Origin of the sequence: Agrobacterium vitis, assembly GCF_013426735.1 — a bacterium.
GTDB lineage: Bacteria > Pseudomonadota > Alphaproteobacteria > Rhizobiales > Rhizobiaceae > Allorhizobium > Allorhizobium vitis_D.
In genome coordinates, this window is record NZ_AP023272.1 from 3428172 (window position 1) to 3485842 (window position 57671).

50 protein-coding genes, 2 tRNA genes and 1 pseudogene (1 of these 53 only partly in view) are annotated in these 57671 nt (G+C 58.6%); 30 read left to right on the top strand and 23 right to left on the bottom strand.

Annotation, left to right across the window (positions count from 1 at the left end):
* Positions 1-426 precede the first annotated feature (426 nt).
* Complete coding sequence (locus tag H1Y61_RS16015; RefSeq protein ID WP_174110092.1) at positions 427-735, bottom strand: hypothetical protein; 309 nt, start codon at positions 733-735, stop codon at positions 427-429.
* 419 nt (positions 736-1154) lie between these two features.
* On the opposite strand from H1Y61_RS16015, the gene H1Y61_RS16020 reads away from it, so the two are divergent.
* Positions 1155-2051 (top strand): SMP-30/gluconolactonase/LRE family protein, encoded by an 897-nt coding sequence (locus tag H1Y61_RS16020; RefSeq protein WP_180573188.1) that lies wholly within the window; start codon positions 1155-1157, stop codon positions 2049-2051.
* 275 nt (positions 2052-2326) lie between these two features.
* Positions 2327-2860, top strand: coding sequence for a PRC-barrel domain-containing protein (locus H1Y61_RS16025; protein WP_174110090.1), 534 nt, complete (start codon positions 2327-2329; stop codon positions 2858-2860).
* 104 nt (positions 2861-2964) lie between these two features.
* Here H1Y61_RS16025 and H1Y61_RS16030 read toward each other — a convergent pair whose 3' ends face one another.
* Complete coding sequence (locus H1Y61_RS16030) at positions 2965-4386, bottom strand: MFS transporter (protein ID WP_174110089.1); 1422 nt, start codon at positions 4384-4386, stop codon at positions 2965-2967.
* A gap of 398 nt (positions 4387-4784) precedes the next feature.
* On the opposite strand from H1Y61_RS16030, the gene H1Y61_RS16035 reads away from it, so the two are divergent.
* Entirely contained in the window at positions 4785-5762 is a 978-nt protein-coding gene (locus H1Y61_RS16035) for an MBL fold metallo-hydrolase (protein ID WP_180573189.1), read from the top strand.
* A 43-nt stretch (positions 5763-5805) separates the two neighbouring features.
* Here the strand turns inward: H1Y61_RS16035 and H1Y61_RS16040 are convergent, their stop codons facing one another.
* Entirely contained in the window at positions 5806-6255 is a 450-nt protein-coding gene (locus H1Y61_RS16040; RefSeq protein WP_156554225.1) for a nucleoside deaminase, read from the bottom strand.
* Positions 6256-6327: 72 nt separating this feature from the next.
* Between H1Y61_RS16040 and H1Y61_RS16045 the strand changes: the two genes are divergently transcribed.
* The 4 genes from H1Y61_RS16045 (at position 6328) to H1Y61_RS16060 (ending at position 11045) form a co-directional block, all read left to right on the top strand.
* Positions 6328-8394: a pseudouridine synthase gene (locus H1Y61_RS16045; protein WP_180573190.1), complete on the top strand. Its 2067-nt coding sequence runs from the start codon at positions 6328-6330 to the stop codon at positions 8392-8394.
* Between the two features lie 6 nt (positions 8395-8400).
* Positions 8401-8961 carry a 16S rRNA (guanine(966)-N(2))-methyltransferase RsmD gene (gene rsmD / locus H1Y61_RS16050; RefSeq protein WP_156554227.1) on the top strand — a complete coding sequence of 187 codons (561 nt, stop codon included), beginning with the start codon at positions 8401-8403 and terminating at the stop codon, positions 8959-8961.
* A gap of 169 nt (positions 8962-9130) precedes the next feature.
* Positions 9131-10009 carry a patatin-like phospholipase family protein gene (locus tag H1Y61_RS16055; protein ID WP_180573191.1) on the top strand — a complete coding sequence of 293 codons (879 nt, stop codon included), beginning with the start codon at positions 9131-9133 and terminating at the stop codon, positions 10007-10009.
* Between the two features lie 90 nt (positions 10010-10099).
* A protein-coding gene (locus H1Y61_RS16060; RefSeq protein ID WP_180574534.1) for an IS630 family transposase occupies positions 10100-11045 on the top strand; the annotation gives its coding sequence in 2 pieces (ribosomal slippage) (positions 10100-10438 and positions 10440-11045; 945 coding nt in all).
* A gap of 64 nt (positions 11046-11109) precedes the next feature.
* Here the strand turns inward: H1Y61_RS16060 and H1Y61_RS16065 are convergent.
* Complete coding sequence (locus H1Y61_RS16065; RefSeq protein ID WP_180573192.1) at positions 11110-12930, bottom strand: monovalent cation:proton antiporter-2 (CPA2) family protein; 1821 nt, start codon at positions 12928-12930, stop codon at positions 11110-11112.
* A gap of 211 nt (positions 12931-13141) precedes the next feature.
* On the opposite strand from H1Y61_RS16065, the gene H1Y61_RS16070 reads away from it, so the two are divergent.
* From H1Y61_RS16070 to lpxK, 6 genes are all read left to right on the top strand, one after another.
* Positions 13142-14488, top strand: coding sequence for a TldD/PmbA family protein (locus H1Y61_RS16070; protein WP_180573193.1), 1347 nt, complete (start codon positions 13142-13144; stop codon positions 14486-14488).
* Positions 14489-14530: 42 nt separating this feature from the next.
* On the top strand, positions 14531-15343 hold the full coding sequence (locus tag H1Y61_RS16075; RefSeq protein WP_180573194.1) for a 3'(2'),5'-bisphosphate nucleotidase CysQ: 813 nt from the start codon (positions 14531-14533) through the stop codon (positions 15341-15343).
* A 114-nt stretch (positions 15344-15457) separates the two neighbouring features.
* Entirely contained in the window at positions 15458-15694 is a 237-nt protein-coding gene (locus H1Y61_RS16080) for a DUF4170 domain-containing protein (protein ID WP_070151784.1), read from the top strand.
* A gap of 166 nt (positions 15695-15860) precedes the next feature.
* Positions 15861-17180, top strand: coding sequence for a lipid IV(A) 3-deoxy-D-manno-octulosonic acid transferase (gene waaA, locus H1Y61_RS16085; protein ID WP_180573195.1), 1320 nt, complete (start codon positions 15861-15863; stop codon positions 17178-17180).
* Positions 17177-17917 (top strand): HAD family hydrolase, encoded by a 741-nt coding sequence (locus H1Y61_RS16090; protein WP_180573196.1) that lies wholly within the window; start codon positions 17177-17179, stop codon positions 17915-17917. Before waaA ends, H1Y61_RS16090 begins: the two co-directional genes overlap by 4 nt.
* A 10-nt stretch (positions 17918-17927) precedes the next feature.
* On the top strand, positions 17928-18950 hold the full coding sequence (gene lpxK, locus H1Y61_RS16095; RefSeq protein WP_180573197.1) for a tetraacyldisaccharide 4'-kinase: 1023 nt from the start codon (positions 17928-17930) through the stop codon (positions 18948-18950).
* A gap of 17 nt (positions 18951-18967) precedes the next feature.
* On the opposite strand, the gene H1Y61_RS16100 is transcribed toward lpxK, so the two are convergent.
* Together H1Y61_RS16100 and mutL are read right to left on the bottom strand one after the other, a co-directional pair.
* A complete protein-coding gene (locus H1Y61_RS16100) occupies positions 18968-19198 on the bottom strand; it encodes a DUF2093 domain-containing protein (RefSeq protein WP_015915055.1) in 231 nt (76 codons plus the stop codon).
* 116 nt (positions 19199-19314) lie between these two features.
* Positions 19315-21168 carry a DNA mismatch repair endonuclease MutL gene (mutL, locus tag H1Y61_RS16105; protein ID WP_180573198.1) on the bottom strand — a complete coding sequence of 618 codons (1854 nt, stop codon included), beginning with the start codon at positions 21166-21168 and terminating at the stop codon, positions 19315-19317.
* 363 nt (positions 21169-21531) lie between these two features.
* Between mutL and H1Y61_RS16110 the strand changes: the two genes are divergently transcribed.
* Positions 21532-23196, top strand: coding sequence for a response regulator (locus H1Y61_RS16110; protein ID WP_180573199.1), 1665 nt, complete (start codon positions 21532-21534; stop codon positions 23194-23196).
* Between the two features lie 261 nt (positions 23197-23457).
* On the top strand, positions 23458-24825 hold the full coding sequence (locus tag H1Y61_RS16115; RefSeq protein WP_041696256.1) for a putative bifunctional diguanylate cyclase/phosphodiesterase: 1368 nt from the start codon (positions 23458-23460) through the stop codon (positions 24823-24825).
* A gap of 27 nt (positions 24826-24852) precedes the next feature.
* Here H1Y61_RS16115 and H1Y61_RS16120 read toward each other — a convergent pair whose 3' ends face one another.
* The 3 genes from H1Y61_RS16120 to H1Y61_RS16130 all read right to left on the bottom strand — a co-directional run bounded on the left by H1Y61_RS16120 (position 24853) and on the right by H1Y61_RS16130 (position 27935).
* Positions 24853-25236 (bottom strand): VOC family protein, encoded by a 384-nt coding sequence (locus H1Y61_RS16120; RefSeq protein WP_180573200.1) that lies wholly within the window; start codon positions 25234-25236, stop codon positions 24853-24855.
* Positions 25237-25277: 41 nt separating this feature from the next.
* Positions 25278-26063 (bottom strand): RlmE family RNA methyltransferase, encoded by a 786-nt coding sequence (locus H1Y61_RS16125; protein ID WP_015915050.1) that lies wholly within the window; start codon positions 26061-26063, stop codon positions 25278-25280.
* Between the two features lie 84 nt (positions 26064-26147).
* Entirely contained in the window at positions 26148-27935 is a 1788-nt protein-coding gene (locus H1Y61_RS16130; RefSeq protein ID WP_180573201.1) for a Ppx/GppA phosphatase family protein, read from the bottom strand.
* 307 nt (positions 27936-28242) lie between these two features.
* On the opposite strand from H1Y61_RS16130, the gene H1Y61_RS16135 reads away from it, so the two are divergent.
* Positions 28243-28316, top strand: a tRNA-Gln gene (locus H1Y61_RS16135).
* A 158-nt stretch (positions 28317-28474) separates the two neighbouring features.
* Positions 28475-29242: a DUF6538 domain-containing protein gene (locus H1Y61_RS26710; RefSeq protein WP_235680772.1), complete on the top strand. Its 768-nt coding sequence runs from the start codon at positions 28475-28477 to the stop codon at positions 29240-29242.
* Here H1Y61_RS26710 and H1Y61_RS16145 read toward each other — a convergent pair.
* Positions 29206-30380 (bottom strand): IS3 family transposase gene (locus H1Y61_RS16145; protein WP_235680773.1). Its coding sequence is split into 2 segments (ribosomal slippage): positions 29206-30104 and positions 30104-30380, totalling 1176 coding nucleotides; the frame shifts between segments, so codons are not numbered across the junction. The two genes, H1Y61_RS26710 and H1Y61_RS16145, sit on opposite strands and share 37 nt — an antisense overlap.
* Positions 30381-30394: 14 nt before the next feature.
* Positions 30395-30565 carry a hypothetical protein gene (locus H1Y61_RS16150; RefSeq protein ID WP_180573202.1) on the bottom strand — a complete coding sequence of 57 codons (171 nt, stop codon included), beginning with the start codon at positions 30563-30565 and terminating at the stop codon, positions 30395-30397.
* A 178-nt stretch (positions 30566-30743) separates the two neighbouring features.
* On the opposite strand from H1Y61_RS16150, the gene H1Y61_RS16155 reads away from it, so the two are divergent.
* Both H1Y61_RS16155 and H1Y61_RS16160 read left to right on the top strand, forming a co-directional pair.
* Positions 30744-31689, top strand: a protein-coding gene (locus H1Y61_RS16155) for an IS630 family transposase (RefSeq protein ID WP_180574535.1) whose coding sequence is annotated in 2 segments (ribosomal slippage) — positions 30744-31082 and positions 31084-31689 — 945 coding nt in all. Because the reading frame shifts where the segments join, the coding sequence is not laid out codon by codon here.
* Positions 31690-31808: 119 nt separating this feature from the next.
* Positions 31809-32658 (top strand): annotated as a pseudogene (locus H1Y61_RS16160) (methyl-accepting chemotaxis protein); the annotation flags it as partial.
* A 234-nt stretch (positions 32659-32892) separates the two neighbouring features.
* On the opposite strand, the gene H1Y61_RS16165 reads toward H1Y61_RS16160, so the two are convergent.
* Complete coding sequence (locus tag H1Y61_RS16165) at positions 32893-34170, bottom strand: NAD(P)/FAD-dependent oxidoreductase (RefSeq protein ID WP_180573203.1); 1278 nt, start codon at positions 34168-34170, stop codon at positions 32893-32895.
* Between H1Y61_RS16165 and H1Y61_RS26970 the strand changes: the two genes are divergently transcribed.
* Complete coding sequence (locus tag H1Y61_RS26970) at positions 34169-34294, top strand: hypothetical protein (protein WP_267972635.1); 126 nt, start codon at positions 34169-34171, stop codon at positions 34292-34294. The genes H1Y61_RS16165 and H1Y61_RS26970 overlap by 2 nt on opposite strands.
* Before the next feature lie 118 nt (positions 34295-34412).
* Here the strand turns inward: H1Y61_RS26970 and mqo are convergent, their stop codons facing one another.
* On the bottom strand, positions 34413-36125 hold the full coding sequence (gene mqo / locus H1Y61_RS16170) for a malate dehydrogenase (quinone) (RefSeq protein ID WP_174110073.1): 1713 nt from the start codon (positions 36123-36125) through the stop codon (positions 34413-34415).
* A 440-nt stretch (positions 36126-36565) separates the two neighbouring features.
* Here mqo and H1Y61_RS16175 point away from each other — a divergent pair, with 440 nt between their 5' ends.
* Together H1Y61_RS16175 and H1Y61_RS16180 are read left to right on the top strand one after the other, a co-directional pair.
* Positions 36566-37243, top strand: a complete 678-nt coding sequence (locus H1Y61_RS16175; RefSeq protein WP_180573204.1) for a response regulator transcription factor — start codon at positions 36566-36568, stop codon at positions 37241-37243.
* Entirely contained in the window at positions 37221-38600 is a 1380-nt protein-coding gene (locus H1Y61_RS16180; RefSeq protein ID WP_235680774.1) for a sensor histidine kinase, read from the top strand. Before H1Y61_RS16175 ends, H1Y61_RS16180 begins: the two co-directional genes overlap by 23 nt.
* Before the next feature lie 97 nt (positions 38601-38697).
* Here H1Y61_RS16180 and H1Y61_RS16185 read toward each other — a convergent pair whose 3' ends face one another.
* Entirely contained in the window at positions 38698-39096 is a 399-nt protein-coding gene (locus tag H1Y61_RS16185) for a (R)-mandelonitrile lyase (RefSeq protein ID WP_174110072.1), read from the bottom strand.
* 231 nt (positions 39097-39327) lie between these two features.
* On the opposite strand from H1Y61_RS16185, the gene bglB reads away from it, so the two are divergent.
* From bglB to H1Y61_RS16200, 3 genes are all read left to right on the top strand, one after another.
* On the top strand, positions 39328-40452 hold the full coding sequence (gene bglB, locus H1Y61_RS16190) for a beta-galactosidase BglB (RefSeq protein WP_234903249.1): 1125 nt from the start codon (positions 39328-39330) through the stop codon (positions 40450-40452).
* Between the two features lie 134 nt (positions 40453-40586).
* Complete coding sequence (locus tag H1Y61_RS16195) at positions 40587-41834, top strand: NAD(P)/FAD-dependent oxidoreductase (protein WP_180573205.1); 1248 nt, start codon at positions 40587-40589, stop codon at positions 41832-41834.
* A 108-nt stretch (positions 41835-41942) separates the two neighbouring features.
* Complete coding sequence (locus H1Y61_RS16200; RefSeq protein ID WP_180573206.1) at positions 41943-42680, top strand: CDP-diacylglycerol diphosphatase; 738 nt, start codon at positions 41943-41945, stop codon at positions 42678-42680.
* 16 nt (positions 42681-42696) lie between these two features.
* On the opposite strand, the gene H1Y61_RS16205 is transcribed toward H1Y61_RS16200, so the two are convergent.
* The 3 genes from H1Y61_RS16205 to H1Y61_RS16215 form a co-directional block, all read right to left on the bottom strand.
* Positions 42697-43242, bottom strand: a complete 546-nt coding sequence (locus H1Y61_RS16205; protein WP_180573207.1) for a gluconokinase — start codon at positions 43240-43242, stop codon at positions 42697-42699.
* Between the two features lie 149 nt (positions 43243-43391).
* Positions 43392-43862: an iron-responsive transcriptional regulator RirA gene (gene rirA / locus H1Y61_RS16210; protein ID WP_015915017.1), complete on the bottom strand. Its 471-nt coding sequence runs from the start codon at positions 43860-43862 to the stop codon at positions 43392-43394.
* Positions 43863-44117: 255 nt separating this feature from the next.
* Positions 44118-45614: a CoA-acylating methylmalonate-semialdehyde dehydrogenase gene (locus H1Y61_RS16215; RefSeq protein WP_180573208.1), complete on the bottom strand. Its 1497-nt coding sequence runs from the start codon at positions 45612-45614 to the stop codon at positions 44118-44120.
* Between the two features lie 101 nt (positions 45615-45715).
* Between H1Y61_RS16215 and H1Y61_RS16220 the strand changes: the two genes are divergently transcribed.
* Both H1Y61_RS16220 and H1Y61_RS16225 read left to right on the top strand, forming a co-directional pair.
* A complete protein-coding gene (locus H1Y61_RS16220) occupies positions 45716-46597 on the top strand; it encodes a LysR family transcriptional regulator (RefSeq protein WP_180573209.1) in 882 nt (293 codons plus the stop codon).
* Between the two features lie 14 nt (positions 46598-46611).
* Positions 46612-47043: an OsmC family protein gene (locus H1Y61_RS16225; protein WP_180573210.1), complete on the top strand. Its 432-nt coding sequence runs from the start codon at positions 46612-46614 to the stop codon at positions 47041-47043.
* Here H1Y61_RS16225 and H1Y61_RS16230 read toward each other — a convergent pair.
* The 3 genes from H1Y61_RS16230 to H1Y61_RS16240 are packed head-to-tail and all read right to left on the bottom strand — an operon-like array spanning position 47038 to position 49054.
* Positions 47038-47658, bottom strand: coding sequence for a DUF1007 family protein (locus tag H1Y61_RS16230; RefSeq protein ID WP_180573211.1), 621 nt, complete (start codon positions 47656-47658; stop codon positions 47038-47040). The two genes, H1Y61_RS16225 and H1Y61_RS16230, sit on opposite strands and share 6 nt — an antisense overlap.
* Positions 47655-48446, bottom strand: a complete 792-nt coding sequence (locus tag H1Y61_RS16235; RefSeq protein WP_180573212.1) for a hypothetical protein — start codon at positions 48444-48446, stop codon at positions 47655-47657. The genes H1Y61_RS16230 and H1Y61_RS16235 overlap by 4 nt, the downstream gene beginning before the upstream one ends.
* Positions 48446-49054, bottom strand: a complete 609-nt coding sequence (locus H1Y61_RS16240; RefSeq protein WP_180573213.1) for a HupE/UreJ family protein — start codon at positions 49052-49054, stop codon at positions 48446-48448. Before H1Y61_RS16240 ends, H1Y61_RS16235 begins: the two co-directional genes overlap by 1 nt.
* A 359-nt stretch (positions 49055-49413) precedes the next feature.
* On the opposite strand from H1Y61_RS16240, the gene H1Y61_RS16245 reads away from it, so the two are divergent.
* Positions 49414-50016: a HupE/UreJ family protein gene (locus tag H1Y61_RS16245; protein WP_322790777.1), complete on the top strand. Its 603-nt coding sequence runs from the start codon at positions 49414-49416 to the stop codon at positions 50014-50016.
* Between the two features lie 63 nt (positions 50017-50079).
* On the opposite strand, the gene H1Y61_RS16250 is transcribed toward H1Y61_RS16245, so the two are convergent.
* Both H1Y61_RS16250 and H1Y61_RS16255 read right to left on the bottom strand, forming a co-directional pair.
* A tRNA-His gene (locus tag H1Y61_RS16250) sits at positions 50080-50156 on the bottom strand.
* A gap of 165 nt (positions 50157-50321) precedes the next feature.
* On the bottom strand, positions 50322-50771 hold the full coding sequence (locus H1Y61_RS16255) for a phasin (RefSeq protein ID WP_015915010.1): 450 nt from the start codon (positions 50769-50771) through the stop codon (positions 50322-50324).
* Positions 50772-51019: 248 nt separating this feature from the next.
* Here H1Y61_RS16255 and H1Y61_RS16260 point away from each other — a divergent pair, with 248 nt between their 5' ends.
* Positions 51020-55252, top strand: coding sequence for an ATP-binding protein (locus H1Y61_RS16260; protein ID WP_180573215.1), 4233 nt, complete (start codon positions 51020-51022; stop codon positions 55250-55252).
* 124 nt (positions 55253-55376) lie between these two features.
* Entirely contained in the window at positions 55377-57305 is a 1929-nt protein-coding gene (locus H1Y61_RS16265; RefSeq protein ID WP_174110060.1) for an AsmA family protein, read from the top strand.
* Between the two features lie 10 nt (positions 57306-57315).
* Here H1Y61_RS16265 and H1Y61_RS16270 read toward each other — a convergent pair whose 3' ends face one another.
* Positions 57316-57671, bottom strand: partial view of an ABC transporter permease gene (locus tag H1Y61_RS16270; protein WP_180573216.1) — the end only. Its footprint extends 460 nt past the window's final position; only the last 356 of its 816 coding nucleotides appear in the window; the start codon falls outside the window, past its right edge; the stop codon is at positions 57316-57318.

Below are 57671 nucleotides of genomic sequence, written 5' to 3' on the forward strand. Positions count from 1 at the left end.
CAGATCGTCACCCATCGATAAAAAGCCTTGTTCTCTTTACATATCGCGACCGCGTCGCAACCCGTTGCAGACCTGCTATAGCCGGACACTGCGAAAATTGAATGCCGACTGCATTCCGGCAGTTACAGCCAAAAACATTGATAACTAAAAAAGCCAGTCCTGAATAATTTAACGAAGCCCTCTATCCATTCACTTATCTTCCGGTCATTTATTTATTTTCCGGTCATTTATTTAAGTCCTGCCGCAACAGAAAAGGGCTCCCGGTCTTATCGTTCGGCGATAACGATACCCATCCGAACGCAATGCCCATCCTATAGATCGACCATCCTGCCAATACCAAGGGCTGAAACCAGGTTTTTAGAAAATTCTATCGTCTAATACGAAGAGTCGTTGAAAACGACACTTCGTATTCCTTTTTCGAACATCTCAAGCCCTTGATGCATTTGAGATATTCGAAATCTTTTCAAGGCGAGGATGCGTCAGCATCTTCGATGCCTTGATATAAGCCGCGAAATAGGCCAACGCCACAAAACAGGTTCGCACATCAAGTATTCCCTGTTTTGCTTGCGCGACGTTGACCAATACGACGGCCATGCCGGCCTGGATGTGAAACCGCCGCCATCGCAGGCAATTTATTTTGCCTGGCACTGCCATTCGTGCCAAATCGGCTATCGTGGAACCATCCGAGCGGCTCGAATCGCGTTCTCTGCGGTCGAGATGAAACGCGATTGGCAAAACCGGTTTCCACTTTCCCTGGAAGGCACTACAGCGCCGTGCGCCCTATATGGCGACCAGAGTACACGACGCAAACGCTTCCATTCGAGGTTACCCCCCCTCTGCCTTGCCAGGCATCTCCCCCTCAAGGAGGGAGATCGACTCGAAACGAGCGTGTCGCTTCACATTTACAGTTCAAAATGCCGGAAATCACGGGATATCCGATAAAATGGGCGGTAAAGTCTATCTGATCTCCCTCCTTGAGGGGGAGATGTCCGGCAGGACAGAGGGGGGTAAGCGGCACATAAATTCGTTTGCGTCGTGTACTCTATATGGCGACAAAGGTTCGCTGTAGTGCTTTATATCCGCTGCATAATTTCTCCTTAAATCGATACCGATTTCAGGAATTATGCAGTAGACAAGAGAGCCACAGCGATTGGATGAAGGAGACCATCTTGCAAACAGCGTATTCCGGCACCGTCCTGGTCGATACCCGCCTGCATCTGGGTGAAGGCCCGACCTATGACGTCGCGCGTGACACCGCCTGGTGGTTCGACATTCTCGGCAAGGGGCTTATCGAGCATCGGTTTGCCACGGGCGAGACGATCCGCCACGATCTGCCGATGATGGCCAGTGCGTTGGCAACAATCGATGCGGAGCGCCAGATGCTGGCGACAGAACAGGGTATTTTCATTCGCACCATTGCCAGCGGCGAACTGACCTTGCTGACCGCGCTGGAACCGGAACTGATCGGCAATCGCTCCAATGACGGGCGGGTCCATCCTTGCGGTGCGCTATGGATCGGCACGATGGGCAAGACGGCAGCCGATGGGGCTGGTGCGATCTATCATGTGGCGGGCGACAAGGTGACCCGTCTTTATGATAGTATCAGCATTCCCAACGCTATCTGTTTTTCGCCAGATGGAAGCCTCGGTTATTATGTTGACACGCGGGTCAATACATTGATGAAGGTCAGTCTCGATCCGGCAACCGGCCTTCCGACCGGGATGCCGACAGTCCATATCGACGGACGTGGCAAGGATGGTGGCATCGACGGTGCGGTCTGCGATGCCGAGGGCGGCTTGTGGAATGCCCGTTGGGGCGTCGGCGCCGTCGATCACTACGATAGAACAGGACAGCACCTGGCGCGCTACCGGCTTCCCGCTGCCCAAACCACCTGCCCGGCCTTTATCGGTGCCAAGGCCGACCGCCTGTTGGTCACCTCCGCCACCGAAGGGCTCGACGCCGATGGCCTGGCCGCCGATCCCCATGGTGGCAAGACCTTCGTGCTCGATATCACGGTCAAGGGCCGGCACGAGCCAAGCTTCCGCCTGTAAAGCCACGACAACCGATGCTCCTCAACCATCAGCGTACCCGGGTGTCCAGCCGGGGCTATGGAGAGCGAAGGGCCGCAAACTCATTTTTATGCCTAAAGTTCCGTCAATTTGCAGAAATAAAATGCATAAAATTATCGGAACTCCTGCCTCTTTCGGGCATTTCACTACCGAGCCGAGCAGAGAGCCAGTCACTCACGCTTATGAAAACACACTTTCATGAGCGACTTGCTCTCACTCAGTCCGACACGAAACAAAGACCGAAAGGCAGGTTTAAGATGAACAAGACCCTCAATATTGTAGCCGCAACCGTTCTCATGGGTTCTACTGTTGTCGCGCCAATGGCCTTTGCGCAGAGTGCAACGACACCAGCAACGCCCGGCACCACCACAACCGCTCCAAGCACCGGCACCGCCCCTGCAATGACCACGCCTGGCGCCTCCGCTGCCATGGATACTTATCTGACCCAGCAGGGTAGCGACCAGTTGGCCGCATCCAACTATGTCGGCCAGAACGTCTATGCTGGTGACAAGAGCATCGGTGAAATCAAGGATCTGATCATGCAGCAGAATGGCGGCCTTGTCGCAGCTGTGATCGGCGTTGGTGGCTTCCTGGGCATCGGCGAAAAGAATGTCGCCGTTCCCGTTAGCAAGATCACCGTGACCCGTGATGCGCAGAATGCTGACAAGCTGCGTCTGACAACGACGGAAACGGCTGAAACCTTGAAGGCTGCTCCGGAATTCAAGACGCTGGAAGAGCAAAAGGCTGATGCAGGCACCACTGCTTCGACGCCAGCCACAGTCACCAAGTAATAAAGTGATGGTTGGTCGCGCGTTATAACACCGACAGGCCAGCATCGGGAATTGACAAGGCGGGACCGCAAGGCCCCGCCTTTTTCATGGGATTTTCTCAGCTGTTATTTAGCAGGAACGTTTTCTGCCTCTACGGCACCAGCTGCCAAAGGCTGCCGATGGCCGGACACATCAGCACCGGCACTCTTATCCATAAAGATATAGGGAATGACGGCTGCCAGCGACAAAAAGGCCACGACGGCAAAGGCCACATGAAAATCGGCAAGATCCAGATGACCACCGGTTATCATTGTGCTGATCTCCAGAACGAAGGCCGCGCAGGCAACGCCGAGCGCCAGACTAATCTGTTGCAACACCGAGGCAATTGAGGTTGCCTGACTGGCCTCGTTATTGTCGATATTGGCATAGCCCAGCGCATTGGTGCCGGTGAAGAAAAACGAGCGGCAGAACCCGGCCAGCAGCAGGAAGAACATCAGCAGCGCATGCGGGGTCTGCGGCGTGAAAAACGCGTTGAGAAAGGTAGTCGCCGCACCACAGACGCCAGCCACGATCAACACACTGCGAAAACCGGCAGCGGCAAACACCCGGCGCGCCATGAATTTGGTGCTGATCGCCCCAATGGCGCCGACAAAGGTGGTCAGCCCGGATTCAAACGGTGTCATGCCGAAGCCGAGTTGCAGCATCAGCGGCATCAGAAAGGGAATGGCACCCGCCGAAATCCGAAACAGCGTCCCACCGATCTGGGCGGCGCGAAAGGCCGGTTTGCGAAACAGGGTGAGATCCAGAAGCGGTGCTGGATGGCGCCTGGCATGCCCTATATAAAGAACGCCGCACAACAGGCCGATAACAGTTGCGGCAATACCGACAATCGGCGGCAAGGCTGGCAGGCTCATGACCGACAGGCCGAAAACGACGCCCGCCGCCGACAGCGATGTCAGGGCAAATCCGGTCCAGTCGATCGGCGCAGTTTCGACCCGCTCGATTTCCGGCAGGAAAATTGTCGATAGGACAACGCCCAGCACGCTGATCGGCACATTGATCAGGAAAATCCAGTGCCAGGTGAAATAGGTGGTGATGAAGCCGCCAACCGGTGGTCCAGCCAGCGGACCGACAAGGGCAAAAATAGTCAGTAGCGCCATGGCGGACACCAGATCCTCGCGCTTGGTGGTGCGCAACAGAACCAGACGTCCGACCGGCGTCATCATCGCCCCGCCCATGCCCTGAAAAAACCTGGCAGCGACGAATTCCACCAGCGAACTGGACATGGCGCAGCAGACGGAGCCGACGATGAAAACCCCCATCGCCGCCCGGAAGATCTGCTTGGCCCCGAATTTATCCGCCATCCAGCCGCTGACCGGAATGAAAATGGCGAGCGCCACCATATAAGACGTCAGAGCCAGTTTCAGCGTGATCGGCCCGACGCCGAGATCGTTGGCAATGGCGGGCAGCGCGGTCGCAATCACCGTGGAGTCCATGTTTTCCATGAACAGGGCCACGGCCAGGATGAGCGGAACGATGCGATTCATGAAGAACACTCTTTAAAGATGGCAGCCATTGGAACTGAAGTTAATATCCCCTTGCGACATGATCGAAGATCAAATGTCACAAACAGACCACCAGGCGTACATATCAAGGCCCGACGAAAAGCCTCACCCGGCGCGTCCTTCTAGTCCCCTCATCCCATACCTGACAATCGTTATCGTCCCGATAAGCCCGCCGATCACGTACACGTTACGCATTTCCAATCATCGCTTACAAGCCGTCAACTTCGGAGCAATTCATTCTGTTTGCTGGATAATTTTTCCACGAAAATCTGGCGAGCCGGAGAAAACATCCCCCACGCCATTGAAACGGCCCAGACCCGCCGCTACCTGTTGGAGCTGTAAGCTCTGAAAATGGGGACGAGGAGGTTGTAATGGTTTCAATGAACAGGCGAACAATGATCGCAGGGGCTGCTTTGAGCGCCTTGTCGGCCCCGGCGCTGATAACGCGGGCAGCTTTCGCGCAAGCGGAGACATCGATGGATATCAATCATGCCATGCCCCCGGAGACCCACAGGTTCCAACTCGGCGGGTTTGAAGTCGTGGTCATCAAGGATGGCACACGGGTTTCCGACAAGCCGGGTGAGACCTTTGGCACCAATCAGAGCCCGGAAACGGTTTCGGCGCTGCTCGAAAAGAATTTCCTGCCGACTGATAAATTCGTCAACGGTTTTTCGCCGGTGCTGATCAATACCGGCTCTGATGTCATCCTGTTCGATACCGGCATGGGCGAACAGGGCCGTGCCAATGGCATGGGCAGGCTCAGTGAAGGCATGATGGCCGCAGGCTATTCGCCCGAAGATGTCACCATCGTCGTCCTCACCCATATGCATGGCGACCATATCGGCGGGCTGATGGAAAAGGGTAAACCGGCCTTTAGCAAGGCTCGCTATATCGCCGGGCAGCGCGAATATGATTTCTGGACCAACGCCGCCCGCGCAGGCACGCCAGCCGAAGGCGGACAGAAAGCAGTTCTGGCCAATGTGAAGCCGCTGGCTGAAAAAATCACCTTCCTCGGCGATCAAGGCGGCGATGTGGTCTCCGGCATTCGTGGCGAGGCGGCTTTCGGCCACTCTCCCGGCCATATGATTTTCCACGTCGAATCCAAGGGCAAGCGCCTGCTGCTGACCGCAGATACCGCCAACCATTTCGTGCTGTCGCTGCAACGTCCCGATTGGGAAGTGAAATTCGACATGGACAAGGCTCAGGCCGCCGCCACTCGCAAACGGGTGTTCGACATGGCAGCAACCGACAAGGTCGCCTTCCTGGGCTATCACATGCCCTTCCCCTCGGTCGGCTATGTCGAAACGCTCGATACCGGCTACCGATTCGTGCCGAAGAGCTACCAGTTCGATCTTTGATCGCTTGCGCCGCGCGCCCATTCGGGGCGCGGCGATATTTCCGTCACCGTTTGGCGGTGAAAAAATCCTTCAGGAGAGCGGCAGCCTCAGTCTCGCCGATCCCGGCATAGACATCCGGCGCATGATGGCAGGTGGGCTGGCTGTAAAAACGCGCACCATGGTCAACACCCCCGCCCTTTTCATCGGGCGCGCCGTAATAAAGACGGCGGATGCGGGCAAAGGATATCGCTGCCGCGCACATTGTACAGGGCTCCAGCGTCACATAGAGATCGGCGCCTGCTAGCCGCTCATCCTCCAGAATGGCGCAGGCACGGCGGATCGCCAGGATTTCCGCATGGGCCGTCACGTCCTGCAAGGCACGGGTTTCATTGCCAGCCCGGGCCAGAATGACGCCGTCCTTGACCAGCACAGCACCAATTGGCACCTCGCCGCGCGCGCCAGCCAGGCGGGCCTCTTCCAGGGCAACATCCATGAAACGGGTCGTCAGCGTCATGATGCATGAACTTTCCACTTAACCAAGCCTTCGCGAACTGATAGGACACAGCAAACGACAGGCAAGCAAAAAATGACCGATAAAGAAAAGTTCAAGCGGCCGGGCAGCAAGCCCGCTGGCCGCCCCTTCAAGACATCTGCCGACAAACCCGGCAAATCCGGCCCAAAAAGCTTTGGTGCCCAGAAAAAATTTGGCGAAAAGGCCGATGCGGCACCGCGCAAAAGCGCGACACCTGCTGCCAAGACAGGCAGCGAGGATACGCTGAAGCCGGAACGGATTTCCAAGCTGCTGGCGCGTGCCGGTATCGCTTCGCGCCGCGACGTGGAACGCATGATCATGGAAGGCCGCGTGGCCGTCAATGGCAAGGTGCTGGACAGCCCGGTGCTGAACGCCACGCTGGCCGACCGGATCGAAGTGGATGGCGAGCCCATTCGCGGCATCGAGCGCACACGGCTCTGGCTCTATCATAAGCCGTCCGGCCTGGTGACGACCAATTCCGACCCGGAAGGACGCCCGACCGTATTCGACAACCTGCCGGAGGAATTGCCGCGGGTGATGTCGATCGGACGGCTCGATATCAATACCGAAGGCCTGCTGTTGCTGACCAATGACGGCGGCTTGGCGCGGGTGCTGGAACTGCCAACCACCGGCTGGCTTCGCCGCTACCGCGTGCGCGCCTATGGCGAGATCGATCAGGCCAAGCTGGACACGCTGAAGGACGGCATCGCCGTTGACGGCGTGCTCTATGGTGCCATCGACGCGGTTCTGGACCGTGCCCAAGGCCACAACGTCTGGATCACCATGGGTCTGCGCGAAGGCAAGAACCGGGAAATCAAGAATGTGCTGGGCGCGCTTGGTCTTGAGGTCAACCGGCTGATTCGCATCTCCTACGGCCCGTTCCAGCTGGGCGACCTGCCAGAATCGCAAGTGCAGGAAGTGCGTGGCCGCATGTTGCGCGACCAGCTCGGTCCGCGCCTGATCGAGGAATCCAAGGCCAATTTCGACGCGCCGCTCTATTCCAACGCCCCCGCCGAGGAAGAGGATGCGCCTGCGCCGAAAGCCAAGGCGAAAGCCGAGGAAGGCAATTGGAAGAAGGACACACGGCCAGCCAAGCCGCGCGGCTTCGACAACCGGGAGGATGCTCGCGAAAAGGCACTCAGCCGGCTCGACACCCGCCGTGACGGTGCAAAGCCTGCCTTCGGCAGCAAACCCGGATTTGGCGGCAAGCCCGGCTTCAAGGGGAAACCTGCGGCTGGCCGTGACGGTGACGATGCAGCCCGCGATGGCAAGCCGAAGCGCATGCCACTTGGCCAGAGCCGCACCGCCAATGTCTGGATGGCACCTGGCGCTCGCCCGGTGTCTGAAAAGAAGGCCGCAACAGACGAAGCTCGCAAAAGCGGACCTCGCGCCCGCCCCGATGGCGCACCGCAGACCAAACGTTACGGCCGCACCAAGGACGGCGCACCAACCAAGAGCCTTTCGCGTCACGACCCGGATCGTGGACAGTATGCCGGCAGCGACGATAAAGATTTGCGCGTCAAGGTCAGCCGCGCCCGTGATGCCGAGGGCGAATGGATTCGCGCCGAAGGCCCCGACAGCAAACCAGCCGGACGTGGCGGACGCTCTGGCGAAGGCTTTGGCGGCAAGCGGGATGGCGCAGATCGTGGTGCCCGTCCCGCATATGGTGACAAACCTGCCTATGGTGATCGGCCAGCGCGTGGCGAGCGTGCAGCGCCCAGTGACCGTCCGTCGCGCGGCCAATGGCCCGCACGTGGGGATCGCCCGGACCGGGGCGAAAGACCTGCTCGCAGCGATGCTCCGGCCCGCAGTGATCGCCCCTATTCCGGTCGCCCCACCGGAGAAAGAGCCGAGCGGCCAACCGGCGACCGGCCTTATGACGGACGGCCAAAATCCCGGTCCGCTTCCGGCGACAAGCCGTCCTTTGGTGGGAAGCCATCCTTTGGCGGAAAACCGGCGGGCAAATCCTCGTTTGGTGGCAAACCGTCTTCCGGTGGAAAGCCTGGGTTTGGTGGCAAGCCGGGCGGGAAGCCCGGTTCTGCCAGACCCGGCTCTACCAGATCAGATGCAGGGCGTGGCCCATCGCGTGGCCCTTCCTCTGGCCCCAAAGGCAAGAGGTAAGCCGACATGCGGATCGTTGGTGGAGAATTTCGGGGGCGTAGCCTTGCCGCGCCCAAGACCGACGCCATCCGGCCGACCATCGACCGGACACGCGAAAGCCTGTTCAACATCCTGATGCATGCCCATCCCGAATGTCTTGATGGCACGCGGGTTCTCGACCTGTTTGCCGGAACCGGTGCCATCGGGCTGGAAGCCCTGTCGCGGGGTTGCCGTTCGGCGCTGTTTGTCGAAAACAGCGTCGAGGGCCGCGGCCTGCTGTGGGAAAATATCGACAATCTTGGCCTGCATGGCCGCGCCAAGATTTTGCGACGCGATGCCACCGACCTCGGTTCGGTCAGCACGATGGAGCCCTTCCATCTGCTGTTTGCCGACCCACCCTATGGCAAGGGCTTGGGCGAAAAGGCCTTTGCCGCTGCTGACAAGGGCGGCTGGCTGGTGCCTGGGGCTTTGGCGCTGCTGGAAGAGCGCGCCGATGTCCTGGTCCAGGCGCCCGAAGCCTTCGCTCTGCTGGAAGAGCGGATCTTCGGCGATACAAGAATTTCATTCTTTGCCTATAGACCGGGTTGAAACGGCAGCGCGATTTCTTAAATCCGCTGCGATATAGAGTTTGTCAGAGAAAAGCAGCCTCCGATTTCACAAGACGCTTCGGGCTGCTTTCTCGCATTTTTCTTGCATATCCGACAGAAAGCCAATCGATGCTTGTGTTGGACATGCTCCAAAAGGTCCGTTTGAAATCATGCCGCAGGATGTCCAATCCCAAAAATCCCTCGTTGAGGTAGGACCCAGCACGCCGACGGTTGCCGTGGCGCTGGGGGCTGGCGGCGCGCGGGGCCTTGCGCATATTCATGTGCTGGAAGCCCTTGAGGAAATGGGGATTGAGCCTGTGGCGATTGCCGGTTCCTCCATTGGCGCGATTATCGGGGCCGGCAAGGCCGCAGGCATGTCGGCAGCCGAAATGCGCGACCATGCGCTGGAAACCGTCGGCAAGCGCAATGAAGTGTTCAAGCGGATCTGGGGCCTGCGCCCGCCGACCATGCGCCATGCCATCGGCGGTTTCCGGTTGGGACAGTTCAACCTGGAGCGTATTCTGCGCGCCTTTTTGCCATCCCGGATTCCCGATGATTTTTCCGGCCTTGGCATTCCGCTGAAAGTGATTTCCACCGATTATTACGGCCATTGCGAACAGGTCAGCGAAGACGGCGATCTTTATCAGGCTCTGGCCGCCTCCGCCGCCATTCCCGCCCTGTTCATGCCTGTCATGCTGAACGGGCGGCTGATAATCGATGGCGGCATTTTCAATCCCGTGCCTTATGAACATCTGATGGGCCTTGCAGATATCGTCATCGGCATCGACATCGTCGGCGGCCCTGTCGGAGTGGACGATATCCCGAACCGCATCGACAGCCTGTTCGGCGCCTCGCAGCTGATGATGCAATCGCATCTGGCACTCAAACTCAAGCTTGGCCCACCGGCAATTTTCCTGCGCCCGCCAGTCAATGGGTTTGGCGTGATGGATTTCATGAAGGCCAAACAAATCTTCGAGGTATCAGCCCCGGTCAAAGACGAGGTCAAGCGGGCCTTGGAGGCGCAATTTGCGCTTCTCGCCCAGCGCTAGAGTCTGTCAGCGCTAATTTGAATCGTGCTCGGATTCCCTTTTGATTGAATTTATGATTCAAACTCATTTCTGGATTGGAGGCGAGCAATGATGGTGCATCCTCTTTCTCTTGATTTGCGCATGCGTATTGCAGCAGCTTTGAGTGACGGTATGACTGTTCGTGCTGCTGCGGTGCGATTTGGGGTGTCGGCGGCCACGGCAGTTCGGATAGGCCAGCGTGCCCGTTCGGGCAAAGGCTTGATGCCTGCGAAGATAGGCGGCTACGTCAAACCGATCCTGCGGGGCGAAACAGCAGATGCGGTGCGTCAACGGCTTGTGGCCAAATCGGACTGGACGGTGCGTGCGCTGTCTGCGGATTTGAAAGCTGCGGGGATCAATGTTTCTCACGACACGATTTGGCGCTTCCTGCGTAGCGAAGGCAAAACCTTCAAAAAAAACACTGGTGGCATGCGAACGGGACAGGCCGAAGGTTGTACGGTTCCGAGCACGCTGGAAGACACATCAGCACCGACTTGATCCCGATCGTCTTGTCTTCATTGATGAAACCTGGGTTAAGACCAATATGACGCGCACCTGCGGCTGGAGCCAACTCGGAGAGCCGCTCATCGCAAAGGTGCCGCATGGTCACTGGAAAACGCTGACTTTTCTGGCTGGCCTGCGCCGCGACAGCATCGTAGCACCGTGTGTTCTCGATGGTCCTATCAACAGCGTTGCCTTTACGGCATGGGTCCAGCAATCCCTCATTCCAACCCTCAAGCCTCGTGATGTCGTCATTCTCGACAATCTGGGAAGTCACAAAGGAAAGTCTGTGCGCGATGCCATCCGGGATGCCGGTGCCCACATCCTCTTCCTGCCGCCCTACAGTCCAGATCTCAATCCTATCGAAATGATGTTTGCAAAGTTAAAGGCACTTGTCAGAAAAGCCGAAGAACGAACCGTCGAACAAACATGGAGACGCATTGGACAGTTCCTCACGGCATTCTCACCGCAAGAGTGCGCAAACTATCTCAGGCATGCTGGTTATGGTTCAAACTAAACCTGACAGACTCTAGAGTTTGCCTTTTCGGGAAAACCGGGGTCCACGTTTCCGAAGGTAAACTCTAAGCAGCCGTATCCCGGTCTTGTTCCCTGTCTTTGTCCTGATCTTTCTCCGTCTCATGTCCCCGCTTGGGTTTGATCAGCGGTTCAGGCTGGACAGGCCTGTTATACAGCATATGGGCGCCGCCCTTGATGCCTTCAACCGCCTGAATGCGTAGGCGCTCGTCGTCGCGGCGGCGGATATCGGCCTCGATGGCCTCGGCCATGTCCTCATCCACACCCAGGGCCTCGATGGTCTTACGGCCGAATTTCAAGCCTGATTCCACGGTTTCGCGCAGTTCATATTCGACATTGCGCGCCCGCAGCCAGAGGCTGTGAACACGATCATAGGAGCGCACGAACAGCCGCGCCTGGGGAAATTCGGAGGCGACCAGCTCGACGATCCGGTCGGTAACCTCCCGCTTCTGGGTACAGACCGCGACCACCTTGGCCTTTTCGATGCCAGCGGCCCTCAACATGTCCAGCCGCGTGCCATCCCCGAAATAAATACGAAACCCGAAGGAGGCAGCCTGGCGAATACGGTCGGCGGAATCGTCGATGATCGTCACATCCCGGCCACTGGCCAGCAACACCTGGGCGGCAATCTGGCCAAAACGCGAAAAGCCAATCATCAACACATCCGAACCGGCGCCGTCGAAATCCTCGTCCAGCTCCTCATGTTGATCGCGTGACAGCAGCCGGGAGGAGAGCGCCGCGACCACCGGCGTCAGCGCCATGGTGAGCGTGACGATCGAAATCAGCAACGACGAGGTGGCGCTGGAAAACACCCCAGCCGAGACGGCGGTGGTAAACAGCACAAAACCGAATTCTCCGCCCTGCGGCAGAATGGCGGCAATGCGAATGGCATCGTCATGCCGCGATCCGGCCAGCCGGCAGAGAGCATAAATGCTGATCGCCTTGATCAGCATCACCACCGGCACCGCAACGGCCAGCAGCCAGAGATTGGCAAAAATCACGTTGAACTGGACGGACAGGCCCACCGCCATGAAAAACAGCGCCTGGAGAATGCCGCGAAACGGCTCGATATCGGCTTCCAATTCATGGCGATAGGAGGATTCGGCCAGCATAACGCCCGCCAGAAACGCTCCCATCGCCATGGACAGGCCGACTGCCTGCATCAGCATCGCCGATCCGAGCACGATGAACAGGGCTGCGGCAATCATCACCTCACGAGCGCCGGTGCGGGCCATCACCTGAAACAGCGGATTGAGCAAATAGCGTCCGGCCAGGATCATCGCAACGGTGGCAATGACGGCCACACCGATATCGATCCATAGTGAGCCGGGCGCAGGCGCCGCCTGGGCGCCGAGAATGGAAATCAGCGCCAGTAGCGGCACGATGGCAAGATCCTGGAACAGCAGGACAGAAAAGGTGCGCTGGCCATATTGGCTATTGAGGTCACTGCGATCATTGAGGATCTGCAAGGCAAACGCCGTGGAGGATAGCGACAGACCAAAACCGGCAATCACCGCGCCGCGCCAATCGAGCAGACCGAAGGCCAGCACCACGCCGGTCAGCAGTACTCCACCTACCATCACCTGGGCAGTCCCCAGGCCGAAAATATCGGCGCGCATTTTCCAAAGGGTCGAGGGTTTTAACTCCAGTCCGATGACGAACAGCAGGAAAACGATACCAAGCTCGGCAACTGAGAGAATTTCCTCCGCCCCGGTGATGACATGGGCGACAGGACCGATGACAGCACCTGCCGCCAGATAGCCGAGCACCGTGCCGAGGCCGAGCTTGCGGAAAATCGGTGCGGCGACCACGGCACCGCCCAAAAGTACGAGAGCCTCGGTAAACAACAGGGTGGGTGCGGTGCTCATCTTAGCCTTTCCGGTGCAAGCCTTCTATCGCAGGGTTCGACTGGTCTGCCCTTGATGCGGAAGGGAATGCAAACTATAGCGACGTCATCGCACCCTATCGAGTGCAATCAGGTCGCTATAGCACTTTATCCCTGCTGCATAATTTTCTCCTCAAACCGATTCCGGTTTACGGAATTATGCAGTAAAGGAAGGTGACGAGAAAGGCCAAGCCATGTCATCTGAAAATTCCCCCGAACATCTTTTGTCGCGCGCCCATCAACTGGTCGATCTGGCCCGCAAAGCCGGAGCAGAGCGGGCCGATGCCGTTGTGGTGCGCTCCCGCGCCCATTCGGTCAGCGTGCGGCTGGGCAAAGTCGAGCAGACAGAATCCTCGGAAAGCGATGATTTTTCGCTGCGGGTGTTTATCGGCAACCGCGTCGCCTCCGTCTCGGCCAATCCGGGCTTCGACCTGACGGCGCTGGCCGAACGCGCCGTTGCCATGGCGAGGGTTTCGCCGGAAGACCCCTATACCGGCCTTGCCGATGAAGAGGATCTGGCAAGGACCTATCCGGATCTGCAACTTTACGACCCAACCGAGGTGTCGAGCGATGCGCTGCGCGACGCAGCTCTTGCCATGGAAGAGGCGGCTCTTGCCGTCAATGGCGTCAGCAATTCGCTGGGGGCCAGCGCATCGGCAGGCATGGGCGGGCTGGTTCTCGTGACCTCGCACGGCTTTTCCGGCCACTACCAGGCCTCGCGGTTTTCCCGCTCGACCGGGGTGATCGCTGGCGAAGGCACGTCGATGGAACGCGACCACGATTACGACAGCCGCCTGTATTTCGCCGAGCTGGACAGCCCGGAAGAGATCGGCAGACGCGCAGGCGAGCGCACGGTGCGCCGGATCAACCCGCGCAAGGCCGACACTGCCAAAAACCTGACGGTTGTGCTCGATCCGCGCGTCGCACGCGGCTTTGTTGGCCATATCTCCGGTGCCATCAATGGCGCTGCCGTGGCCCGTAAAACCTCCTTCCTGCGCGACCGCATGGGCCAGCAGGTGCTGAAATCCGGTCTCAGCATCACCGACGATCCGACCCGGGTGCGTGGTTCGTCCTCGCGTCCTTTCGATGGCGAAGGGGTGATGGGCAAGCCGCTGACGATGATCGAGGATGGCGTTTTGCGCCATTGGTTCCTCTCCACATCGGCGGCGCGCGAACTGGGCTTGAAGACCAATGGGCGCGGCGCGCGCGGCGGCACGTCCGTCTCGCCCTCTTCCTCCAATCTGGCGCTGGAGCCGGGCGACATCACGCCGGAGGCGCTGATATCAGGCATTTCCAGTGGATTTTACATTACCGACATGATCGGCCATGGGGTTGACATGATCACCGGCGATTACAGCCGAGGGGCCTCCGGTTTCTGGATCGAGAATGGCGAACTGACCTATCCGGTTTCGGAAGTGACGATTGCGTCCAACCTGAAGCAGATGTTCATGGCGATGACGCCAGCCAATGACATCGACCGCAAATTCGGCGTCGCAGCTCCGACACTTGCCATCGAAGGCCTGACGATTGCCGGGAAATAACCATATCAACAAGGACCGTAAAGGGTGAGCAGCACAAGCCAAATGCCAGATCTTCAAGCCGATCTCGACCTCATTGCCGAGGCCGCACGACAGGCTGGCGAGGTGGCGCTGACCTATTTCGGGGCTGATCCGGATGTCTGGTGGAAAAACGAGGGCCAATCACCGGTCAGCGCCGCAGACTATGCCGCCAATAGCCTGCTGGAAAAGATCCTGCGCGGCGCACGTCCCTCCTATGGCTGGCTTTCGGAGGAAAATGACGACGATGAAAGCCGGCTGAGCCGCGACAGCGTCTTTGTGATTGATCCGATCGATGGCACCCGCGCCTTTCTGGCCAAGGAAAAAACCTGGTGCGTGTCCGTTGCGGTCGTACATCGTGGCCGTCCAGTGGCGGCTGTCCTGGTCGCGCCTGCCCTTGGCGAAACCTTTCTGGCAACCGCCGAGGGGCAAGCTACCTTGAACGGCGAAGTGATTACTGTCGCCGACCGCCTGCCTCATCAAAGCCTGCGGGTGGCGACACCTGCCGAATTGCTCAAGGCCTTTCGAGACGGCGTGCGCGAGCGGCTGGAACGGGTCGCTCATATTCCTTCGCTCGCCTATCGGCTGGCACTGGTGGCGGACGGGCGGATCGATGCGACGCTGGTGATGAAAAACTCCCATGACTGGGACCTGGCCGCAGCCGACCTTATTCTTGAACGGGCTGGCGGAGCGCTGACCGACATCCACGGCAAGCCGCTACTCTACAACCGGCCACAGGTGCGCCACGGCCATCTTCTGGCCGGATCAAACGCCGTCCTGCCGGAACTACTGACCGCCTTTTCGGCAGGACCGGAGACTGCATCCGACAAGGGCCGATAAGATGCAGGATGAACAACCCAACGCTCGGCATGGCAGGTCGGGCGGCGGCGGTTGACCTTGCTGTAAAAATCAAGCAGATGACATCTGCGGGAGAATGATGATGGGAAAGATGAGATGACCGAGAAAAACGACAGGAAACAGCTTCTGCATCTGGTGTTCGGCGGAGAGTTGAGCAATCTGGCCGAGGTTCAATTCCGCAATCTTGAAGAATTGGACATCGTCGGGATCTTCCCTGATTATGCAACGGCACTTTCCGCATGGAAAAGCAAAGCGCAGCAGACAGTCGACAATGCCCATATGCGGTATTTCATTGTGCATATGCATCGCCTGCTGACCCCTGGCGAACAATAATACCAAGGCTCGAAGCGTCATCTTCCATGGCGCTTCGGATGAAGCGTAGACTTGACTGACATTTGGTGCCGCCACGGACCATGACGGTTTGCGGATAAAAACACGCTTGATGACGGATCGCGGCCTCGCAGCCATGACCCTCTGGCGTATTTAAGGTTGGAGAAGGATGAGCGCATTGGCACGCATCGCACTGACCGCCTATCGCTGGGCAGGGATCGTCGCCTTTCCGTGTGCAGGACTTTTCCTGTCCATTCGCGCCGCCAAAGGCAAGGAAGATCGCACCCGGCGGCTGGAACGGGTCGGCTATGCCGCCGCCAACCGGCCCCGCGGGCCGCTGGTCTGGGTTCATGCCGCCAGCGTCGGCGAGATGATGGCGGTAACGGCTCTGATGCGGGAACTGCGCCGCTGCGAGATCAATGTTCTCCTGACCACGGGTACGACAACCTCGGCCCAGATTGCCAGCGACCGTCTTCAGGACGGCGTCATCCACCAATATGTGCCAATCGATGCCGTGCCCGCCGTGCGCCGGTTTCTCGATTATTGGCAGCCGGACATGATGATCGGCGTCGAATCCGAGATCTGGCCGACCATGCTTCAAGACCTGCATGACCGGCAGATCCCGCAGATCCTGGTCAATGCCCGGATTTCCGACCGCTCCTTTGCCCGCTGGCAGCGCCATCCCAATGTGGCGTCTTCGCTGTTTTCCAAGCTTGCCATGGTCGTGGCGCAATCGGATGTCGATGCCGAGCGGTTCCGCGATCTCGGTGCCTGGCCGGTCAGCGTTTCCGGCAATATCAAGGTGGACACGGATGCTCCACCCTGCGACAGCAGCCTACTGACCAGCTATGAGCGGCAGATTGGCCATCGCAAGACCTGGGCGGCCATTTCCACCGCCGAGGGCGAGGAAAAGATCGCCGCCATGGTCCACCGCGCCCTGAAAGCCCATATGGGCCAGCTTAGTATCGTCGTGCCACGCCATCCGGAACGGGCCGATGCCATCGAGGCAATGATGATCGAACAGGGCCTGACGGTTGCCCGCCGCAGCCGCAACGATCCGATCACGCCGCAGACAGATGTGTTTCTGGGTGATACGATCGGCGAAATGGGGCTTTATCTGCGGCTGACGGATATCGCCTTCGTCGGTCGCTCGATGATGAAGGAAGGCGGCGGCGGCAACCCGATGGAGCCTGCCGTGCTGGGCTGCGCAGTGCTGAGCGGCCCACATGTGGAAAATTTCCGTGAAAGCTACCAGCGCCTGGTGCGCCATGGTGCCGCCCGCGTGGTGCGCGACGCCGAAACCCTGGCGAAAGCCGTACATTTCCTGATGAATAACCATCTGGCGCGTCACAAAATGTCCGATTCCGGCATGGAAGCCGTGCAGGACATGCGCGGTGCGCTGACGGCGACCATCAAGGCGATGGAACCCTATATCAATCCCTTGACCGTCAAGGCCCGTCTCGAACCGAAGACGGCAGCGGGCGAATGATAGGGAGTGGCACTGTGACCGATGACGTTGCCCGATCAGCCTCTACAATTGGCGGAATTCTGTTCGACAAGGATGGCACGCTGTTGGATTACGACGCCAGTTGGGCGCCGGTGAACCGGCAACTGGCGCTGATGGCCGCCGATGGCGACCAGACGCTGGCCGATCAATTGCTCGGCGCCTGCGGCATGGACCCAGAAAGCGGTTATGTCGTCCCCGACAGTCTGCTGGCGGCGGGCAATGCCCGTGAGATCGCCGAGGGACTGGCCAAGGCGGGGTCGCCCTTCGATGCTGATTATCTCACCGAAGCGCTGGATGCGATTTTCGCCAATGCCGCCGAGCTTTCCGTGCCGGTGACCGATCTTGGTGCGCTGTTTGCAAAGCTGCGACAGCGCGGCCTGAAGCTCGGCATCGCCTCCTCTGACAATGAGCGCTCGATCCGTGCCATCGTCCAGCGGTTCGGGCTTGAGCCGCATGTGGATTTCATTGCCGGTTACGACAGCGGGTTCGGTTGCAAGCCGGAGCCGGGCATGGTGCATGGCTTTTGCCAGGCGACCGGCCTTGCCCCCGCAAACGTAGCCGTGGTCGGCGACAATAATCACGACCTGTTGATGGGCCGCAATGCAGGCGCCGGGCTTTCAATTGCCGTGCTGACTGGCACCGGATCGCGCCTGACGCTGGAAGCCGGAAGCGATTACTGCTTGAACGACATTACCGAACTTGAACAGGTCCTGGGTTGAGGGGCAGCCGATGAAGCTGCATGCACCCTCCTTTTGGTGGCAAAAAGCCGGATTTTCAGCCCTGGCGCTATGGCCGCTGTCTTTCCTCTATGGCCGGATTGCCGCCCGGCGCATGCGCGGGTCTTCAGCCTATGCTCCCGCGGTACCGGTGATCTGTATCGGCAATGTCACGCTTGGCGGCGCTGGCAAGACGCCGACGGCCCTGGCTCTGGCCAAGGCCGCCCTTGCCATGGGCTTGAAGCCCGGCTTTCTCAGCCGTGGCTATGGCGGATCGGTCCGCCGCACGACCTTGGTCGATCCGGGCCACCACACCGCCAAGGATGTCGGTGACGAACCGCTGCTGCTGGCCTCGGTGGCGCCGACAGTGGTGGCATCGCGTCGCCGCGACGGGGCCAAAGAATTGGAGCGCCAAGGCATCGACCTGATCATCATGGATGACGGATTTCAAAGCGCACAGATCCGCATCGATTGTGCCGTGGTGGTGACCGACAGTTACAAAGGCGATGGCAATGGTTTCGTCTTTCCCGCCGGGCCATTGCGGGCGCCGCTGGCAATCCAGTTTCAAAAGCTGGACATGCTGCTGGTGGTTGGCAAAGGCGATGCCGCCATTCCGATGGTGCGGCGGGCCGCCCGAATGGGCAAGCCGGTATTGACCGCTCAGCTTCATCCCCTGCCCGGCCCAAGCCTTAGGGGTCAGCGCCTGCTGGCCTATGCAGGCATTGCCGATCCGGAAAAGTTCTACCGCACCCTGCGCGAAATGGGTGCAGACATCGTCGTGGCCAGAGGGTTTGGCGATCACCAGCCCTTGTCCGCTGCGGCGATTGCCGAGCTGATCGAAGAGGCTGAGGCCAACGATCTTCTGCTGGTCACGACCGCAAAGGATCAGGCCCGGCTACGGGGCGCAAGTCAGGACCGGGCACAGGAACTTCTTGCCAAATCCACCGTGATCGAAATCGAGATGATCTTCGACGATCCGGCGGTCCCAGCACGCGTGATAGACCAGGCGCAGGATCGTTTTCGCAGGTCTCGGTAATGACGCGGCGCTTGCCCTTACCGCTTCTGGTTCGGCAGATTGCCAGCGCGCTTTTCCGCTTCCAGTGAAGCCGCCGCATCGACATAGGCTTCCTGACGATCAACGCTCCAGTATTTCAGCTCATCGATGGTGATCGGTCGGCCGGTGATGGCGCAGACCACGTAGGAGCCGGGAAAGGTAATCTGGAAATCCGCATCCAGATATTTCACCGTGGCCTCGCGATTTCCACGGCTTTCGAAGCGATTCATGGAGTGGTCCTAACTCTCTTCTTGTTCTTGTCGTTTAGTACTGCTTGCCGTTGCGTGCCGAACCGGCAGTAGCGTGCCGTCTATAAATGCACACAAACTGCCCTTGCAATCAACCGTCAACTGCGACCGAACAGCCGCTCGATATCCGACAGTTTCAGTTCAATATAGGTTGGGCGCCCGTGGTTGCATTGGCCGGAACCGGGCGTTTCCTCCATTTTTCGCAGCAATGCATTCATTTCCTCGACCCGCAACAGGCGGCCAGAGCGCACCGACCCGTGGCAGGCCATGGTAGCGGCCACATGTTCCAGCCGGGCAAACAGGCTGCCCGCCGTTTCCCATTCAGCAATTTCATCGGCCAGTTGCCGGACAAGACCCGGCACATCCACTTCGCCCAGCATGGCAGGCGTTTCGCGCACGGCAATCGCTCCTGGCCCGAACCGCTCGATAGCAAGGCCCAGCCGGTCAAGGTTTTCGGCGTGATCCATCAGCCGGTCGCAGTCTTCTTCCGGCAGCCCGATAATTTCGGGAATGAGCAAGCCCTGGCTGGGCAATCTGCGACCCGATAGCGCCTTGCGCATATCCTCAAACACCAGACGCTCATGGGCGGCATGCTGATCGACGATCACCAGCCCGTCTTGCGTCTGGGCGACGATATAATTGGCGTGAACCTGCGCCCGGGCCGCGCCGAGGCGAAACGAACCGCTTTCCATCGCCATCGCCACAGGCTCGTAGATCTGCGAGGGCAAAGCATGGGCATCCGCCCGGGCCGCTGGCTGCGTCAGACCATCGAACCGGCTCTGACCGCCATCAAGTGGCCTGTGCGGAGACGTATCGACACTCCACCCCGCAGGCTGTGGCGGCCGGGCGCCATAGGCGGGTGCATAAGAATTGTTCGCAGCCGCCTGCACGCCTTCGGCAAAACCGCCATTTGCACCAGGGCGAAAGGCCCGCAGCATGGCGCTGGCCCCCGCCGTCGATGACCGGTCGCCTTCGCGCGTCAAGGCCTGGCGGATCGCACCGACGATCAGGCCGCGCACCAGGCCGGGATCGCGAAACCGCACATCCGACTTGGCTGGGTGGACATTGACATCGACCAGAGCCGGATCAACCGTCAGCGCCAGCACCGCCACCGGATAGCGGCCATGCGGCACAGTTTCGGCATAGGCACCGCGAATGGCCGAGAGGATCAGCTTATCCTGCACCGGACGGCCATTGACGAAGGCATATTGATGGGCGGAATTGCCACGGTTGAAGGTCGGCACACCGGCAAAGCCGCCCAGATGCACGTCCTCTCGTTCAGCGTCGAGTGCAATGGCATTATCCCGGAAATCGGAGCCGAGCACCTGGGCAATCCGGGCGAGATGATCGTCGCCGGTGGCGGGCAGTTCCAGCGTCGAGCGGTCGGAGCCGGACAGGACGAAGCGGATCTTCGGAAAGGCGATGGCCATACGCTTGACCATTTCGGTAATCGCAGCGGCCTCGGCCCTTTCGGTTTTCAGGAATTTCAGCCGGGCTGGCGTGGCAAAAAACAGATCACGCACCTCGACCACCGTGCCGGGATTGCCGGGTGCCGGGCGCACCTCTCCAACCTTGCCGCCTTCCACCGCGATCTGGAAAGCACTGGCGCTGTCTGCTCTGCGGCTGGCAATGGTCAGGCGCGCCACCGAGCCGATCGAGGGCAGCGCCTCACCGCGAAAGCCGAGGCTCTTGATGTCCATCAACGACTCATTGAGCTTGGAGGTGCAATGACGGCGAACCGCCAGCGCCAGATCCTGCCCATCCATGCCGCAACCATTGTCGGTGATGCGCAGCAGGGCCTTGCCACCACCCGCCGTGGCAATCTCGATGCGGTTTGCCCCGGCATCGATAGCGTTTTCGATCAACTCCTTGGCGGCACTGGCCGGACGCTCAATCACTTCGCCAGCGGCGATCTGGTTGATCAAGGTTTCCGAAAGCTGTTTGATGCTCATACGCTTATTGTCGCCAATTGTCGGCCAAGAAGAAAGCCCGGCAAGGGCGCAATTCACCGCGATCTTTCCCGACCTCTTGCCCCCGTCATTAAGGGGGCATTAATCGAATACCAATAGGCTTAATTCAACTTTAATCGTTTTTGATCGTGGTCGCCGAAGAAAACCCGCTGCTCCGGTTGGCGTGACCCACTCCTGCACTGTTTGGTATCATCGAGGCACGACGAAAACGCAAGAAAGTTCTATAGGCTGCATGTTTCTACCGGGAGTCGATTCCGATCCGGCTGGCCATGCAGTAAACATAGGTTGGTAGGATAATGCGGCCGATGCTTATCTTGAACGAGATGCAACGCCTTGGAGGCGAAGATGCATAAGCAACCGGGCGACAGGCAGGCAACGGACCGGACCTGGGCAAGCGCCCTGGTTCTGGAGCATAGCCTTCTCGATGCCGTCTGCGATGCGCAGGGCAGCGCGATTCTGGTTGTCGATAGCGACGATATTATCGTCTATGCAAGCCCGCAATTGCTGAACTTCTTCGAAATTCCGGAATTCTACCTGCAAGCGGGCACCAGGCTACGTGACTGCCTGGGCGCAATTTACGATCACTGCATCCGCGCCATCCTGTCCCCCAACCCGCCGTCAAGAGAAGAGTGGCTGGCCGAGCGGGTTGCCGCCCATTGGCGCGAACGGTTCGAAACACTCGACAAAACCGTCAAGAAGCGCACAGTGCGCCAACTCAATCGACGGCTCGCCAATGGCTTTGGCATTTGCGCGATTTCCGATATTACCGAACAGAAAAAGCGTGAGGAACAATGGCGCACCGATCTGGAACGGGTCGAAGTCACGGAAAATATTCTCGACAGCCTGCCGCAACCGGTCATGGTCTGGGATCGCCAGCACATCGTGGTTGGCATCAACAAGGCATTCGTCGCCATGATGGGGACAAGTGAAGACGCCATTCTGGGCCGCCCTGCGGCAGATCTGCTTGAAAGCCGCTTCCTCGCCAGCTTGCAGCAGGCTGAGCAACAGGTCGGTATTCGCGAGCGCTTCATCCGGATTGCCGATCCCGGCTCGTCGCAAGCCACACCCGCTGCTTATATCAACCGGATCGGCAAGACCGACCGCAGCTTTTGCGTGGTGACCTTTGCAAGCGTCGATGGCGCCGCCCATTTGCTTCGACCGACGATCCGGGCGGAAAGCACAAACGCACCAGGCCCGGCAAACCACATCACCTCACCGCTATCTCCACCGCAAAAACAACCGCAACCGGCAACCGAACCTCCACGAGAAGACAGCCTGCGGCAACGTGTGTTGATTGCCAGCAGCGATCCGATTTTCCTCGCAAATGCCGTGGGCGTACTGCCGCCACAGGCAAGCGATCGCTGCATCGTTCATAGCCCTTACGAATTGCGCGCCGTCATTGAACTTGCCAGATCGCTGGCCATGTCCATTGACCTGATCATTACAGACAGAGCCATGTCTGTCAGCCGGGAGCAGCTTGCACTCGATGATACGACGCGAACCCTCGTCGCTGATCGCAACAGCGTCGCAGAGCGGCTGATCCAGCATTTTCAGCCACGGGCCACGACGTCTGCGCGGACAGGGTCTCACCCGGCAGGCATCGTCCGCGCGCCGAAGAAGACGGTGGAAATCCTTGTTGTCGAGGACAATGAAGTCAACCAGATCGTGTTTTCGCAAATTCTCGAAGGACTTGGCCGCAGCTATAAGCTGGCGGTCAATGGTGCGGATGCCTTAGCAATCTGGCAGGTCGAACGTCCCGCCATCGTGCTCATGGACATTTCGCTGCCTGACATCAATGGCATGGATCTCTGCCGCCTGATGCGGCAAAGGCAGCGGGCCGGAGATCCCCGCTCGGCCATTATCGGCGTGCTGGTGCCAGCCTTCGACCATGACCGTGGCCGGTGCCTGGACGCGGGCATGGACGATGTCATCGTCAAGCCGCTCAGCCCCGACATGATCGAACAGCTTCTGGACCGCCATCTCGAAACAAGCCGTCATGCAATGGCGTGATGGCCTCGTCGAAAGCTGAAGCGGCTGGGGAAGAGACAGGCAGTCCGCTGTGTTCGACACCAATGCTGATTATGACGAAAAGACAAGCAGCACAAAGGATAACAACCGTCTGACTGGTTTAATGTGAACCTGACAGATTCGAGGTGTATGCAGTAAATCACGGGTAAAAATCCACAGTCCTCCTCTGCTAAACGCTAGAATTTTATTAATTTTTTATGCGCATGGTAGTTCCGTGATCTATGACTTTTTTTGGGATAATGAATGGGTGCGGCCAACACCATAGTGCCAGACATCGATCAGGGAGAGGCCAAGGCTTTTACCGATCCGCTGACGGGGCTTGGCAATCACCATAGGCTGCAGGAGCGAATCCGCAGCCTATCGGCGGAGCGCGCCGCCGATCCCGCACCATTTACCGTGGCTTTGGTCAATCTGGACGGTTTCAAGCCAATCAACGACCTATTCGGGTCGTTGGCGGGGGATGAAATTCTGTGTCAGGTCGCCCATCGTCTCAAAGCCTGTATTCCCGATGGCGCCATTGTTACCCGTCACGATGGCGACGAGTTTGCCGTGGTCCTGCCGCTGATTTTCGAACAGATCAGCGCCGAGCGGATCGGCAATCTGATCAAGGACGTGCTATCGGCGCCCTACGACCTCGGCGACCGCAATGTCCGGCTTTCGGCTTCGCTGGGCTTTGCAATCTTTCCCTTTGCCGGCGACGATTTCGAGACGCTGATGAAGAGTGCGGAGACGGCTCTTTATCGCTCAAAACGGCGTGGACGCGGCCAGATAACCGTCTATTCGCGAGAAATTGCCCAGGAAATGCGCCGCTCCACCCAATTGGAGCAGGCCCTGCGCAATGCGATCATCAACGATGCCGTCGATACCCATTTCCAGCCGATCGTCTCGCTTGTCGATGGCAAGGTTCTGGGTTTCGAAGCGCTCGCCCGCTGGATCGATCCAGATCTCGGCTTTGTTTCGCCAGCGATCTTCGTGCCGCTGGCCGAGGATAGGGGCTTTATCGACACACTCTCGGAAACCCTGTTGCGCAAGGCCGCGGAAGCGGCGCTGACCTGGCCGCGAGAACTGTTTTTGTCCTTCAACCTTTCCTCGGTGCAATTGACCGATTCCGGCACGGCCTCACGCACGCTGTCCATCATCAACAGTGTCGGCCTCGACCCGTCGCGGCTGGAACTGGAGATTACCGAAACCGCTGTGATGAGTTCCGCCGACATGGCCGGGCGGATCATCGCCGAACTGCGCGCGGCAGGCGTGCGTATCTCGCTCGACGATTTCGGCACCGGCCAATCCAGCCTTGGACGCTTGAGGGAATTTACCTTTGACAAGGTCAAGATCGATCGAGCCTTCGTCTCGGCGATCACCACCGACACCACCTCCGAACATATCGTCCGGGCGATCATCACCATGTGCGAAGGCCTGAAGCTGGAAGTGGTGGCCGAAGGCATAGAAACCCTTAGCGAAGCAACAAGGCTCCTGGCCCTCGGCTGCACCATGGGCCAGGGCTATTATTTCGGCAGGCCCGCCGATGCGATGGCCACGCTGCGCTATCTATCGCGCCAATATTCCGACTTCGCCGCTCGCAGGCAGACGGGGCCGTTTTCAGGCTATTGAGTCGATGGAATGATAATCAGCGGCCAATTATTCAGGCCGCTCGCAGACGGCCGATAATTTATTGCCATCGGGATCACGGACATAACAGGCATAGAAATGCGCATGAAAAGGCCGCAGGCCCGGCGCACCTTCATCTGAACCGCCATTTGCCAGCGCTGCCGCATAAAAGGCCTCGACATCCAACCGGCTTCCAGCATCCAGCGCCACCATGGAGCCATTGCCGAAGCTGGCGGCCCCGCCGTCATAAGGGCTGACGAGCCAGAACCGACACCGCACATCCGAGGACGCAGAGTATCCAATTTCGTCTTTTTCCGTCACCCGGCGGATGAAGCCAAGCGCACCGAGACAGGCATCGTAAAACCGTCCGGATCGCTCCAGGTCGTTGGAGCCAAGCGTGATATAGAGCAGCATTGACTATTCCCGCTCAAATCCAGGAACCAAGTTTCCGGTTCTCAATCCTGATCCTCGTCAGCCGTTGCATCCTCACGCGGATCATGCGGCATGGGACCGTCGTCTTCCACTTCATGACCCAGCGCATTGCCGGACCGCCTGCCCTTGAAGCCCTTGGCAAGCAGGAACATTTCCACCGATTCCTGACGTGACGACGCGGGCTTTATATGAATGACCTGCTTGAAATTCTGCTTGAGCATGTTGAGCAGGTCTTTTTCCGTGCCACCCTGAAAGGTTTTCGCCAGGAAATGCCCGCCCTCCGCCAGCACTTCCACGGCAAAATAAGCCGCCACTTCGCAGAGATGCATGGTGCGAATGTGGTCGGTCTTCTGGTGGCCGGTGGTGGGTGCCGCCATGTCGGAAATCACCACATCCGGCACCCCGCCGACCGCTTCCATCAACAGGGCGGGCGCCTGGGGGTCGAGAAAGTCGAGTTGCAGGATCTTCACGCCCGGCAATTGGGTCATTTCCAGAAAGTCGATGGCCGCAACCCGGATGTCACTATCGGTGGACCCGGTAACATTGGCGGCAATCTGCGACCAGCTGCCGGGTGCAGCCCCCAGATCGATAATGCGTCGGGCGCCTTTGAGAATATTGTGCTTCTCATCGATCTCCAACAGCTTGAAAGCCGCACGGGCGCGGTAGCCCTCCAGCTTGGCCCGCTGCACATAGGGATCGTTGATATGCCGCTCCAGCCAGCGCCGCGACGACGCTTTCAACTTGCCCTTCTTGACCTTCTGGCCCAGTTTTCGTCCGGTGCGGTTGCCGCCAATAGGTGGTTTGGTCATGCTTACTGCTCAACTCCTGACAGCGCCCTGTACATCCGCACTTCGATCCGCTGTAACACTTTTATGCCTCAATATTACGTCCGGTCACAAATGCGGGACACGATCCCGGCTGCCCGGCGGGCGTCGCGTGCGATTGCGTCGCCAGACACCGTCATCGGCCATCATGTCGGTCAATAGCCCTTCTCTCAAGCCCCGGTCCGCCACCCGCATGCGGCTGGAGGGCCAACGCCTGCGGATCGCTTCCAGAATGGCGCAGCCGGCCAGAACCAGATCTGCCCGGTCCGGGCCGATACAGGGATTGGCGGCGCGGCTCTGGTAATCCCAGGACAGCAGCTTGGCCTGCATGGCCGAGACCTCATCATCGCTCAACCATAACCCATCCACCCGGCGGCGATCATAGCGCGGCAGATCGAGATGTACGCCAGCCAATGTCGTCACCGTGCCGGACGTGCCGATCAGGTGGAAATCGACATCGGCGGCAGAATGACCAAGCGCCTCGACCGAGGGGCAATCAAACTGATCAAGCATGCCCGACACTTCGGTAATCATCGCCTCGAACACCGTGGGCGAAACATCGCGACCGCCATGGCGCTCCGACAGGGTGACGACCCCGACCGGCAGCGAGGTCCAATGGGTGATGTGATTGGCCAGACGGCTGGAACGGTTGTCGCCGATGCGAATCACCGCGATTTCCGAGGACCCGCCGCCGATATCAAATAGCACGACCGAACGGGTTTCGCGTCCAACCAGCGAGGAACAACCGGACACCGCCAGCCGCGCTTCCGTCTCGCGGTTGATGATTTCCAGCTCAAGCCCGGTCTCCGCCCGCACCCGCTCCAGAAATGCCTCGCCATTTTCGGCGGCCCGGCAGGCCTCCGTGGCGATCAGCCGTTTGCCGCGCAGTTCCACCCCATGCAGTTTGGAGGCGCAGACCTTCAGCGCCTCAATGGCGCGGTCCATCGCCTCCTGCGAGAGGCGCCCCGTCGCAGCCAGTCCCTCGCCCAGACGCACGATGCGCGAAAAGGCATCCACCACCCGGAATTGGCCGGGCCGGGTCGGCTGAGCAATCAACAACCGGCAATTATTGGTGCCGAGATCAAGCGCCGCGTAGAAATCGGCGGGATGGTCGTCGGAAGGCCCATGGCTGGAATGATGCCCCTTATGCTGTCCGTGATGGCCCTGTCCACCATGGGAATGTCCGCCATGGCCATGGCGGCTGCGGCCATGTGGTGCCTCACCAGAGCCGGCAACCGACTTCTGGCCCTCCACGGCAGGCGGGCAATAGCTGGCAGAGGCCGGCTTGGCTTCCACGCTGCGGCCAGGCTGCAAGGGACGCACCTGGGCGTTCTGCCGGCCCCGGTTCTTACGCCGCTTCCTGGTGGATTTTTTGGCCGCACCACCAGTTTCGCCAGCAAGGACATTTCCCTGGATATGGGATTCTTTGGTATGATGCCCCTGAGCATTAGACCCTTGAGTATTGGATAAACCTGCCTCGCGAGGCGCATGCCCGGCAGAGCCCTGATCGCGGTGATGGCGCTCTGCCTGCCGTTCAGCCTGAGCCACTGTCTCTTGCGTTTCCACGCCCTGATGCGGCACCGCCTGGCCCTGCCCCGGCGATGTGTTGCCGCGGCCTTTCCTGCGACGCTTTCGCTTTCGGCCAGGCGCCTGCTGGGCCGCCTGCTGATCTTGTTGTATGGGACGTCGATCCGGCTCGGCCAAAGCCGTCCGGTCTTGCGTCACGGGGTTAGCTGGCGGCCCGGATTTCCGGCCTTTCCGCTTGCCCCTACCGCGCCTCGAGGGCTTGCCCTCGGTACGGTTTGACGTTGACGCCCCGTTTTCTGGCGGAAATCCGCCATTGCCAGGGTCTACCACTGATGTCTTCCATAGCGCCGCGCAAAGTCTGATGGGAAAACCCGAGAGGAAATTCCGTTTCAGATATGCCGCTGGCGATCCTTAGATTTTCGTTGGTAAAATTGTAGCAGGCCCGGCAAGCTTCTCCAAATGCTTTTTAAGCCCCACCCTCCCCGGCCAACCAAGGCCGAAACCAGCTTCACTCAAAGGGCGGAACCGCTGCAAAACCGATTTGTCTGAACCGGTTCACTTTTTTGCAAAAAGACAGTTGCAATCAACCAGCTTTTGTTTATAAGCCGCATCCATCAGACGGCAACGCCGCCCCTGCTGGGGAATAGTTCAACGGTAGAACGACGGACTCTGACTCCGTTAATCTTGGTTCGAATCCAGGTTCCCCAGCCAATTCTCCCTAAAAGCCCTTAATTCCTTGATTTTCCAGTCGTGCCGGATATCGTTTTGGCATCATTGGCGACCTGATGCCCAAAACTGGTGCCCAAAGGTGATGCCCACGCCGTTCAAGCGCGAGGGACAAAGCTCCGGGCAAAGACAGGGCATTCGTCATGGCCGTGCGCCACGAAGTCGAGAATCTGATCCGCCGCGGAAACATCTTCTATTGGCGGCCACGCGTCCCGGCCGCTCTCATCAACTGCGGTCCCGGTAGCCGCCTTTCACTCAGCCTTCATTGTTCCGACCATAGAAAGGCTCAGATCATTGGCCGGAAGCTCAACACGCGACTGGCCGAATTGAAGTTGAACTCGAAGGAAATGATGTCCAAGCAACAGCTTCAGAAACTGTTCGAGCATGAGCGCGATAAAGAACTCGAGCGACTCGACGAGATCAATACGCTTGCCAGGCGCAACGGCCGTGGCGGGAATGTCGAGGAGATGGAACTCGATCTTGAGGCCGGTTGGGCCTGTCAGCTCGTCGCGAAGTTCGGGAGCCGGACGGAGCTGACGCTGGAGAGCGGTTGCGCGGGCCTAACCTATCTCCTCAACAATCGTGTCCCGATCTCGCACATCGACGCCATCAGGGCGAACTACCGGGGCGAACTGGCCATCGCGCGCAGCCCGGGGTTTGAAGACGGCATCCGGCGACTGATCTACAATTTCGAAATCGACGACACTGTCGCTAATCGTCAGCGCGCCATGTCGAAGATCTTTGAGGGTCGCGCTGCTGCCCTCCTCGACATCGATGAGCGGCACGAGCTTGTCGATAGAAGCCAGAGCGAGTTCACGGGCGGCGAAAGAGCCATCATGGACTTGCCCGAAAAAAGTGGAGAGCGAAGGCTTCTTCAGGGTGTCAGCTTGAGAGGGATGCTCTCGAACTGAATTGGGCATTTGTAGCCCAAGGAGGAATGTCTTCTTTTTGGATTATAGAAGGCGTCGATGTATTGTCCAATGGCGATTTCAGCTTGGGTCCTTGTTTTGAATACAGTTCGCCAAACCAGTTCTGACTTGATTGTCTTGAACACGGTTTCCACCATGGAATTGTCATAGCAATTGCCCTTGCCGCTCATCGACAGGATGAACCCGTGAGCTTTCAGAAGCTTTTGGTAGTCGGTCGCGCAATATTGACTACCACGGTCGGAGTGGTGAATGACATCCTTCGGCGGTCTGCGGATGGCTATGGCCCGTCGTAATGCCGTCAATGCCAGGTCCTGCTTCATTCGATCACTGGTGGCCCAGCCGATAATACGTCGAGAATAGAGATCGACAACAATGGCCAGATAGAGCCAGCCTTGCGTCGTCCAAACGTAGGTGATGTCAACACCCCACTTCTGATTTGGACCTGTGGCGGCAAAGTCCTGATCCAGAATATTGGGGGCAACAGGCCCTTTGTGATCGCTGTCAGTTGTTCTCTTGAATCGGCGTTTCTGCAATGCCTTCAAACCATTGTCATGCATGATGCGAGCAACCCTGTGGCGACCGACGCAAACCCCGTCTTCCTTCAGTTCCACCGTCATGCGTGGGCTTCCATAGGTTTCATGTGAGGTGGTGAACTGAGCCCGGATATGAGCCAAAAGAACCATGTCCGTCCTTTGCCGCAGGCTTGGTTTGCGTATGTCCCAAGCGTAATATCCGCTTTCACTGACACCCAGAAGCGTGCAGGCACGCTGAACAGGAACATTGGCCTTCTCTGCCGCAATGACCTTGAATTTCATTTCATGGTTTCCTTTGCAAAGAAGGCGGCTGCTTTTTTTAATAAATCGCGCTCCTGACGCAGAATTTCATTTTCCTTGCGAAGACGCGCCAGTTCCTTGGCAGTATCTTCGTGTGGTCCAGAAAGCAGGTCGGCTTCCTTGTGGGCGCTCACCCATTTCCCAAGCGTCGAGAGCCCAACGCCAAGATCATCGGATATTGCACGCAACGGCCTGCCGCTGGTGCGCGCAAGTCGGACAGCCTCAGCTTTGAAAGCATCTGTGAACTTGGCGTGGCGGCCGGGTGAATTCTTCTTCGTGTTCGTCATAGGGCGAAATCCTATCAAAGGTTAGGGATTCGCTCTCCACTTCTTCCGGGCAAGTCCAAAACGCGAAGATAACGCTGACGAACACGTTCTTCAGGCGTGACATCAAGAGCGGTAAGGGAAAGGAAATCGACGATTTTTCCGTCGATGTCGTATTCAACTTCGAAGTGCTTCTGATCTGATGCCATGCGACTCGTTCCCCTGATGATCGCCGCGGTATAGAAGCCTGTGCGCTGAGCGCCAAGAAGAAAATCACGGCTGTAATGGACCGTCTAGAGTCTGTCAGCGCTAATTTGAATCGTGCTCGGATTCCCTTTTGATTGAATTTATGATTCAAACTCATTTCTGGATTGGAGGCGAGCAATGATGGTGCATCCTCTTTCTCTTGATTTGCGCATGCGTATTGCAGCAGCTTTGAGTGACGGTATGACTGTTCGTGCTGCTGCGGTGCGATTTGGGGTGTCGGCGGCCACGGCAGTTCGGATAGGCCAGCGTGCCCGTTCGGGCAAAGGCTTGATGCCTGCGAAGATAGGCGGCTACGTCAAACCGATCCTGCGGGGCGAAACAGCAGATGCGGTGCGTCAACGGCTTGTGGCCAAATCGGACTGGACGGTGCGTGCGCTGTCTGCGGATTTGAAAGCTGCGGGGATCAATGTTTCTCACGACACGATTTGGCGCTTCCTGCGTAGCGAAGGCAAAACCTTCAAAAAAAACACTGGTGGCATGCGAACGGGACAGGCCGAAGGTTGTACGGTTCCGAGCACGCTGGAAGACACATCAGCACCGACTTGATCCCGATCGTCTTGTCTTCATTGATGAAACCTGGGTTAAGACCAATATGACGCGCACCTGCGGCTGGAGCCAACTCGGAGAGCCGCTCATCGCAAAGGTGCCGCATGGTCACTGGAAAACGCTGACTTTTCTGGCTGGCCTGCGCCGCGACAGCATCGTAGCACCGTGTGTTCTCGATGGTCCTATCAACAGCGTTGCCTTTACGGCATGGGTCCAGCAATCCCTCATTCTAACCCTCAAGCCTCGTGATGTCGTCATTCTCGACAATCTGGGAAGTCACAAAGGAAAGTCTGTGCGCGATGCCATCCGGGATGCCGGTGCCCACATCCTCTTCCTGCCGCCCTACAGTCCAGATCTCAATCCTATCGAAATGATGTTTGCAAAGTTAAAGGCACTTGTCAGAAAAGCCGAAGAACGAACCGTCGAACAAACATGGAGACGCATTGGACAGCTCCTCACGGCATTCTCACCGCAAGAGTGCGCAAACTATCTCAGGCATGCTGGTTATGGTTCAAACTAAACCTGACAGACTCTAGGCATCATCTACCCACCCTCCCCCCTGGGGATGGGACGTTTTTGGCCCTGCTGGTGGAGCTGACTTCATTCTTCTTGGTATCCGGGGTAGCGAAAGAAACACCTGCCCATGCCATTGACGCAGGCGCCAATGAAATCAAATCGGCAGCCGATGATCCGGCCAGGCGCACGGAACAGCAGGCAGCATCCGTGGAACAAACCGCCGCCGCTCTGGAAGAAATCACCACAGCCGTGAACGATAGCACCAAGCGGGCGCAGGAGGCGGGCGTCTTGGTGGCCCGCACCAAGGCAGGAGCCGAAAATCCGGTGACGTGGTGCGCCGTGCCGTGATTGCGATGGAGCAGATTGAAAAATCGTCCAGCGAAATCTCCAATATCATCACCGTGATTGATGAGATTGCTTTCCAAACCAACCTTCTTGCCCTGAACGCTGGTGTGAAAGCCGCCCGCGCCGGTGAAGCTGGTAAGGGCTTTGCCGTGGTTGCGCAGGAAGTGCGTGAACTGGCGCAACGCTCCGCCAATGCCGCCAAGGACATCAAGGCGCTGATCAACACATCCAACACCCAGGTGCAATCCGGCGTCCAGCTGATGGGTGAAACCGGGAAAGCGCTGGAAACCATGGTGGCCGAAGTGCAGGAAATTAACCGCCATGTTAGCGCTATCGTCGATGCTGCCCACGAGCAATCCAGTGGCTTGCAGCAGATCAACACTGCCGTTAACCAAATGGAACAGGATACCCAGAAAAACGCTGCCATGGTGGAGGAAACCACCGCCGCCAGCCACGGCCTGGCACGAGAGGTTGGCTCGCTAAATGCGCTTCTCTCGCAGTTCAAGATCTCTGGCGGCCACCAAGTGTCAGCTATGCAGCTATGCAGCCTGCTCGCCACGCCGAAACGCCGATCGCTTCCCCAGCACGGGCACTCGGCCGCAAGATCGCCGGTGCCTTTGCACGGTAACTTGCCACCAACCGCGCAATACAGCGCCCTGTATCTCATGCGAAGAGTCATAGAAAATGACTCTTCGCATGAAGTTATCGAGTAAATCAAGTCATTGATAAATTTGAGATATTCGAAGTTCTTGTCAGGCGAGGATGCCTCAGCGGAAAGGGCTGGCAGTTTGAGCCCCTTGCGCAACATCAATCTCGGCTGGGTCGCTGCACGACTTAATGCAATGATATTATTTATAGAATTCTATTTTTTTGCCTGCCCTTCATCCCTCATCGTCTCTTTTTGAGTAATCAGGCGGGCACTATGCTGGCCGCTGAGATAAATCCACAACCAGCTCCAGGCGACCGCAAGTCTTGAGCGCGTGCCGATGAGAAAATAGATATGGGCGAGACCCCATATCCACCATGCGAGACTACCTGTTAGCTTTACCTTGCCAAAGTCAACGATGGCCGCGCTCTGGCCGATGGTGGCAAGGCTCCCTTGATGCCGGTAATGGAATGGCGCGGGAGCGGGTTTGCCTTTCAGTCTTGCCTTGATCACTTTGGCGACATAGGCGCCCTGTTGTTTGGCGGCAGGCGCAATACCCGGCACGGGCGTGTTATTGCCTTGGATAACCGACGCGGTATCACCGATCACAAAGACATCGGGCATTTCTGGCGCGGTAAGGTCCTTCCCTACAACCACGCGGCCCGCCCTGTCGGCGGGAACACTGAGCCAACGCGCGGCTGCTGATGCCTGAACACCAGCCGCCCAGACGATCGTCCGGCTTGGAGTGAACTGTTCACCAATCTGAACGCCCTCGCTTGAGCACTGTGTAACAGGCTGTCCAAGACGAACCTCAACACCGAGGTTTTCCAGCACGCCTTGCGCATAGGCAGACAGTTCCGGTGCAAAGCTTGGCAGCACACGTTGGCCCGCCTCGACCAGGATCACCTTTGTCCTGCGGGTATCGATGACGCGAAATTCCTTGGGGAGAGTCTTGTGTGCCAGCTCGGCGATAATGCCGGCAAGTTCGACGCCTGTTGGGCCGGCCCCAACAATGGTGAAGGTCAGAAGCGCCTCACGCATCGCCGGGTCAGAGGTGGTTTCTGCCTGCTCGAAGGCAAGAAGAAGGCGGCGGCGAATTGTCGTGGCATCCTCCAGCGTCTTCAGGCCCGGTGCCACAGGCTCCCATTCATCGTGTCCGAAATAGGCATGGGTCGCTCCGGTGGCCAGAACAAGCGTGTCGTAGGATATGGATGCCCCACTGCGTAACATGACCTGCTTTGCAGCGACATCGACGCCACCGACTTCACTCAGCAATGTCGAAACCTCCTGCCGGTCGCTATAGAGATGGCGAATGGGCCAGGCGATTTCCGACGTGGACAGAATGGTTGTTGCAACCTGATAGAGAAGAGGTTGGAAAAGATGATGGTTTCGCCGATCAATCAGCGTTATCCGCGCTCCGCTGCCTTTGAGATCATGGACCAGCTGAAGCCCGCCAAAGCCGCCACCAACAACCACGACGTGATGATCACTCATGATCGATCTTTCTCTTTTTATACCGGGTGAAATTCAGCTCAATGTAAACGCAGACCATGTGCAGAAAATTACAGTTGAAATTCTCGCCTATGGTCTGGCACGCAACTCATCGCCTTTGCGCTGATGCTACAGTATTGTGCACTTCATAAAACACACAATACTGCATGCGAGGACATATATTTTTGCCAGGATCCGCCGAATGCACGCCAAGGCGCGCATTCATTCTCGCGTAAGGCCAGAACTTACAGAGCCATGTCCGGCACACGTTTGATGTCTGCCGCCGGTGCGCTGACGCCTGGCTTTGTGATTGCGGACATGTCGATTGCCGGTGGTGCGAGCGTCAGTTGAAGGCGCTCTGCCGTCGCCGCCCATTCCTTGGCCAGCATATCGGGGTTTTCATTGAGGTTGACGCCATAGCTTGGCACCATGGTGCGCACCTTCTCCTGCCATTCCGGTGTCGCCAATTTCTCGGCAAACACTTTCTGGAGCAGATCCAGCATGATCGGTGCAGCCGTTGAAGCGCCTGGAGAAGCGCCGAGCAGGGCGGCAATGCTGCCATCCTTGGCCGCCACAATTTCTGTTCCGAGCTTGAGAATACCGCCCTTTTTGGCGTCTCTCTTGATGATCTGAACCCGCTGGCCTGCCTGCCAAAGGCGCCAATCCTCGGCCTTGGCATTGGGAAAATACGCGCGCAGGGCCTCCAGCCGATCTGCGTCTGACAGCAAGAGCTGCCCGGCCAGATATTCGACCAGATCAAACTCATCATAGCCAACCTTCAACATTGGCCAGATGTTTTCGAGCGTGATTGTCGCAGGCAGATCGAACAGCGATCCTTCCTTCAGGAACTTTGTCGAGAAGGTTGCGAAGGGGCCAAACAACAGGTGACGCTTGCCTTCAAACACGCGGGTGTCGAGATGCGGAACCGACATTGGCGGCGCACCGGTGGAAGCCTGCCCGTAGGCCTTGGCAAAATGCTGGTTTGCGATTTCCGGCTTGTCGCAGACCAAGAACGAACCGCCGACGGGGAAGCCCGCGTAATCATCGCCTTCAGGAATGCCCGCCATCTGCAGAAGGTGCAACGCCCCACCGCCCGCACCGATGAACACGAACTTCGCCTTGACGGTGGTTGACGATCCATCCTTGCGATTGGAGGTGCTGACGTTCCAGGATCCGTCGCTGGTCTTTTCAATCGCCTGCACTTCGGTGGAGGTGCGCAGCGCAAAGTTTGGATGGCTCTTCAGATGCGTGACATACTGGCGGGTCACTTCGCCCCAATCGGCGTCGGTGCCAAGGGGGCTCCAGGTGGCGGCGAGCTTCTGGGCGCGATCACGCCCGTCCATCATCAGCGGCACCCATTCGGCAATCTTGTCGTGATCGGTCGAAAACTGCATGCCGGAAAACAGCGGGCTGGCTTTCAACGCTTCAAACCGCTTGGCAAGAAACGCCGTGTTCTCATCGCCCCAGACGAAACTCATGTGCGGTGTCGAGTTGAGGAACGAGCGCGGATTTTTCAACACGCCAACATCAACCTGATGGGCAAGAAACTGGCGTGTGATCTGGAAGGCCGAATTGATCTCAATCGCCTTTTCGATATGCACATTGCCTTTCGCATCCATCGGCGAATAATTCAGCTCGGCAAGGGCCGAATGCCCCGTGCCGGCATTGTTCCAGCCGTTGGAGCTTTCCATGGCCACGGCGTCGAGCCGCTCGAGCATTTCAATCGTCCAATTCGGCTCAAGCTGGCTGAGCAAAACACCCAGCGTCGCACTCATGATGCCGCCACCGATCAAAAGGACATCCACGGTTTTTTCCGGCGCTTGCGCCCAGCTCGGCACAGAGGTCGCACCGAGAACGACCGCCCCTGTGGCTGCCGATCCCAAAAGCTGACGGCGGCTCAAAACCGGGCCTTGGATGCCTGCGGCAATGGATGGGTTGTCTTTAGGATGAACGGGCATCTGGCACCTAATTGAGGTTAAGGGCGACTGCCATGACCTTTGACGATCGCACCCTACAGCACCGTACGTTTTATAAAACGCACAAAGGACGCTGTAACGTTTTAAATGTGCTGCATAGTCCCTGAACCGATTCCGGTTTGAGGGAGGATTATGCAGCATTGTGACAAGTCAGCACGCGACTTTCTGTCGCGCAGTTGCTGGGGTTTGACGCAGTGACATGACAAAAGCCATTAAATAGAAATTTAAGAACGCTCGTCCCGGTCCTTGACGGCAAGCCTGGCTATGGCAGGCGTGCGTTGAATCACACACCGCACAATTGCGCTATTTTTTGAAAAACCGTAGGATTGAAACAGCAAATCGGCATTTGAAACGCGTGTGCTCTGGCAATAATGGATGACCTGCAACATCTATGGAGGTACCGACGCATCAAGGAATAGGCCATGGCGAAAGTTATCCTTATTGAGGATGATGAAGATACGGCACAAGATATCTGCGCTGAGCTGAAAGATTACGGATACGCCGTTGACTGGGAATCCGATGGTGCCAGGGGCCTTGAACGCGCAAGGAATGGCGGGGCTGATATCCTGATCGTTGACCGTATGCTGCCTGGTATGGATGGCCTTGCTGTGATTGATACACTGCGGCGCGAACAGGTTCGCACGCCTGTGCTTGTCATCAGTGCTCTCAGTGCCGTCAATGACCGTGTGCGCGGCCTGCGGGCCGGTGGCGACGACTATCTCACCAAGCCCTTTGCGATCCTCGAACTTGTCGCCCGTGTGGAAGCCCTTCTTCGCCGCCCCGCTGACATGTCGGCAAAAGTGCTGCGGGTTGGACCGCTTGAGCTTGACCTTCTGGAGCGAAGCGCTTGCCGCGGCGAAAGAGAAATTGAGCTTCTCCCCCGTGAATTCAAGCTGCTCGAATATATGATGCGCCATTGCGAGCAGCTTCTGACCCGAGGAATGCTGTTTGAGGAAGTCTGGAAATATAAATTCGTTCCCGATTCAAACCTCATCGATGTGCATATGGGTCGGCTCAGGCGAAAAATTGATCATCCGGGAGATCACCCGATGATCTCCAATATTCGTGGAGAAGGTTTTGTACTTCGCGCGCCCGGTTGAATGGGTCCGGCAATCCCGTTTCCGCTATGTGGTGGTGTTGGTGACAGCGATAACCGTTCCCATGGTGCTGAGCTTTAGCTTTGCCTATGTCCAGACCACTGGCCGCGAGTTGATCAATCAACTGGATGAGCTGGTTTTGCAAGAAGCAAGCGTCATCACACAAGGTGCTCTTCTGGGGCGGATGGATGCCTATGAGGAACGCGTAAGACAAGACCCGCGACGGGTGAAGCCAACGGGTATTTTCACAACCGATGGCCACCGTGTGTCGGGAAATGTCCAGGAATTTCCGTCGGGACTGGCACTGGATATGCCGCCCAGACAGGTTTCTATTGTGCGCACGGACCAAACACCACCGCGACAACAGCGGGCGCGTGCCGTTGCGCGACGCCTGCCAGATGGCAATATTCTGTTCGTTGGCTGGAGTACGGCCGATAATGAGCAGGCCGCATCCATGGTGGAAAGAGGGCTGCTGTTTGGCCTGGTTCCGGTGCTGACGTTTGGCCTGGCGGCAGCGGTGTTTTTTGGCTTGAACGCTCACAGGCGCGTCAACGAAATGCAAATCCGGATCGCACAGATTGTTGCGGGCGATTTGAAACAACGCCTGCCCTACCGCAATGTGCAGGACCCGCTCGACAACCTTGCCCAAATCGTCAACGGCATGCTCGACGAAATGCAGACCTTCATTGAGGACCTCGCCGCGGTCGGTGACGATATAGCCCACGATTTGAGAACACCTCTGGCCAGAGTGCGCCTCGGCCTGGAAAGGGCTCGGCGCCATGCGACCTCCGTTGAGGACATGCAGATCGCCATGGATCGGGCGATTTCAGGAATTGACCACGCAATCTCCATTGTCACAGCCATTTTGCGGGTTCGAGAGATTGAACAAGCGCGCCGACTTCAGGCATTTGACAAAGTGGAACTCGCGGAGCTCGTGCTGGAAGTCGGGGACCTCTATGAGCCCATTGCTGAAGAGAAGCAGCTGACACTGACAGTGAGGGCAGATGCCGACATTGTCGTTCACGGAGATCGGGATCTGATTTTCGAGGCCGTCGCCAATCTCGTTGATAACGCTATAAAATTCACGCCCGAGGGCGGCAGGATCGATGTTTGCCTTGTCGTGGAAGACGAGCGAAAAGCGCTCCGCGTGAGCGACACTGGCCCAGGCGTGCCAGAGAGCGAGAGAAATCTCCTTGTTCAGCGCTTTTACCGCTCAGACCGAAGCCGCCACACAAGAGGGTTGGGTTTGGGATTGACCTTGGTGGCCGCGATTACCAAACTGCATGGCTTCCGGTTCGACGTGCTGCCAACCAAGGGCTTCACGACAGAGATCACCTTTCCACAAAATGCACACGACTAAGACTGATGACCTCGCCGTCACAGGTATGAGACCTGGCGCAGGTATGCGCCCGGGCGTCTCCAATGAGACGCATTGTTGTGGCGGAGCGTAAACCCAATCACCCGGATCGATACTGCTCGTCCGTCACCTGCTCCAGCCAGTCTACCACCTTTCCATCCAGCTGCTCCTGAATGGCGATATGGGTCATGGCTGTGGTCGCGGAGGCACCGTGCCAGTGCTTTTCGCCGGGCTCGAACCAGACGACATCACCCGGATTGATGGTTTCGATCGGGCCACCCTCGCGCTGCACGAGGCCGAGGCCGGCGGTGACGATCAGCGTCTGGCCGAGGGGATGCGTGTGCCAGGCGGTGCGTGCGCCGGGCTCGAATGTCACGCTGGCTGCGGCGGCGCGGCGGGCATTGTTGGGCGAAAACAACGGATCGATGCGGACCGTGCCGGAAAACCAGTCCGATGGACCTTTGGTGGAAGGTTGGGTGCCGTTTCTTTTGATGTCCATGGGCTCAACCCCTTTTATTTTGAGAGATTCTGCCAAATAGATGGTGCCCATATGCTGTATGGCAATGATCATCTTTCGTCAGACCACCCCACCCAAAAGATAAAGTCAATGTCGAAAGCGTGTTCACCGCACCCGCCGAACGCCTCCTACCGCGCCTCCTGCTTGCAATCCCCTCCCGTCTATGCTCCCTTCACGCCGACGCTGTGGAGGGCGTCGCGGGAGGAGTTATTCATGACCATGCATCCTTTGCTGGCGCAGCCGGAGCGGTTCGTAACGCGCAATGAGGTTGTCGGGCTGATTGGCCGGTTGACGGACAATCTGATCAACATCACAGACACGACAGGGGAATTCCTGCTGCGGCTGGACGATGGGCGGGTGATCGACACCAAGGGCTGGGCCGGATGGGAATGGACCCATGGTATCGGGCTTTACGGCCTGTTCAAATACTGGCAGCAGACCGGCGATGCCAAGGCGATGGCTGTTATCACAGACTGGTTTTCGGCAAGACTTGCCGAGGGCACGCCGACCAAGAATATCAACACGGTCTGCCCGTTTCTGACGCTCGCTTGCCTATATGAACATTCGCCCAACCCGGTCTTTATCCCCTATCTGGAAACCTGGGCCGAATGGGTGATGTACGAGATGCCGCGCACCCGCGAAGGTGGTTTGCAGCATATCGTCTATAACAGCGTCAACGACCAGCAGATGTGGGACGATACATTGATGATGAGCGTCATGCCGCTCGCCAAGATCGGCCTGCTGTTGAACCGCCCGGACTATGTGGAGGAAGCGAAATATCAGTTTCTGATCCACAGCCAATATCTCGCCGACCGCGCCTCCGGCCTGTGGTTCCATGGCTGGACCTTCGATGGCAATCATAATTTTGCCCGCGCACTCTGGGCGCGCGGTAATTCCTGGGTGACCATCGCCATTCCGGAATTCATCGATCTCTTGCAATTGCCGGAAGGCGACGCGGTGCGGCGTCATCTGCTCTCGACGCTCGATCGACAGGCCGCAGCCCTTGCCAAATATCAGGACCCTTCCGGCCTCTGGCACACGCTGGTCGATGACGAGGGCAGCTATCTGGAAGCCTCGGCCACCGCCGGTTTTGCCTATGGACTGATGAAAGCGGTGCGCAAACGGTATATCAGCGCGGACTATCGACCCGTGGCGGAACGGGCGGTGCGCGGCGTCATTGCCAATATCGACGCCAAGGGCGAATTGAACCAGGTGTCCTTCGGCACCGCCATGGGTTCTGATCTCGATTTCTATCGCAATATCAAGCTAACCTCGATGCCCTATGGGCAGGCGATGGCCATTCTGTGCCTTTCTGAATATCTGAGATCCTTTATTTGAAACCGGTAGTAGAGAAAGCCCGAAGCACCGCAATGGCAGGATAAAAATCCTGCCATTTCAGAAAGTTTTCATTTGCGCATTTCCCAGCGCTTTTGCATGGTCGTGGCAGTCAATCCTTGACCGTGGGTCTTTTCATGTCTGTCGATGCAATTGTTCTTGGCGCTGGTATTATCGGCGTGTCCACCGCTGTTCAGCTGGCGCGGCGCGGCAAATCTGTGGTGCTGGTGGACAGGCGGGGCGCAGGCGAGGAAACGTCCTACGGCAATGCCGGGCTGATCCAGCGCGAAGGCGTCGTGCCCTACGGCTTTCCGCAGGATCTTGGCTTGATCCTGCGCTACGGTCTCAACAACCGGATCGATGCGCATTATCATCTGAAGGCCCTGCCGAAGCTTGCCGCTTTCCTCTCCTCCTATTGGTGGCATTCCAACAAGCCGCGCCATGAGGTGATCGCCAGGGCCTATGCGCCGCTGATCGAGCATTCAATCACCGAACATAAAGAGCTGATCGAGGCATCGGGGGCCGAAGCGCTGATCCGCAAGGACGGTTGGGTCGAGGCGTTTCGCACCCAGGCCGTGCGCGACAAGGAAGTGGCTGAGGCCGAACGGCTGGGGCGTGAATACGGTATTCAATTTCAAACCCTGACGGCAGCCGATCTGGCCCGCGAAGAGCCGCATCTGAGCCAGGATTTCATCGGCGGGCTGAAATGGAACGATCCCTGGTCGGTGCTCGATCCGCTCGGACTGACCAAGGCCTATCTCGCCACGTTCGAAAAGCTTGGCGGACGTTTCATGCATGGTGATGCCTTGAGCCTGAAACAGGCAGGCAGCGGCTGGCAGGTCACCACCGACGATGGCGTGATCGATGGCAAACAGGTCGTGGTGGCGCTTGGCCCCTGGTCGGATGAAGTGATGGCCAAGCTCGGCTACAGGTTCCTGCTCGGCGTCAAGCGCGGCTACCACATGCACTATGCCAGCAGCGGCAATGCAGTGCTGAACAACTGGATGATGGACAAGGAGCGCGGCTATTTTCTCGCCCCGATGACCCAGGGCATCCGGTTGACGACCGGGGCAGAATTTGCCTTGCGCGACGCGCCGAAAACCCCGGTACAATTGGCGCGGGCCGAAAAAGTCGCCCGCACCATCTTTCCGCTGGCCGAGCGGCTGGACGCGGAACCCTGGATGGGCGCGCGGCCCTGCACCCCGGATATGATGCCGGTGATTGGCCAGGCGCCGCGCCACAAGGGCCTGTGGCTGGCGTTTGGTCACGCCCATCATGGCTTGACGCTGGGTCCGGTAACGGGGCGGTTGCTGGCGGAGGCGATGAGCGGCGAAACGCCGTTTCTGGATATCTCGGCCTTTCGTCCGGAGCGGTTCAGGGCCTGATACAGATCCCGAAAATGTGATCTGCGGACGAACCGGGCGTCACAGGAAATCGGCAGACGGACCTTACAGTCGGGTGCTTGAAGTCAATGATTTGCTCAAGGGATCACTATGACCAGCCGCCCGCTTTCCTCCCTCGCCCTTGGTCTCATCGGCCTGCTTGCCGCCGCCGCAATTGCCCATGCCGATCCCGACGCGCTGTGGAAAATCGTCCATGACAAATGTGTTGTCGCGACAGCGCCTTGCGTCAGCGTCAATGCCGGCGAACATTACGCGCTGCTGAAGGACCAACGTGGCGTGGCGCAGCATCTGCTGATCCCGACCGACAAGATCACCGGCATTGAAAGCCCTGCTCTGCTGGATGACAAGACGCCGAATTTCTTTGCCGATGCCTGGAAGGAACGGGCCGCCGTCGATGCCAAGCTGCCGCATCCCTTGTCACGCGATGCGCTCAGCCTGGCGGTCAACGCACAAAACGCCCGCTCGCAGAACCAGTTGCATATCCATATCGACTGCCTCAGCCCGGATGCCCATGCGCTTTTGACCAAGATGGCCAATGAGACCAGCACCGACTGGGCTCCCCTGCCGGTCGCGGTGGCCGGACACCATTTCATCGCCATGAAGGTCGAGGGCGATACGCTGGCGGGCTACAATCCGTTTCTGGCGCTGGCCAAGACCCTGAAAGACCCGTCAACGGAGATGGCAAGCCACAATCTGGTGGTGGTTGGCGCCCGTTTCGCCAGCGGCCCAGGCTTCATCATTCTGAGCGATGTCGCACCTGCCGCGACCATCGGTTTTTCCGGCGGTGAAGATGTACAGGATCACAGCTGCCGGATCGATCCGGCCTGATCACCGCAAATCGTGGTTATTCCAGCTCCGACAGCCCGACTGCTGCGGCATCAACAATGGCGTCGATGCTGCGATCAATATCAACTGTCACCACACAAGGCTCACCGGTCGGGCTTTCCAGTGTTGCAAGCTGGCTTTCCAGCAGGCTGACCGGCATGAAATGTCCGGTGCGTTCACCCATGCGGCGGGTCAATAGCTCTTTCGAGCCTTCCAGATAAATGAAGGCGGTGCGGTTGCCGGTCGCCTCGCGCAGAAGGTCGCGATAGCTTTTTTTCAGCGACGAACAGGACACGATAATGGTCTGGCCCTCCAGCAAGGCGGCGGCCATTTTATCGCCGATCGCTTGCAACCAGGGCCAACGGTCCTCGTCAGTGAGCGGCGTGCCCTTGGCCATCTTCTCGACATTGGCGGCGGGATGCAGGCTGTCTCCTTCTAGGAAGGCGACGCCAAGCTTTTTCGCCAGGCCCTCGCCAATCGAGCTTTTGCCGCAGCCGCTGACCCCCATGACGATGATTGCCCAAGGTCTGGTACGAACGGTGTCGGCTGTCTGATGGGCGGTCATGCTGATCTCTCCGGGCGGATACGTCACTTACCTTCAAGTAGCGTATTGCCGTCCCTGGTCAACCGCTTCGCCCATGCCTCTCCACAAACGAAAAACGCCCGGACCGGAGGTCAGGGCGCTCTACATCATCACTTTTAAAACAAACAGGCTCAGGCAGCCGGTGCAGCTGCCAGACGAGGCAGATCCTCGATACCCAGCAAAAAGTTGATCTGCGGGCGGGCCTTGACCAAGTCGTCGATGGAATATTCCGCCAGCACCGCGAAGAAAGCGTTGAGCGCCTTGCGCAGCGCCGAATTCAGGCCGCAGCTGTCGATCAACGGGCAATCGACCTCGCCATCGTCCTCGAAGCATTCGGCCATCGCAAAGCTGTCTTCCGTGACCTTGACCACGTCAAACAGGCTGATCTTTTCAGGTGCGCGGCCCAGGCGCACGCCGCCATTGCGGCCACGCACGGTTTCCACCAGACCCGCCTTGTTGAGCGGCTGGAGGATTTTGAACAGGAACAGTTCAGAGACACCATAGGCCTTGGCAATTTCCGGGATACGGCTCAGGTGGTCCTTGTTCGCCGCGCAATACATCAGAATGCGTACCGCGTAATTGGTCTGCTTCGTCAAGCGCATGCGCCACTCCTTAAGCTGGTCCAGCGAACCTTAGCCGCTTGGCGGTCCTTGGCAAAGCGCCAATTTTGTCCGTCCATATCGGCATATATAATGGCTTTTGTACTTTTGAACAATTCCAAATTAACATTTTTTGAGCGTGTTTCTCCAGAAAAGATTTTCATGCTTGGAGTGTTGATTTTGGCTTTTTATCACGAAAAAAGGCGGGCCGCTGGAGACCCGCCTTGGTGATAATTTTTGGTGCGACGTCTTACGTCATCATTTCATCGTTGGCATGACGAACTCGGCACCGTCTTTAATTCCTGAAGGCCAGCGGCTGGTGACGGTCTTGGTGCGGGTCCAGAATTTGATCGAGTCCGTACCATGCTGGTTGAGGTCACCGAAGGAAGACGCCTTCCAACCGCCGAAGGAGTGATAGGCTAGCGGCACGGGGATCGGCACATTGATGCCGACCATGCCGATATTGATGCGGCTGGCGAAATCGCGGGCCGCATCGCCATCGCGGGTGTAGATGGCAACGCCATTGCCATATTCATGCTTCATCGGCAGATCGAGCGCTTCTTCATAGTTCTTGGCGCGTACCACGGAGAGAACGGGCCCAAAAATCTCGGTCTTGTAGATGTCCATGTCTGGCGTGACGTTATCGAACAGGCAGCCGCCGACGAAATTGCCGTTTTCATAGCCCTGAAGCTTGAAATCGCGGCCATCGACAACCAGCTTCGCCCCTGCTTCCACGCCGCTGTCAATCAGGCCCAGAATACGGTCACGCGCTTCCTTGGTAATGACAGGACCCATATCCGCCTTGTCATCGGTATAGGGACCGATGCGCAGGCTCTCGATCATCGGGGTCAGCTTGGCGATCAACCGGTCCGCTGTTTCTTCACCAACCGGAACGGCAACCGAAATGGCCATGCAACGCTCGCCAGCCGAGCCATAGCCCGCGCCCATCAGCGCATTAGCGGCCTGATCCAGATCGGCATCGGGCATGATGATCATATGGTTCTTGGCACCGCCGAAGCATTGGGCGCGCTTGCCGTTGGCAGCAGCCGTGCCATAAACGTAGCGGGCAATCGGGGTGGAGCCGACGAAGGAAATTGCACCGATGTCGGGATGGGTCAGCAGGCCATCGACAGCAGCCTTGTCGCCGTTGACGACATTCAGAATACCAGCAGGCAGACCCGCTTCAATCATCAGTTCGGCAAGACGCATCGGCACGGACGGATCGCGCTCGGAAGGCTTGAGGATAAAGGCATTGCCGCAAGCGATGGCCGGGGCAAACATCCACATCGGGATCATCGCCGGAAAGTTGAACGGGGTAATGCCAGCGCCAATGCCCACAGCCTGACGGATCGAATACATATCAATATTGGGGCCTGCGCCTTCGGTAAACTCGCTCTTCGACAGGTGCGGAATGCCGATAACGAATTCACAGACTTCCAGGCCACGGACGATATCGCCCTTGGCGTCTTCAATGGTCTTGCCATGTTCACGCGACAGCATTTCGGCCAGCTCATCCATATGGGTGTTGAGCAGTTCGACGAACTTCATGAACACACGGGCGCGGCGCTGCGGATTGGTGGCGGCCCATTTCGGCTGGGCGGCCTTGGCGTTTTCCACCGCTGCGTTCAACTCGTCTGCGCTGGCCAGCGAGATTTCGCCCTGCACCTCACCCGTGGCAGGGTTAAAAATCGGCTGCTTGCGGCCAGAGGTGCCAGCCACGGCCTTGCCGCCAATAAAATGCCCGATCTGATACATGGGTTTCCTCCTGAGTGTTTTTGATAGGCCACTATCGCGCTTTAATTTGCACAACGCAACGCGATGATTTACGCATCCGTTGTGCATAAATGGATGCTGTTATGAATTGGGATGACGTTCGCATTTTTCTGGCCATTGCCCGCACGGGGCAAATTCTGGCCGCCTCAAAACGGTTGGGGCTGAACCACGCCACGCTCTCACGCCGCTTGACGGCGCTGGAAGATGCGCTGAAAACACGGCTGTTCATTCGCCGCACCAATGGCTGCGAATTGACCGCGGAGGGCGAGGTGTTTTTGGCCTCCGCCGAGCGGATGGAAACCGAAATGCTGGAAGCCCAAGCCCGCCTTGGCCGCACCGATGCCAAGGTGGCAGGCACGGTGCGCATTGGCGCGCCGGATGGGTTTGGCGTGTTTTTTCTGGCCTCCAAGCTGGGGGATTTGATTGAGCGGCACCCGGAATTGAAAATCCAGCTGGTGCCGGTGCCACGCTCGTTTTCGCTGTCACAGCGCGAGGCCGATATTGCTGTGACGTTGGAGCGGCCCGATCAGGGCCGCCTCGTCTCGGCCCATCTGACCGATTACAGCTTGGCGCTTTACGCCTCCCGCCAGTATATTGAGCGCCACGGGTTGCCGGAGACGGTGGAGGCCCTCAAGGATCATCACCGCATTGGCTATGTGGAAGACCTGATCTTCACGCCATCGCTGAATTTTACCGGCGAAATCATGCGCAACTGGAACGCCAGCTTTGAGATTTCCTCCGCCATCGGCCAGACGGAAGCGGTGCTGGCAGGCGCTGGCATCGGTATTTTGCACAGCTACATCGCGCGGCAGCATCACGATCTGGTCCGCATTCTGCCCGACATCACCTTGCACCGCGCCTATTGGACCACCTATCATGAAAGCCTGCGCGATCTGGCCCGCATTCGCACCGTGGTGGATTACTTAAGGGAACGGGTCGATCAGGATCGCGGTATCTTTTTATAACCAGGATAAGCATCATGGCCGAGATCAAGATGAAAACCCGCCCGGTGGGCGCCACCGCCGTAATCGGTCGCACCGGTTTTCCGCAAATCACCTCGGCCACCGGCGGTGAGCTGGCCATCGTCACCGGCCCGTCACAACCGGGCTTCAACCCGCTGGACCTGCTCTACGCCTCGCTGGCCGGTTGCCTGACGATCAGTGCGCGCCTTGCCGCCAGCGAAATGGGAGTGATGGACAGGATCAGCGAAATTACCGCCAAAGTGACGGGTGAAAAGGCCAAGGCAGGCCTGTCTCGGGTTGAGCGTTTCGACATCACCCTGACCATCAAGGGCGAGATTGATGACGAGACCCGCAAGGCCATTGCCGACAGGGCCGAGCATGAGATCTGCACCGTCAGCAATACAATTTCCGGTAATCCGCAGTTTGTGACCACGCTACTTCAATCATAGAGACGGATCACAGGTCAGGGTTATCCGCTCCGGCACAACCAGCCCGGCAAAATAGGCATGGGCCGGGTTTGGCGCACGGCTGGTCCGGCACTGGCCACCATCGCCGCGAATCTGAAGCCCACCGGCCTCGGCCAGACGGAAAGCGGCGACATAGTCCTTGTCCTTGACCTCCAGATCAAGGCTTTTGCCGCGCAGATCCACCGGTCCGGCCAGGCTGAAAGCAAAGGTGACAGTCACGACATTCCCATGGATCTCAGCGGTAAAGCCCACCGGCTGCAACCGCGCCGCCTGCCTGCCATCCACCGACAATTCGGTGAAAAACCGCTTGCGGCCAAGATCGGCAATCAGCTTGTCGCGCAGGGCCGAGGCCTCCTCGGCGGTAAACTGGCTGTTGCGGTCGCGGTCATAGCGATCCAGCAGAACACGGCTATAGGCCGCATCGAAGGACCAGCTTTCACCGACCCCCGTCAACACCCCATGATGCATATCGAACAGCACCCTCAGCGTGATGGCGATGTCTGGATGCGCCAGCACCGGAAAGGCAGACAGCAGACTGAAAGTCAGCGTGGCTGCAAGCGCGGTCTTGCGGCGAAAGGCAAGTGGCAAACGGCTCATGGCAACCTCCCCTCACCCGAATCCGGCCCCAGCACCGGTCTCTGGGGACCATAGCGGTCCAGGGATTTGAACAGGGGCTCAAAACCTGAAAAATCATCGCTGGCAGCAGGAGGTTCCACGAAGGGCGGCGGGGTGAGTGTGGTCTGTTTCGAGGCCATGTAAGCACCGCCGTACAGCATGCCGATGGCAAGCAACCAGCTGCCATAAACTCGCGAGGCAATCCTGGTCCAGGCGGCAGTGACGATACCAGCAACAAGACCGGACACCAGCAACAGCCAAAGCGCGGCAGACAGCGCCAAGGGCAGATAGAGCCGGTCATGCAGGCTTGGATCGGAAAAAGAGATCGCCAGCGAAAGAGCGATCCCAAGCACCGGCAACAGCGCCAGACCGGACCAGAACCGCAGCGGAAATGGTAAGACCAGAATTGCGCCCGCCAACAGACAGGCCAAGGGGCCAACCAGAAAGAAATGGCTGGGCGCTGCGGGCAAAGGCGCCAGAAGCTGCATCCACATATCGCGCCAGACAAAACCGGCGACAAGGGCCGCCACCAGCACCAGCAGAGCCAGCGGCAATCGCCGTCTCGGCAATTGCCCCAGAATGAAGCCTGTGCCGATCAAGGGCAGCAGGCGTTCAATGGTAAACGTGGTCGATAGCAGCCAATGGTCCAGCGTCTCCTGGTCAAGCCAGGTCCACACTGCCGAGGCGCATATCCCGATTGCCCCAAGCAATGCCAGAATGGCGAGGCCCACCGGCAGATATCGAGCAAGGGGTCCGCCCGGCTTTGCCATCAGGTTACAAGGAAATAAAGGCCGCCGATGGCGATCAACCCGCCGGGAATACGAACCATGCGCTCTCCCAAGGCCCGCGACACACCAAGCCCGACGGCAATACCAGCAAGATGGATCAGGCCGGTGGCAATCACGAAGCCGATGGCAAAATCGGCGGGATCGGCGGCAATTGGCAATTCGGCGCCGTGCGCATAGCCGTGGCAGATGGCAAACAGGCCGATAACCGTCAGCGCCAGCCATTCCGGCGGCCGCCAGACCAGCGCAATCGCTGCGCCCAGCACGACGATGGAGAGCGCGATTCCGGTTTCAATCGCCGGCAGCGGCACACCGGCAATGCCGAGAATGCCACCCAGGACCATGATCAGCGGAAAGGTGATTGGCAGCGCCCAGACATTGCGGCCACCCAGTTGCGCGCCCCAGAGACCGACGGAAAACATCGCCAGAAGATGATCGGCACCCGACAGGGGATGTTCGAAGCCTTGCAGGAACCCACCGGCACCGCCCTGGACGATATGCGCCTCGGCAATGCCCGGCATCAAGGCGACAAGCAATGCAACAGAGGCAAGCCGCCCTGCGCCGACGATCTGACGTTTAAAGTTTTCCCGCATATCCGATCTCCCGAATTGAATGGCTGCCCTGCTTTTCTGTCCTGCTCTGCCTTTGGCTGCCACCTTATGCAGACTGTTTCTGCGACCAAATTGTGGTCGCGAAATGCATGGAACCTGTTTGCACCTGATCAAGCCAGAAAGAAAGCTTCGACGATAACAGCCGGACGTTGTCAGTGCCCAGGGCGTCACTTATACCCCATATTTTACAGTTATAGGCCAATCTTCCCAAAAACGGGCTTCCAAAAAACGGCTTCCAAAAAGTCTTCGAGAAAAACGGCAAGGGCAAAGCGACAATGACCGCATTTCATCCAAGGAAAATCCCGGGCCATTTCCAAGAGTATTTTCTGAGACGTTTCAGGGTGATCAACGGATTACCCTTGCGCCTGATGATCGCCTTGCTGGGCTTTGCAGGCAGCGCCGCACCGGCCTTTGCCCATGTGCTAGGTGGCCCGATGGGCGGCTTCGGCAGCGGGTTCGAGCATCCGCTGCTGGGCGCCGATCACTTCCTGGCGATGCTGGCGGTCGGTCTCTGGGGCGCACAGATGGGTGGCCGCTCTGTCTGGACCCTGCCCGCCACCTTCCCGCTGATCATGTGCATCGGCGGCGTGATTGGTATGTTGGCCGACATTCCCGACCCGTTGATTTCCGGCGGCATAGCGCTCTCGCTACTGGCACTGGGTGCTGCCATCGCCGCCAACTGGAAAGCCCCCGAATTCGCCTCGCTTTCGATCATCACGCTGTTTGCGCTGTTCCATGGCTATCCCCATGGCAAAATGGCCCCCAACGCCACCGACCCCGCCGCCTACACCGTCGGCTTCGTCGTCGCCACCGGCATGATCCACATCCTCGGCATCGCCATCGGCTACGGGCTGGGCCGGCTCTATAACGGCATGGTGGTCCGCGCGCTGGGCGGGCTTATCGTGGTCGCGGGGGTGTATTATCTGGTGACGGGACAGATGTAATATTCAAAACGAAACCGAACAAACGGTTCGCAAGCAGCTGATCTGAAAATATTGTGGAAGAAATGGTACGGTTGGGGGGTCTCGAACCTCCGACCTCAGGTGCCACAAACCTGCGCTCTAACCAACTGAGCTACAACCGCACATCAAGCGCTAGCGCTTTCGAGGGGTCACATACGGGGCGTGGGAGAATTTTTCAAGCCCCTTTTTACGCTTCCCCATTTATTTACAGATCACTGGCGGCGACGGCAATAAAAAGGGCCGGACGAACCGACCCTCTCATCTTCATCAATATCTGACCGAAAAGATCAGGAGACCTTGAAGCTGGACATTGCCTTTTCAGCGGCTTCCTTGCCGGGCTTTGCCACGGTTTCGGCAACCTTCTTGACGGTTTCCTGCATGGCCTTGGCCTGCTCGACGGTGACTTCAGCCTGCTTGCGGATGAACGCGGTCTGCAATTCGACCAGCTCAGCAACAGACTTGACGCCCATCAGGGCTTCCATGTGCGATAGGGACAGCTCGGCATTGGTGCGCAGGGCGTCGATTGCCTTGAGGCCAAGTTCCATGCTGCCGCTCTGGGCGCTCTGCAACGTGGCTTCAACCGTCTTGGTGGCGTCTTCGGCAGCGGTCTTCATCTTGGCATAGGCTTCCTTGGACTGAGCAGCGCCCTTCTCGGTGAAGTCGCGCAGGCTGTCGGAAATCTTTGCAGGGTCGAAGGCAGCAGCAGAGAAAGGGGTGGATTTCGAATTGGTAGCCATGATGGAACTCCTTGGAAGGGGCTGCCTCTGGTCGCCTTAAGCTTGCAGCCCGGTGTTTTTCGATAGAGGCTATATAGCAGGACTTATTGTGCGTTGCAATATTATGTTGCAACGCACAATAAAATAATTGCTCACATTAACCCTGTTTGGCGATAGAGGCGCTCTCCGCTGGACCCGGAGGGGGTGCGAAGTTATTAAAAATCTGTTAATTCAGAACAGTGCCGGCGAAAAAGCTCGACAGGTTGACCATGCCCGCTATCCAGTACCCTTTTATTGATATCGCCGTGCACAGCGCGGTCAGGGCCAGGTTTGCGCGTGGAGATGCGCTTGCGCTGTTTTCACTGGATCTGGAGCGGGTGCTTTGGGCCAATGGCGCCGGAGCGGGTTTCTTCGGAACGGCCTCGGTTTACGATTTCCTCGACCAGGGACCACCGCGCCAGGATGTCACCTTCCGGCAGATCGCCGCCATGGCCCGGCAGTTAAAGACAACGGGCGAAGCGCGCCGTTTGGTGGTGCGGGCCGGTTCGGGCTTTCGTCTTGTGCCGGTCGAAGCCCAGCTGGAACGGCTGGAGATCCGCCCCGGCGAAGTGGTCATCCTGTTTTCCATGCCGGTCAGCTACCGGGACGCCTCGGCCCGCAGCGAAGCATTGCTGCGCGGCTTCGAGGACCCTGATACCCATATGGCTCTTCTGGACAGCAAGGGCGCAGTGATCCGTGCATCCGGCAATTTCGACCGGCTCGGCATTACGCCACGCACCATTGAAACCATCGTGCAGATGGCGCAAGTCCAGCCCGGCGGCCTGATGAAGCGGCCTATTCCGACAGCACGCGGCAACCTGCCAGCTGCGCTGGGCAGAATTGCCGACGACCCCGCAATGTTCCTGCTGTTTGCAGTGGAAACCCTGCTGGGTACGCTGGATGCGTCGGATGGGTTTACTGAGGAGCAGCCCACCCCGGCTTCTGTAACCGCTCCACAGGTCCACGAACCGCAGGTTTCGATAGAGCCAGCGGTGGCCGCTGCTGAGCCTCCCCCGTCTGAGACTTTTCCAGCCGCAGATACAATCGCTGTTGAGGTTGAAGAGGCCGAGCAGGAGGAAGCCAAGTCCGAAGAAACAAAGCCCCCAGAGACTTTCGAGGATGTGGTCGAAGCCCTGGGCAGCATCCACGAGTTGGAACCTGAGCCGGAAGACCTGTCCCAGGCAGATGCGCTGAGCCCGCAGCCGGACGATCATGCCATTGGCGAGCCCGCGCCTGAAGACGAGGACTTGCCTGAAGAGGAGCCCTTGCCTGAAGAACTGTCAGTTCCTGAGGAAAGCCACCCGGAAGCGGAACAGCCTCCTGCCACGTCCGACGCGACATTGACCGAGGATCGTCAAACCAGCGCGGATCTGCCAGATTCGGATCTACATGCCGATGTCGAACAGGATGAGATCGAAGCCGAGGACGATACCAACCTAGAGGAACCCGCAGAACCCGCGGCCATCGCCGCTGCATTTGACCCCGCTGATCAGTCTGAGGAGAGCGAAGCCGAGACCAGCACATCCTCCTCTGACGCTTTTGAGCAGGACGAAGAGGGCGAGACGGACTCCGCGCCGCATTCTGCGGAAGAACCGCCCGAATTGCGGGAAACCGCCAGCGGACAGGCCGCGCGGCAACAGGAGAACACCCAGGAAGATTTCGCCTTCGCACCGACCATGCGGGCGGCGCGGTTCGTGTGGAAGGTCGATGCACTCGGCTGTTTCAGCGAAGTCTCGCCGGAATTTGCCAAGGCGGTCGGCCCGCGGTCGGCGGCCATCGAGGGCCAGACCTTTGCCGATCTGGCGGCCCTGTTCAATCTCGATCCCGATGGCAAAATCGTCGAATTGCTGAAAAAGCGCGACACCTGGTCCGGCAAGACGATCTACTGGCCGATTGAAGGCACCAGCTTGAAAGTGCCGGTCGATCTGGCCGCCTTGCCGACCTATACCCGCAATCGCGATTTTGATGGCTTCCGGGGCTTTGGCGTCGTGCGGCTGGCCGATTGCATCGAAGATACCGACAAGGTGGGACTGACCTTAAGCGCCCCACACGATCAGACCGGCACGACCGAGCAAGCGGCGCAAGCCGATCCTCATGAAGACATGCGTGACGATGCCCCCGCCGCTCCGGCGGAGGTCGAAAAGGCTGATACCATCCCTGCGCCAGAACGGGTGGAAGAACAGGCGCCGGAACGGGAAGAGGTGCCGGCCTTGGTCATCAGCGCTCCAGCCCCCCTTCCTCAGGCGGAAAACATCGTTCAACTCAAGCCTCGCCATTTCGGCCGCGAAGGCTTGAGCCCCGCCGAACATGCGACCTTTCAGGAAATTGCCCGCAGATTGGACGCACTCGGCGCAAAATCCGCTGACGGCAGCCGCGATCTATCGTCCACGAAGGGGCATAACGACACGGGGCGTGACGACAAAGCCACTGTCGAAGACCAAAACCCATCGCCTGTTGCCGCAGCAAATGCCGAAAAGCAGACGTCTGATGCTGACGCCGACCATGCGCCGACCGAAGCGGCGGATACAACAGTGCCTTCGCCGCGTGCCGAGCGCGACAGCCTGCCTGAAAATGACAACACAAAACCAGATCCGGCCACCGATCTATCTGCATCGCAGGCCAGTGAAGAGGTCAATGCAGAGGTAAGCGACGAGTCAAAAAGCGCCAAAGATGGCGACCAGCCGGCTGACGAGGTTTCCGACCAGGAACAGGACTCTGCCGCTGAGACCGTCGTCGATTTCCCTGCTCCCTCGGCTATTGACGATGTTTCCGCCAATACAAACGATGACGCGGAGGATGGAAAAAACGCTGCGGACGAGATGATCCTGCCGGTCGCATCCGTACCTGGCGCTCTTCTGCCACGTCCGCCGCGCGATGTGGTGTTTTCGCCCGATGTGCTGGACATGCTGCCCGTGGCATTGCTCGCTCATCGCGGTGATACCCTGATCCATGCCAATCCGGAATTCCTGGCGCTGACCGGCTATGCCGATCTCGACGCATTGGCTCAGTCCGGTGGGCTGGACGCGCTTTTACAGCGCGACGACAGGGTGCAAGGCGACAATCCGCAAGACGATCAGCCTGGGCCGGACGACGCACGCCGGGATGGCAGGCTCGTCGTGGTCAGGGCCGATGATGTGTTGGTGCCGGTCTCGGCACGGCTGCAATCGATCCGCTGGGAGGAGGCAAGCGCCTTGCTGCTGGCGCTGGTGCCGCAGGCTCCGGCAAAGCCTGCCGAGGCGGTCATTGCGGACCATACGCTTCGTCCGGTTTCCGATGCGGGTGACAGCTCACAGCCTGGATTGGACCATCCGACCCGGCTTGATGCGGTGGAGCATACCGGCCTGCGCATCGAGGTGGAGGAGCTGCGCTCCATCCTGGAAACGGCAACCGATGGCGTGGTGACTATCAGCACCGATGGCGAGATCCGCACGGTGAACGGCGCGGCAAGTGCGCTGTTCAACTATGACGAAGACGATATTCGCGGTAAGCCCTTCGTGACGCTGTTTGCCCATGAGAGCCAGCGGGCGATCCTCGATTATCTGGGCGGGCTGACCGGCCATGGCGTTGCCAGCGTACTCAACGACGGACGCGAAGTGATCGGCCGGGAATCCTCCGGCGGCTTCATTCCGCTGTTCATGACCATTGGTCGCCTCTCCTCTTCCAACGGCTTTTGCGCTGTCATCCGCGACATCACCCAATGGAAGCGCACGGAAGAGGAGTTGCGCAGCGCAAAACGCGCCGCCGAGACCGCCAATGCCCATAAGACCGACTTCCTGGCACGGGTCAGCCATGAAATCCGCACGCCGCTGAATGCCATTATCGGCTTTGCCGATATCATGGCGGATGAGCGCTTCGGGTCGATTGGCCATGGTCGCTACGCTGAATATGCCGCCGATATCGGCCGTTCTGGCCGGCATGTGCTGGATATCGTCAACGATCTCCTGGATATTTCCAAGATCGAGGCGGGCGAAATGGATCTCGACTTCATCGCGGTCGGCTTGAACGAGACGGTGTCGGAAGCCGTCGCCATCGTCCAGCCGCAGGCAAACGGCCAGCGCGTGATCATCCGCACGGCGCTGTCGCAATCGGTGCCGAATGTCGTGGCCGACATGCGGTCGATCAAGCAGATCGTGCTCAACATCCTGTCGAACGCCATCCGGTTCACGCCATCAGGTGGGCAGATCATCGTTTCCACCAATTACGAGCCGAATGGCAGCGTAACCCTACGCATCCGCGATACCGGGATCGGCATGACGCGGGCGGAACTGGAACAGGCCATGAAGCCGTTCCGGCAAGTGTCTCCCGGCGGCGCCCGGTTGCGCGGCGACGGCACCGGTCTTGGACTGCCGCTGACCAAGGCCATGGTGGATGCCAACCGCGCCAGCTTTGCCATTCAATCGACACCGAACGAAGGTACGCTGGTGGAAATCACCTTCCCTTCTCCAAGGGTTCTTGCGGGATGATCGGCAACAGCAGGTCGATAGAGAGCTTGCGGCGCACCTGTTGAAATTGCAAGGAAAAGCGCTTTGCTCTGTCGAAACGGTCGGCGTTGATATATGTCTTCGCACCAGATCTGAAAGGCCTCCTGTGACGCTGGGTTCAAAACGCAAATGGTCGGCATCGCGGCGCTGGCGCGGACGCAGGCTGGCGCGGACGGTGATCTTCATCGCAGTCGCGACGCTTTGCATTTTCGTCGTGTCCCGGCTGGCGGCTCCCTATATCGTGTCCAGCAGCCTGGTGCGCGGCAGCATCGAAAAAGCCATCAGCCGCTGGAGCGGCCATGACGTGGAGATCGCAGGAACGCCCAGCCTGCAATTCTGGCCTGAGCCGCGCATTACCCTGCCCGATGTGACCATTACCGCCCATGAGCATGACATCAGCCACAGCTCTGGAAAATCCACCGATGCGGCCGGTGCAACAAAGCGGGTGCTTGCTCATATCGACGTGCTCTCGGCCTCGTTCGGCCTGATCAAGGCGGTGATGGGCAATCCGGCATTCGACGATTTCTATCTGGTGCGACCGCATATCTCCATGCGCCGCGACGCTCGGGGGCATCTGGATTGGGCTGGAAAAGGCCTGCTCTCGGATGCGATCAGCCATGCCCAGGAAAATGCTGGGGGCGGCCAGAGTCTTGAGAAGAACTATGACGCCAGGATCGGTTCGATTACCGTCGAAAACGGCCGGATCGACATCGAGGATCAGTCGCTGCGGCGACGGGTGGTGATCGATAGCATATTTTCCCACCTGTTCTGGCCGGTCATGTCGGCGCCGGTTGACGGCACCGCCAATATGATGATCGGTGGGGTGGCCACCCGGCTGGATTTTTCCTCGCGCCAGCCCCTGCTGCTGCTCGGCGGCGGCATCGCGCAGGCGGATTTTTCGCTGACTGCCCCCGCGCTTAAAGGGACGTTCAGGGGCAAGACCGGACTGGCGCCGGCCCGGTTCGCTTCCGGCGATCTATCGCTTGCGATTTCCGACGTCCCAGGGCTTCTTGCCTGGACAGGGGCGACGCTGCCCGGCACCGAAGCCCTGCACACGGTCTCGGTCGAAGCGACCGTGACGGCGGAAGCCGACAAGATCCGGCTGGACAGCCTGTCCTTTACCGCCAACGATACCAGCGCTACCGGCCTAATGGAAATGGCCCAGGCGAAGAGCGGCAAGCCGAAGCTCAGCGGTACGCTGGCCTTCGAGCAGATGGACATTCCAACCGTTCTCGGCGCCTTTTCGCTATCGGCTCCTGACGCCGACACGAATGAAGGAAAAAGCGGGCTGCTGGACTGGCTGGAATTCGACCTGACACTGTCAGCCCGCAAGGCCACGTATGCGCCCTTCACCCTTTCCGACCTGGGGGCCAGCATTCTGGCCACCGATGGCACCGCGGTGTTCGACATTGCCGACAGCACCCTTGCCGATGGCACGCTTGTCGCGCATCTGGAGGGCAAGAACGGCAATTTCGATGAGGGCGGCCACCTGGATCTTTCGCTGACCAATGCCGATCTATCCGATATTGAAAGCAAATTGGCGTTAAATGGACCTCTGCCGCTTGGCCCCGGCACCCTGACGCTGTCGGCAACGACCAATCGGGCGCTGTGGGAAACCCGTCCTGACGATGTTACCGGCACGCTGGACATGACCGCCGGACCGGGGAAGATTACCGGCGTCAACCCGGATGGTGTCCGGCAAAAGGCGGCAGAGCAGCGTTTTTTCCGCCTTCAGGATGCAGGAAAAGGTGAACTGCCCTTTGACAGCCTGACGCTGTCGGCCACACTTGGCAATGGCAGCATCAATATCGGCAAGGGCGAATTGCAGGGCAGCGTACACTCCACATCCTTTACCGGCGTGGTTCCTTACGGCTTCAAGGGTCTGGCTTTGTCGGCAGAGGTTCGCCCCGGCACGTCCTATGCCGGCGCATTCGCTCCGCTGCAATTGTTTGTTGGCGGTTCATGGCCGGATCTGATTGTTTCGCCGGCCAGTTCTCCAACAAGTCCCCCAGCCAATTCAGTTGCCAAGCCCTGACCTTTGGCATTCACCGCCCGGCAGCGGCAATGTGCTCATCGCGCTGGCGCTGCAATTCCCGCCGCTTGGTGCCGATAGAGCCAATGATGACACCGAGCGTCACCACGGCAATCAATATGGTGCAGACCGCGTTGATTTCCGGGGTCACACCCAACCGCACCTGCGAATAGATCTTGATCGGCAGGGTGGTCGCGCCCGGCCCGGTGGTGAAGCTGGCAATCACCAGATCGTCGAGCGACAGAGTAAAGGCCAGCATCCAGCCGGAAACCACGGCTGGCAGGATTAGCGGCAAGGTGATGCGGAAAAAGGTCTTGACCGGCGGGCAGCCCAGATCGAGCGCCGCCTCTTCCAGGCTGCGATCAAACG

Coding starts and splice junctions, on each gene's coding strand:
- H1Y61_RS16020 (WP_180573188.1), top strand. CDS start 1,155: ATGAAGGAGACCATCTTGCAAACAGCGTATTCCGGCACCGTCCTGGTC.
- H1Y61_RS16025 (WP_174110090.1), top strand. CDS start 2,327: ATGAACAAGACCCTCAATATTGTAGCCGCAACCGTTCTCATGGGTTCT.
- H1Y61_RS16030 (WP_174110089.1), bottom strand. CDS start 4,386: ATGAATCGCATCGTTCCGCTCATCCTGGCCGTGGCCCTGTTCATGGAA.
- H1Y61_RS16035 (WP_180573189.1), top strand. CDS start 4,785: ATGAACAGGCGAACAATGATCGCAGGGGCTGCTTTGAGCGCCTTGTCG.
- H1Y61_RS16040 (WP_156554225.1), bottom strand. CDS start 6,255: ATGACGCTGACGACCCGTTTCATGGATGTTGCCCTGGAAGAGGCCCGC.
- H1Y61_RS16045 (WP_180573190.1), top strand. CDS start 6,328: ATGACCGATAAAGAAAAGTTCAAGCGGCCGGGCAGCAAGCCCGCTGGC.
- rsmD (WP_156554227.1), top strand. CDS start 8,401: ATGCGGATCGTTGGTGGAGAATTTCGGGGGCGTAGCCTTGCCGCGCCC.
- H1Y61_RS16055 (WP_180573191.1), top strand. CDS start 9,131: ATGCCGCAGGATGTCCAATCCCAAAAATCCCTCGTTGAGGTAGGACCC.
- H1Y61_RS16065 (WP_180573192.1), bottom strand. CDS start 12,930: ATGAGCACCGCACCCACCCTGTTGTTTACCGAGGCTCTCGTACTTTTG.
- H1Y61_RS16070 (WP_180573193.1), top strand. CDS start 13,142: ATGTCATCTGAAAATTCCCCCGAACATCTTTTGTCGCGCGCCCATCAA.
- H1Y61_RS16075 (WP_180573194.1), top strand. CDS start 14,531: ATGCCAGATCTTCAAGCCGATCTCGACCTCATTGCCGAGGCCGCACGA.
- H1Y61_RS16080 (WP_070151784.1), top strand. CDS start 15,458: ATGACCGAGAAAAACGACAGGAAACAGCTTCTGCATCTGGTGTTCGGC.
- waaA (WP_180573195.1), top strand. CDS start 15,861: ATGAGCGCATTGGCACGCATCGCACTGACCGCCTATCGCTGGGCAGGG.
- H1Y61_RS16090 (WP_180573196.1), top strand. CDS start 17,177: ATGATAGGGAGTGGCACTGTGACCGATGACGTTGCCCGATCAGCCTCT.
- lpxK (WP_180573197.1), top strand. CDS start 17,928: ATGAAGCTGCATGCACCCTCCTTTTGGTGGCAAAAAGCCGGATTTTCA.
- H1Y61_RS16100 (WP_015915055.1), bottom strand. CDS start 19,198: ATGAATCGCTTCGAAAGCCGTGGAAATCGCGAGGCCACGGTGAAATAT.
- mutL (WP_180573198.1), bottom strand. CDS start 21,168: ATGAGCATCAAACAGCTTTCGGAAACCTTGATCAACCAGATCGCCGCT.
- H1Y61_RS16110 (WP_180573199.1), top strand. CDS start 21,532: ATGCATAAGCAACCGGGCGACAGGCAGGCAACGGACCGGACCTGGGCA.
- H1Y61_RS16115 (WP_041696256.1), top strand. CDS start 23,458: ATGGGTGCGGCCAACACCATAGTGCCAGACATCGATCAGGGAGAGGCC.
- H1Y61_RS16120 (WP_180573200.1), bottom strand. CDS start 25,236: ATGCTGCTCTATATCACGCTTGGCTCCAACGACCTGGAGCGATCCGGA.
- H1Y61_RS16125 (WP_015915050.1), bottom strand. CDS start 26,063: ATGACCAAACCACCTATTGGCGGCAACCGCACCGGACGAAAACTGGGC.
- H1Y61_RS26710 (WP_235680772.1), top strand. CDS start 28,475: ATGGCCGTGCGCCACGAAGTCGAGAATCTGATCCGCCGCGGAAACATC.
- H1Y61_RS16150 (WP_180573202.1), bottom strand. CDS start 30,565: ATGGCATCAGATCAGAAGCACTTCGAAGTTGAATACGACATCGACGGA.
- H1Y61_RS26970 (WP_267972635.1), top strand. CDS start 34,169: ATGATCGATCTTTCTCTTTTTATACCGGGTGAAATTCAGCTCAATGTA.
- H1Y61_RS16165 (WP_180573203.1), bottom strand. CDS start 34,170: ATGAGTGATCATCACGTCGTGGTTGTTGGTGGCGGCTTTGGCGGGCTT.
- mqo (WP_174110073.1), bottom strand. CDS start 36,125: ATGCCCGTTCATCCTAAAGACAACCCATCCATTGCCGCAGGCATCCAA.
- H1Y61_RS16175 (WP_180573204.1), top strand. CDS start 36,566: ATGGCGAAAGTTATCCTTATTGAGGATGATGAAGATACGGCACAAGAT.
- H1Y61_RS16185 (WP_174110072.1), bottom strand. CDS start 39,096: ATGGACATCAAAAGAAACGGCACCCAACCTTCCACCAAAGGTCCATCG.
- bglB (WP_234903249.1), top strand. CDS start 39,328: ATGACCATGCATCCTTTGCTGGCGCAGCCGGAGCGGTTCGTAACGCGC.
- H1Y61_RS16195 (WP_180573205.1), top strand. CDS start 40,587: ATGTCTGTCGATGCAATTGTTCTTGGCGCTGGTATTATCGGCGTGTCC.
- H1Y61_RS16200 (WP_180573206.1), top strand. CDS start 41,943: ATGACCAGCCGCCCGCTTTCCTCCCTCGCCCTTGGTCTCATCGGCCTG.
- H1Y61_RS16205 (WP_180573207.1), bottom strand. CDS start 43,242: ATGACCGCCCATCAGACAGCCGACACCGTTCGTACCAGACCTTGGGCA.
- rirA (WP_015915017.1), bottom strand. CDS start 43,862: ATGCGCTTGACGAAGCAGACCAATTACGCGGTACGCATTCTGATGTAT.
- H1Y61_RS16215 (WP_180573208.1), bottom strand. CDS start 45,614: ATGTATCAGATCGGGCATTTTATTGGCGGCAAGGCCGTGGCTGGCACC.
- H1Y61_RS16220 (WP_180573209.1), top strand. CDS start 45,716: ATGAATTGGGATGACGTTCGCATTTTTCTGGCCATTGCCCGCACGGGG.
- H1Y61_RS16225 (WP_180573210.1), top strand. CDS start 46,612: ATGGCCGAGATCAAGATGAAAACCCGCCCGGTGGGCGCCACCGCCGTA.
- H1Y61_RS16230 (WP_180573211.1), bottom strand. CDS start 47,658: ATGAGCCGTTTGCCACTTGCCTTTCGCCGCAAGACCGCGCTTGCAGCC.
- H1Y61_RS16235 (WP_180573212.1), bottom strand. CDS start 48,446: ATGGCAAAGCCGGGCGGACCCCTTGCTCGATATCTGCCGGTGGGCCTC.
- H1Y61_RS16240 (WP_180573213.1), bottom strand. CDS start 49,054: ATGCGGGAAAACTTTAAACGTCAGATCGTCGGCGCAGGGCGGCTTGCC.
- H1Y61_RS16255 (WP_015915010.1), bottom strand. CDS start 50,771: ATGGCTACCAATTCGAAATCCACCCCTTTCTCTGCTGCTGCCTTCGAC.
- H1Y61_RS16260 (WP_180573215.1), top strand. CDS start 51,020: ATGCCCGCTATCCAGTACCCTTTTATTGATATCGCCGTGCACAGCGCG.